Source organism: Streptomyces sp. BPTC-684 (assembly GCF_030028635.1).
Taxonomy (GTDB): Bacteria; Actinomycetota; Actinomycetes; order Streptomycetales; family Streptomycetaceae; genus Streptomyces; species Streptomyces noboritoensis.
This window is the reverse complement of the sequence record NZ_CP124863.1, coordinates 3,675,545-3,733,215: the sequence shown is the minus strand read 5'-3', so window position 1 is coordinate 3,733,215 and position 57,671 is coordinate 3,675,545. Positions and strand designations below refer to the sequence as shown.

Genomic DNA, 57,671 nt, shown 5'->3' with positions numbered 1-57,671 from the left:
AGGCGCGGCCGGTGAAGGTGGCGGGCTTGGACAGCGAAACGGGCCTGGCAGGCATGGCGGCCGCGGCGCCGCTCCCGGAGGAGGAGGCCGCCTGGGCGGTCAGGGCGCCGCCCACGAGGAGCAGGGCACCACCGGCGGCCATGGCCATGGTGCGGTGTTTCTTCGACATCCGGTGACGGGCCACTTCGATCCTCAACTGGTCGCAGGGATAAGGGGAACGCACAAGAGAAAGGCAAAAGAGAGGAGGGAGCGTGCTCGGCACGCTCCCTCCTCCCCTCGTGGTATCGCGACGTGCGTTACGCGTTACTCGAGGAACTCATGCCGGTACACGGCCTCCGGCGGCACCGGAAGGCGCGGCTCCAGCGGGCTCGTATCGAGCACGAGCCTACCCAGGCCCTCCAGCGCGTCCGCGCCCAGCCTGCCCAGGACGGCGTCGAACGCCCCGTACAGGGCGCCGCTCTCGCCGACGAGCAGGACGCAGTTGCGGCGGGAGAACACCCCCACCGGGTACACGGGTTCGCCCGCGGCCCGGCTCCAGGTGGTCACCCAGCCGGTGATCTGCGGGGTGATGATCTCCACGTCGTCCTCGGACTCGCTGTCCCGGGGGTCCGTGAAGACCAGGCGCAGCCCGCCGAACTCGTCGAGGAACGCCAGGGCCGCCTCGGGAGCCGGTCCGTAGTCGGCCACCAGCTGGGCCGCCGGGGCGGTGCCGGACGCACGGCCCGGCACCCACCCCGCGGCCCGCAGGACGCGGCGGGCCGCGTCCTGGTACCGCTCTTCGGAATCAGAATGCATCGCCAGGCCTCAGGTGCTTGAACAGGTCCACGGCATCGTGGAACGTCGCCGCGCAATTCTTGCAGAACGGCATCGGCACGCCCGTCCTCGTGTTGACGGTCAGGAACGCCAGGTTCGGCCGTGCGGAGGCGCCGTTGTCGAACGCTCCCGCGCAGGCCCCGATCTCCGCGCAGCCCTCCGCATCGGGCCAGACCTCCTTGGAGATCTTCGGCATGTGCTCGGTGATCTCCGGGTCGAGACCGTGGCGGCCGCCCATGGTGGCCGCCTCGCCCCGGACGCCGACGCCCATGACCTCACTGCCCTCACCGGCGGCCCGGTCGAAGGCGATGGAGACCGTGGTAGGCGGCTCCACACCCTGCTTGGCGGAGTCGGCGAGCACCTTCTGCCGGTGTGCCTTCAACGGGTCGGTGATCTTGTCGATGATGCCGTGGGCCTCGTCCTGCCCGATGTTGCAGTTGTGGACGAGGACCGGCGTGTCGCCCGCCTCCACGAAGTACGTGTGGAGGCCGCCGACGGTGAGGTCGTACGTGGTCGTGTTTGCGTGGTACAGGCGGATGCCCGTGACCTCGGCCGTGCCGGTCGGGGTCTGGAGGACGTCGCCCTCGTGGAGGTCCTTGGCCTCCACGAACGCGGCCTGGGTCGCGTCGTAGAACGGGTGGTGGAACGTGGTGGTGAGGTGGTCGCCCTTGGCGGTCACCTCGGCCGCCTGCGCCTGCTGCGGGGTCGCCGTCACGGCGCCCAGTACCGCCGCCGAGGCCGCGAGGCCCAGCGCCGCCCTGCGGACCGCCTTCTTGACCGTCGCGCCGCGCTTCGTCGCCTTGACCGTGACGTCCACGAAGTCGTGGTCCGTCGTGGTCACGATGACCGCGGTGACCTTGTGCGCCTCGGTGCCGGAGACACCCGGCGCCGCGTTGGCGACGGTGTCGCCGACCTTGACCTTGTCGATGGCCTTGGCTGTGCCGTTGGCCATCAGGACCTTGGTGTTGCCGGTGAAGCTGTGCGGACGGGCGACCTTGCAGCCGATGCCCGACTCGCTCCGGCCGCCCGCGGCCTCCGCCTCGGCCCGCGACGCCGCGGTCTGGGTGGCATCGCGCGCCGCCGTCTCCTCCGCCGCAGCCCCCTTGCCGAACAGACCGCCGACGGCCTTCATCGCCTTCGGGGCCGCCTTCGCCAGCAGCGAGCCGCCGATCTTGCCGAGGACGCCGCCCAGCGCGCCGGACGCCGCACCCTCGATCGCCGAGCCCGCGAAGGCTCCGACGCTGCACGCGTCGCCGCCCTTCTGGGCGCAGGCGAAGCCCTGGGTGACCAGGGAGCCGACCGCTCCGGCGACCGCCGCGCAGCCGATGGAGCCGACGCCCGCGGTGACCGCCTCACAGCCCATGAAGACCGCCGTGGAGACCACGAACGAGGTGATCGCGGCCGCGTGGTGCTTCACGAACGTGGCCGTGGTCTTCGCCGCCTTCACGGTGGCGTGGTAGGCCGTGCGGGCCGCCTTGGCGACGGTGTGCACGGCCGCCTTGGCGACCTTCTTCGCGGCGTGGACCACGCGCTTCACCGTCTTGGTGACCTTGTGGTACGCCGTGTGCACGGCGTGGACCGCCGCGTGGTAGACGCGCTTCACCTTGCGCACCGCGTAGTGGTAGACGCGGCGCACCACGCGGACCGTCTTGCGGTACACGTCACGGACCCGGTGGACGACCTTCTTCGCCACGTGCTTGGCGACCTGGACGACCTCGTGCACCACCTGGACGGCGGCGTGGTAGATCGGCGCCGCGACCTGGTGCACCACCGCGGCGGCCTTGTGGGCCACCTTCTTGGCGCCGCACACCACGTCGTACCAGGAGCAGTTGCCGGACTGGTCCGTGCCCGCGAGCGGGTTGTCGTTGACGTACGCGAACGGGTTCGCGGACACCGAGTTCGGGACCGGGTTCAGCGAGATGGAGTCCTTGTTGCGGAACTGGCCGGTCGCCGGGTTGTACCAGCGCGAGGCCGTGCCCACGTCGCCCGAGCCGGGCTCGGTCCAGCCGGACTGGAAGCCGAGGTGGCCGAGGACGGTGTTGGTGCCGACGCCCTTGCCCAGCGGGTCGTAGCTCGCCGAGCCCGACAGCGCGGTGGCGCCGGCGGTGAACGTGCCGATCACGTCGTCGTGCTGGTCGGTGAGGGCCAGTGCGCTGCCGGAGGAGCCGTTGCCGACGCCTATCAGCGAGCCCGACGGGTCGTAGGTGTAGGTGTAGTTGCCGTCGGAGGCGATGGTGTTGCTCGCGCCCGAGTACTGGAAGGTGCGGCTGCCCTGGGTCGCGGTGTCGGTGTCGGTGATGTTCCGCCCGGCCGCGTCCAGGTTGTACGCGTGGGTGCCCGCGGTGATCTGGGCGCCGAACGCGTCGGTGGTGAAGGCGACCGTGCCGTCCGACCCGGCCTGCTGGGTCATGGTGCCCCGGGCCGAGTACGTGTAGGTGTGGTTGCCGTCCGAGGTCAGCTGGTCGCGGGCGTCATAGGTGTAGACGTCCGCGCCGACCCGGGTGCGGTTGCCGGAGGCGTCGTAGCCGTAATTGGTCGTCGTGGAGCCGTTGTTCCACGAGCTGAGGCGGTTGGCGTAGTCGTAGGTGTAGGTGTGGCTCGCCGCGCCCGGCACCCCGGTCGTCGTCTTCGACGTCAGGTTGCCGTTCTTGTCGTAGCCGTACCCGGTGGAGGCGAGGCCGGTGGCGCCCTGCATCAGGGTGTCACCGGTCAGCCGGTGCCTGCTGTCGTAGGTGTAGGTGCGGGTCTGGCCGGTGGCGCCGTACTTGATCTGGGAGATCTCGTTCAGCTTGCCGTACGTGTACGTCAGCCGGTTGCCGGTGGCCGCGTCGTCCAGGGTGGACAGGCGCCCCGCGGTGTCGTAGCCGTACGTCGTCGTGCCGGCCGCGTCGGTGCGGGTCAGCGGCGCCGAGTCGGCGTTGTAGGTGAAGCTGGACGAGCCGGCGGAGCCGGACGTGGAGAGCAGGTCTCCCCGGTCGTCGTAGCCGAACGCCTCGTGGGTCGCGGACTGGTGGTCCGTGTTGCCCGCGATGCCCGCCTCGGCGGTGTCCGCCGCCAGGACCCGGCCTGCCTTGTCGTACGCGAAGGAGCGGCTGGCGGTCGCGGCGTCCGCGCCCTGGCCGTCCATGGCCACGACCCGGTTGTTCTTGTCGTACGTCAGGGACGTCGACGTGCCGCCCGGCTTGACGGCCTTGACCATCCGGCCGTCCGCGTCATAGCCGAACGTGGTGGTGGTGTCCGCCGCCGAGGTGTACTGCGCGGTGGACGGCTCGATCACCTTCTCCTGCTGGCCCCACGGCGTGTAGGTGTAGCGCCAGGAGTTGCCCCGCCCGTCGGTGAACCGGGTGCGGTGGCCCGCCTGGTCGTAGCCGAAGCTGGTGGTGATGGACGAGGTGTCGGAGACCGGCTGGATCTCCTGGGTGACCGTGCCCGCCGCGTCGTAGGTGAAGCGGGAGGTGTGGCCGTTGGCGTCGGTCGTGGTGACCGTGTTGCCCACCGCGTCGTACGTCGCCGAGGACTGCGCGAGCAGGGTGCCCGAGGCGTCGTACTGCTTGTTGTAGGTCGGCTGGCCCGCCGCGTTGTAGTCGGTCTGGGTCCAGGTGTTGTCCGGCAGGATCGTCTTCTGCTGGTTGCCCTCGAAGTCGTAGGTGAACCGGGTGGTGTTGCCCGCCGCGTCCGTGACGGACGTGGCCTCGCCCGCCCGGTTGTAGCCGTACGAGGTGGTGACCCCGCCCGGCGTCGTCGTCGACGAGGCGTGCGTGCCGTACGGGTTGCCCGCCGTCACCGCGTAGGAGTTGGTGCTGGTCAGCGTCCGGGTGGACGGGAACCGCTCCAGGGTGGTGGAGGTGAGCTGGCGGCCCAGGTAGTCGTAGGTCGCCTGGGTGGTGGCGCCGGTGCCGTCGGTCACCGAGAGCGGGTCGCCGGCGTTGTCGTACGTGGTGTGCACGGTGGCGCCGTCGGGCTTGGTGACCTGGGCGAGCCGGCCCAGCTGGTCGTAGAGGTAGCCGGTGGTGCGCCCGCCCGGGGTGGTCGACGAGGTCTGGTTGCCCTCGTTGTCGTACGTCCAGGTCGAGGCCGCGGTGACCGGGGTGGTCTCGCCGGCCGGGGTGTAGGACGGCAGGGTCTCCATGACCTTGTTGCCGTTGGCGTCGTAGGCCGTGGTGGTCACGTCGCCGTTGGGGCCCTGCTCCTCGACGGCCTCACCGAAGGTGTTGAAGCCGCTGGTGGTGACGGGGCGCACGGTGAGCGGGTTGGTGCCGTCCGCCTCCGCCTGCACGGCCGGGGCGGTGGTGACCGCCTGGTTCCCGGCCTCGTCGTAGGCGTAGGTGGTGGTGTTCTGGTTGGCGTCCGTCATGGACGTGCGCAGACCGCGCTGGTCGTACGTGTACGTGGTCTTCTGCTCGCCCGAGGAGGCGGCGGTGCCGCCGGTGCGCCCCTTGCCGTAGAGCGAGGTGACGTCGGTCGAGGTGAACGCGCGCTGGTAGACCTGCACGTTCGAGACCCCGCCGGGCAGTGCGTCGACCACGCCGCCGCCGTACTTGGCGGCGCCGATCATCAGCGGCCCGTGCGCGCTCCAGGGCGCGCTGTTGGTGGCGCTGCCGGAGAGCGTGCCGTTGACGTAGACCTGCACGGCGCCGTTGGTGGCGTTGTACACGCCGACGACGTGCGTCCAGCTGCCCGCGACGGGCTTGGCCGTGGAGTAGGCGGCCGGGAACGAGGTCCCCGCCGCGTCCGTACTGGTCTGCTCCATGGACCACAGCGGCGCGTTGGTGTGCGCGTAGTTGTACTGGAGCATGAACGCGCTGTTGGTGGTGCCCGCCTGGGCGACGACCGTCGCGTTGTGGGTCGGCAGCGACGCCATGTTCACCCACGCGGAGACCGTGTAGGAGGCGGCGGTGTCCAGCACCGGGCCGTTGGTGGCGATCTGCTGGCCCGCGTTGCCCGCGAAGGTGGCCGCGGAGTCGTTCCAGGTCACGCCGGTGGCGGCGGCGGTGTTGCCGGAGCCGGAGGCGTCGGTGACCGTCGAGCCGGAGGACTGGTCGAGCTTCCACCAGCCGGTGGGGTGCCCGGCGGCGTCCCCGTACAGCGTCTCGGCGATCTTGTTGCCCATCGCGTCGTACGCGTTGGTGACCGTGCGGTCCCAGCCCGAGGAGTCGCGGCTGTTCTCGGTGGCGATCTCGTCGTCCGGCGTGTACGACACGCTGGTCACCCGGGCGACGCCGCCCGGGTCGAGGGTGGTGGAGGTGTGGCGGGAGGCCGCGTCGACCGTGTGGGTCGTGACGGTCTCGCCGTTGTCGGTGGTGCTGGAGAGCACGTTGCCGGCCGCGTCGTAGGAGTTGGACTCCAGGACGCTGGAGCTGGTGCCGTCGGCGCTCTTCTTGGTGACCGTCGACGTCAGACCGTTGTCGGTGTAGGTGTACGAGGTCGTCGCGCCCATGGCGTCGGTGACCGACGCGAGCCGGCCCGACGGGTCGTAGGCCCGCGACGACTCGGTCAGCAGCGACGGGGACTGCGGGTTCACCGGGTCGCCCGCATACATGACGCCCTGGGTCAGCAGCTGCCCGTTGTCGTCGTACGTGTAGCGCATCTCGGTGCCGGAGGAGGAGACCTCCTTGGTCTTGTTGCCCTGGTTGTCGTAGGTGTACGTGACCGTGTTGCCGTTGGACGCGCCCGCGTTGGCGTTGGCGTCCTTCTTGGTGGCGACGTGGCCGTACGCGTCGTAGGTCTGCGTCTCGGTGCGGGTGTAGTCCCCGCCGCTGCCGTCCGCGACCGACTGCGAGGTGATGTTGCCGTCGACGTCGAAGGCGGTGGTGGAGACCGCGGCGTGCACCGCGCCGGTGACCCGGTCGGTGAGCTGCGGGTCCTTCTCCTGCACGACCTGGCCGTCCGCGTCGTACGTGTACGTCGTGGTGAGCCCGGCCGGGTAGGTGTCGGAGACGGCCTTCTTGCTCAGGACCTGGCCGACGCCGTCATAGGTGTACGAGGTGACCAGACCGCCGGCGTCCGTGGTCGAGGCCACGTCGCCGTTCTTGAAGTAGGCCACGGAGTTGACCGCGCCGCCCGGGCTGACCGTGCGCACCGGCAGGCCCTTGGGGACGTTGCCGCCGCCGGTCGCCGGGTAGGCGGCGGTGCCGTCGCTGAAGACGGTCGTGGTGGTGCGCCCGTTCGGGAAGCCCGCCACGGCCGGACCGGTGATGGTGGTCTGGTTGCCCGCGCTGTCGTAGCCGAAGGACGTCAGATACGTGTTGTCCGTCGCCGAGGCCGAGCGGCCGTCGCGCCGGGTGAGCAGGATGTCGTTGCGCGGGTCGGCGGTGGTGAGCTGCTCGGTGGTGTCGTCCGGGAAGTAGCTGAAGTACTCCGTGGAACAGGCGTTGGCCGCCTGGTTCTGGCAGGTGGTCGTGGAGACCGTGTTGCCGCGGACGTCATGGCCGGTGACCGTCGTCGCCCCGTTGGGGTCGGTGACGGTGTGCTCGAAGCCGCCGGTGTCGTAGCCGAAGCTGGTGGTGTTGCCGAGGCCGTCGGTCTCGGTCAGCATCCGGTTGTTGTGGTTGACGTCGTACTGGTAGGTGAGCGTCGCGTTGGCCGGGGAGGTGACCTTGACGGTCGACACCGGCAGCAGGCCCGTGGAGTTCTTCGCGGCCTGGAAGTGCGCCGCCGCGTCCTGCGCGGTGAGCGCGGAGCGGTAGGTGGCGGCCTCGGCGAGCGAGCCGTTGAAGTACACGGTCGCCGGGTAGGGCAGACCGGCCCAGCCGGAGCCGGTGGTGGCGGCGCCGAGGTAGTCGGTGGTGCGCCCGCCGGTGGTGAGCGCGGCCGTGCCGGTCTTGGTGGCGGCCTGGGTGCCGTCCAGGTACAGCGTCTGGCTGGTGGGCGAGGCGCTCAGCAGCACGTGGTGCCACTTGCCGTCGGTCACCGTGCCGGTGGTGCCCATCTGGACGGAGCCGGAGGTGGTGTAGAAACCGCCGTACAGCTTGTTGTCGGTGCCGATCCACAGCTGCGGGGTGGTCGAGGAGACCGTGCCCCCGATCGGCCCGCTCTGCGCGTTCATCAGGATCGCGCCGCCGCGCGTGGTGCTGAACCAGAGCTCGGCGGACGCGGAGGTGCTGCCGGTCTGGACGTCCGGCACCTGCACGAGGGAGCTGGTCCCGTTGAAGGCCGCCGCCTTCTGGTCGGCGAAGGGACCGGTGGCCCCCAGCGTCACGTTGCTGTACGTGCCGTTGCCGCCGCGCGTCTCGTCGACCGCGCTGCTCGCACCGGCCGCCTCACCGAGGCGGAAGTACGTGGCGGGGGCACCGCCCAGGACCGCGCCGCGGTAGGTCTGGCTGGAGCCGGTGACCGTGGGGGCGCCGAGCTTCCAGACGCCGCCGTTCTCGTCGGTGAGCTGGGTGAGCGCCGCCGTGCCCGGGTCGTAGGTCATCGCCGCGTACGTCTTGCCGGACGGGCGGGTGACCGAGGAGAGCAGGCTGGAGGCGTGCGTGCCGTAGTTGTAGAGCGCGCTGACGTCGGCGGCGACCAGCGGGCGGTCGTACCACGCGGCGCCCGCGATGGAGCCGTTGAAGTAGGTGGCGTAGCCGGTCTTGCTGGTGCTGCTCTGGTGCGGCTGGTCGGGCCAGTTGCCGCCCAGGAAGCCGGTGCCGAGGTAGTTGAACGGCTGGTTCTTGCCGAAGGCGGTGCCGCTCTTGATGGAGACGGTGCCCGAGAGCGAGCCGACCTTGGCGTTGTCGAGGAACAGCGTCTGCGAGTTGCCCGCGGCGGAGAGCACCACGTGGTGCCACTTGCCGTCGGTGACCGCCGCGGAGGTGGTGAGCGGGGCGATGCCGCCGCTGTACCAGAACTCGGCGTTCAGCTTGCCGTCGCTGCCGACGTAGATCGACGGGGTGTAGTAGCCCGCCGCGTTGCCCGCGTCGATGGGCTGCGAGGCGTACGAGTAGAGGACGCCGGGACCGGCCGAGGTCTTGAACCAGAGCGACAGGGCGCCCGAGTCGGTGTTGTTGCCGGTGTCGTTGGGGAGCGCCACGGCCGAGGAGGTGCCGTTGAAGCCCGCGGCGGTGCCGCCGTTCGGCGGGCCCGCCTGGCCGAGCGTGACGTTCTTGTACGTGGCGTCGAGGGTGTTCTCGTTGCCCAGGACGGCGTCGTTGGCGACGGTGCCGGAGGCCTCGGACAGCGGCCACATGGCGCGCGGGCCGAGGTCGAGCGAGGCGTTCTGGTACTGGGAGCCCGCGGTGTAGGTGTACTTGGTGCAGGCGGTGGTGGAGGACGGCGGGCAGACCGAGACGAGCTGGTCGCCGGTGTAGCCGTAGGTCCAGGTCAGCGCGGTCGACTGGTCGGTGCCGACGACCGGGTCGGTGACGACGGTCGCCACGTGTGCGGCGGCCGCGCCGGACGGCGTGGCCCAGGTGACGTTCAGGGCGCGCCCGGAGACGGCCGAGGCCATCTTGGAGACGTGGCCGCCGGACCAGGTGAAGGTCAGGGCGCGGCCGTTGGCGTCGGTCACCGAGGTGAGGCCGTAGCCGCCGGAGCCGAGCGCCTGGGTGAAGGTGTAGACCGTGTCGTCCTTGTCGGTCAGCGAGTAGCCGCCGGTGACCGACTTGAAGGTGGAGAAGCGGCCGGAGCCGGCCGAGAAGCTGCCGTCGCCGTTCTTGCCGTACCCGACCTGCGAGCCGTTCGGGTAGGAGACGACCGCGCTGGTGACGGCGCCCGCGGCGTTGTACTGCTCGGTGGCGCGGGTGTCGAAGATCGACGACCAGCCGGAGCCGAACGAGCCGGTCCAGCGCGGGTCACGGGAGTTGTACTCGCGCTCCACGTCGAGGCTGGGGCCGACGGTGGAGATCGAGGCGTCCGTGTCGCTGGTGGTGTAGTTGGCGCTGGAGGCGTCGAAGCCGTGGTTGCCGCTGTTCTGCGACAGCCCCGAGGTGATCACCGGCTGGGGCACCTGGATCTGCAGCGCGTACCAGTCGGCGGCCGGGGTGTAGAGCGAGCCGTCGTACCCCTGGACCGTCCAGTAGTACGTCTGGCCCCACTTGAGCTTGCCCGCCGGGACCGTCCAGTCGCCGTTGGCGATCAGCCCGGAGTCGGCGACCTTGGTGTTGGTGTTGTCGTAGACCTGGAAGACGTACTGCGGGGTGGTGGTGACGTCGTCGCCGGCCCAGGCGGTCAGCTCGGGCGTGGTGGTGTTCGCGACGGCGTTGTTGTTCGGGTACTGCTGGTAGATCTGCGGGGCCGCGTTGCCGGTGTAGGTGACCGACATGTACGGGCCGAGCGCCGGGTCGTTGAACGAGCCGAACTGCTTCCAGTGCAGGTTGTCGTTGGTGGCCGCGTAGACGGCGAGGCCGTTGTCGGCGGTGGTGCCGTTGAACCAGCCCTGGATGGCGCTGGTGGTCAGCGGCACGTCCACCCAGTCGCCCACGGTCCGGTCGGCGCCGGTGTTGGCGCAGGCCTTGGGCACGCTCGGGGTCGCGTTGCCGATGGAGGAGCCGTAGGACGGGCCGGGGTAGCTCGTCACCGTGTTCGGCTTCCAGGCCTGGGTGACCAGGGCGACGTCGAACCGCTCCGGGGTGCAGGTGGAGGCCCAGGTGTCGAAGAGGTGCAGGGTCGCCGAGGTGACCGTGGCGTGCGTGCCGTCCCAGGTGTTGTACCAGTGGTTGACGTACGCGGCCGCCGAGTGCGGGCCGGAGTCGTAGGAGCCGACCTTGATGGTCTGCTCGGACGAGTGGTCGCCGGCGGGGAGGCCGGACTCCGCGTAGGTGGTGGTCCAGCCGTCGGTGACGGTCGGGTCGACGGTGACCGGGAAGACGCGGGCGCTGTCGTGCAGCCAGCGCGGGTCCAGGGTGACCTTCAGCGCGGTCTTCGCGCCCTGGCGGACCAGCTCGTAGGTCACGGAGTGCGTGGTGGCCGGGTCACCGGAGCGCGGATCGACCTTCGAATCGTAGGCGTACGCGGAAGGGATGCGCTCGACGGCCTTACCGGAGGTGTCCACCAGGTCGATGGAGCCGTCCTTCGCCTGGCTCGCGGTCAGACCCTTGAGGTCGAGGGGGAAGGTCCAGGTGTTACCGGCCTTCGCGGAGTGCAGGACGATCGCTTCCTTGAGCCCGGTCGCGGTGGGCGCGAGCTCCAGGTCGGTGCCGGGGAGCACGTCGGCGTAGGTGACGCGGGAGCCGTGTGCGGTGCCGGTGACGGGGGCCGCGCCCTGGAGGCCGTAGCTGAGGGCGTGCGAGCCGTCGGTGGCGAAGGAGGCGAGCGCCGGGTCGGCGGCCTTGGCGGCGAAGTCGACGTCGAGGGAGTTGGCGGACTCGTGCCAGCGCTTGTCCGGCCCCGCTCTCACATCGACGTCGATGGGCTGCCATCTGCCCTGTTCGTCCTTGTAGTTCACCGGTGTCATGGCGACCTGCCGGGTCATCGAGCCGTCCGCGTTGTCGAAGACTGTCGCGGTACGGGATGACTTGGCCGGATTGCGGTGGCTCGTCTTGGCGTTGAAGCCCTGGGCCGAGCGGCTCCTGCCGCTCTTGGTGGCCTTCTCGTACGGGTGGTACGCGTCGAGCTCGCCGTGGCCCTTGCCCGGCTTGTGGCCCTTGCCCTTGTTCGCCTTGGTGGCGGCGGCGCCGGTGTGGTGGCCGTGCCCGGCGGCGGTGCCGCCCTGCTGCTCGGGCAGCGAGCCCCAGTGCGGGTCCTTGAACCAGGCGGTGATCGAGCTGAGGCTTGGCAGCGATATCCGGCCCAGATGGGCGTCGTCGGCCATGGCCTGCTGGGTGGTCAGCATCAGTGCGAGGCTGGTGAGCAGCAGCAGTGCCACACGTCTTTGACGGCGGCGGTACAGCGAGGGCCGCCGTATGGAACGGCGGAACGGGCGCGGGCGCACGAGGCGACTCCCTGGAATCGGGCACAGATCGGCCAAAGACAGAAACGCGCCGATCTTGTCCGTAAAGAGCACCTAAATGACAGTCAGCAGACCTGTTCTTGGCAGCCGCTTGAGCAACCCATTGCTTAAGCGGAAGGGGTTGTTCCGTCTGTCCGTTTAAGACTTTCCCGTACTTTTGCCAGAAGAAGTCCGGCGGGATGCCTCCGCCGGTCAGGGAAAGGCGATGGTCAAGCGCGTCCCGCGAGCGACGGGAGGCGCAGCAGACCGTCGACGCGGCGCCGGATCTCGGCCGCGCGGGCCGGGTCGCCGGTGCCGTACGGACTCTCGAAGTACGGCAGGACCGCACGGTACTCGTCGAGCGCGGCGGCGCCGTCGCCGAGCTGCTCCAGACAGAGCGCGGCGTCGTGGCGGAACGCGAGGGCCTGCGGGTCGGCCGGGCCCGCCTCGGCGGCCCGCTCCTCGGCGAGCCGGCGCAGCTCGGGCAGCGCCCGGCGGTACTGGCCGTCGTCCATCAGCGTCGCCGCGTACTGCTTGCGCAGGATCCGCACGACCGGGGAGCCCTCGCCGTGCCGGTCGGCGGCGGCCGGCAGGATCGCACCGAGGATGTCCACGGCCTGGGTGATCCGCCCCTCCCCGAGCAGCCGCTTGGCCTCGTCGACGGCGTCCGCGACATCGGGCTGGGCAGGCGCGGGGGCGGGGGCGATGCGCGGGTCGGGCGCCTGCTGCGGCACCGGCGGCTGGGCGTGGACCGGTGGCGGGGTGGCCGCCCGGTCCGGCCAGGGGGCGTGCGGGCGCAGGAACGGGCGCGTCGGGTCGAGCGGGTGCCCGGCCGGGGTGCCGCGCACCGGAAGCAGCGGGGCCAGCGCCTCGTACACCTCCTGCGCGGAGCCGGGCCGGTGGGCGGGGTCCTTGGCGAGCAGCCGCAGCACCAGCGCCTCCAGGGCCTGAGGCACCTCCGGCCGCACCTGGCGGACCGGCAGCGGCGGCTCGTAGAGGTGGCGGTGGAGCACGCCGAGCGCGGTGGACCCGGCGAAGGGAACGTTTCCGCTGAGCAGTTCGTGGAGCAGCACGCCGAGCGCGTACAGATCGGTGTACGGGCCGACCGCGCCGCCCATCGCCTGCTCGGGCGCCATGTACGCCGGGGAGCCGATCGGCGAGCCGGTGCGGGTCAGGCGCGTGGTGTCGTGGTCGAGGACGGAGGCGACCCCGAGGTCGAGCACGGTGACCGTGCCGTCGGGCCGCACCATCACATTGCGCGGCTTGAGGTCGCGGTGGACGATCGGCACCGCGTGCACGGCCGACAGGGCCGCGCACAGCTGGGCCGCGACCGCCACCGCCCACGGCCAGGGGTAGGGCTCGTGCTCGGCGAGGTGGTCGGCCAGGTCGGCGCCCTCGACGTGCTGCATGACGAGGTAGAGGTCGTCGCCGTCGCTGCCCGCGTCGTGCACGGTGACCAGGCCCGGGTGGTCGACCCGCGCGGTCACCCGGCACTCGCGCACGAACCGGCGCCGGGTCTCGTCGGCGGCGCTGGCGCCCGCCACCAGGTCGGGGCGGAGCAGCTTCACCGCGACCCGGCGGTCCAGGCGCTGGTCGTACGCCGTCCAGACCTGGCCCATCCCGCCCTGGCCGAGCAGCGCCGCCAGCTCGTACCGCCCGGCGACCACGCGTCCGGCGGTCACCGGCCCTCCTCCTTGCGCAGCAGGGAGCTCAGCTCGTCGAGTTCGGCGCGGACCTGGTGGATGCGCGGGGACGGCGGCGCCGGGGGGTAGGGCGGCGGCGCCGGGAGACGCCGCTGGTGGAAGTGGATGTCGACGACCAGGTAGTAGACGACCACGACGAGGGCCTGCACCAGCAGGAGCGCCATGCCGACGTTCGAGACCCAGGTATCCTTGAAGTGGGTGTGCAGCATCGACAGACAGCCGATGTTGACCGCCAACTGGCCCCAGAACAGCAGCCAGTCGCGCCGGGTGCGGCGCATGATCGCGAGCCGCAGCATCGCCGTCCACGCCAGCAGGCCGAGGGTGAGCACCACCAGCACGGAGAAGACCACCCGAACGGTGATCACCTTCACGCTCGCGGGGCTCTGCATCTCTGCTCCTGACAGGGCGGTACGTACATCGCTGGCCAGAGCGTAAAGGTGACGCCCGGTCAGGGTCCACCCAGGTCACGGGGCCAGGGGTGGAACCGGGCGGTCCGGATTCACCCGCGGTCTACTCGGGCCGTACGACACCGTCCGTGAGCCCGTCGTGCAGCCCCTGCACCAGCTGTTCGCCGAGCCGTCCCGCGAGCCGCAGCGCGTCCTCGAACGCGGCGAGCGCGCGGAACCGCTCGCCGTACCGCGCCTGCTCGGCCAGCGCCAGCCGGGGCAGCTGGAGCCTGCGCACATCGAGCCGGGACGCGGTGGTCGCATAGCTGCTGGCCTGGCGGTTGTTGGCGGTGCCGCGCAGGAACCCGGCGAGGAACCAGGGGTCGAGCGCGGCCGGTGCGGGCCGCAGCAGCTGGAGGTTGCGGCCGAGCGCGGCCCCGGCCGTGGCCGCGTCGACCACCCGCGCGACCGTGCCGCCGCCGAGCACCGGCACCACCACGTCGCCGACTTCGGTGAGCACCGGCTCCTCGGCGGGGCCGTCGGGCAGGGCGCCGGAGGGGGCGGTGCCGCTCAGCACGTCCTGCTCGGTGAGCACGGGCACGCCCGGGGCCGAGGCGCCCGCGCCGCCGGAGCGCAGCACCAAGGCGCCCGCGCGGGCGAGTTCGCCGACCGTGGTGAGCGGCAGCCGGGCGCCCGGATGCGGGGCGGGCCCGGCGGGCGGCGGGGTCAGCTCGGCGGTCCGCCGCAGCGTCGCGCCGAGCTCCTCGCGTACGGCTTCGAGCGCGTCGGCGCCGCCCGCCGCGGCCGGGGGCGGCAGATGCCGGGCGGGGGCCAGGTCCACGTCGTCGTCGAGGAGTTCGATGACCGGGACCGCGCGGCTGACCCCGGGCCGCTCCTCGGCGGTGCCGTCCCGGTCGAACGGCGTCCAGGCCTGGAGGACCGCGCTCTGCACGGCCTGCCAGGGCAGCTTGTCGCGGCCGCTCCCGTCGCCGCCGGGCAGCCCGGCCGCGTCGACGAGCAGCAGCTCGGGCGCGGGGTGGCTGCCCGCGCCGGGCTTGCGCAGCACCCACAGCTGGAGCGGGATGCCGTACGGCGGAGCGGCTCCGGCGGGCAGCGCGATCACCGCGCGCAGGGCGCCCCGGCGCAGCAGCCCGGCGCGGATGCGGCGGCCGGAGCGGCGGGAGGCTGCGGCCGGGGGCATCAGCAGCACGGCGGTGCCGCCCTCGCGCAGCCGGGCCAGCGCGTGCTGCACCCAGGCCAGTTCCGACTCGGTGCGGGCAGGCAGGCCGTACTCCCAGCGCGGGTCGTACGCGAGCTCGTCGTGGCCCCAGTTGCGCTCGTTGAACGGCGGGTGGCAGAGCACCGCGTCGACGGCGAGGCCGGGGAAGGCGTCGGCGCGCAGCGAGTCGGCAGCGGCGGTGCGCACCTCGGCCGGGCCGTGCAGGGCGAGCCGCAGCCCGGCAAGCGCCGCGAGCTCCGGGTCGGCGTCCTGCCCGTACACCGCCTCCGCGTGCGGGACCGCGCGCAGCAGCGTGCCGGTGCCGCAGGCGGGGTCGAGCACCGAGGCGGCCTGCGGGCCGAGCGCGAGCGCGGCCATCAGCTCGGCGGGTCCGGGCGGGGTGAGCGTGTACTGACGCGGGTTGGCGTCGAGGTGGCGGCCGAGCAGGAACTCGAAGGTCTGCCGGGCGCCGAGCTCGGCGGCGAGCTCCCCGACCCCGCGCAGCAGCGGCACGGACGCGGCGAAGTCGGCCGGGGCCGGGGCGGGGGTGTTCACAGGACCGCTGTGAACAGACTCGTCCAGGACCTTCGGCAGCCGCTCGGCCATCGCGGCGTCGGAGAGCGCGGTGAGCCGGCGCCATTCGTCCGGGTCGTCCCGTACGAGAAGGAGCGCGCGGCCCGCGTGGACCAGGCCCGTCACGGCCGAGGCGGGGTGGCCCGACAGCTGCTGCCAGACGCGCTCGCGCAGCGGGACTTCGGCGAGTTTCCCCTGGTCGCGCAGCCACTGTTCGACTTCGGGGAGGGCGAAGGAGGGGCTGGTCTCGGTGCCGCCGACGGGCTTGGGGAAGTCGGCGTGGCGGCGGCGCCAGTTGCTGACGGCCGCCCGGCCCACCCCGGCGAGCCGGGCGATTCCGGCAGCGGTCACCTCTGCTGCGTTGTCCGGCACGGGCCCGACTCCCCTCGTCTGTTGTGCCTCCCAGCATAGCGATCACCACCTGAGCACTCCATACACGAGCGTGAACCGATCCATTCCCGTGAACCATGTTGACTCGGTTCACAGTCTCTGTTGTGATTGACCCATCAGTTCACACGGCCCCCACGGCCCGTCGGAAAGGCACAGCCATGTCTCAGCACAAGCGCAACTGGTTCGCCCGTCACAAGGTCCTCACGGGCGTCGGCGCGGTCGTCGCGGTGATCGCCGTCGGCGGCGCGGTCGGCGCGGGCGGCGGCTCGGACGACACGTCCCCGACGAGCGCGGCCACCCAGGACGCGCCCAAGAAGGCGGAGAAGACGGGGGGTTCGCAGCAGCCCGAGGCGAAGAAGGAGAAGGGTCTCGGCGACGGCAGCTTCCAGGTCGGCTCGGACATCAAGCCCGGCACGTATGTGAGCAGCGGGAACAAGGACGGCTGCTACTGGGAGCGGGCCAAGGACGCCTCGGGCAGCACCGACGCGATCCTCGCCAACGACAATGTGACGGGCGCCAGTTACGTCACGGTCCTGGCCAGCGACAAGATCTTCAAGAGCAGCGACTGCCAGGGCTGGCACCTCGTCGACCCGAAGGCCGCGGCCAAGGGCACCCCGAAGACCACGCTCAAGGGCAACGGGGGCATGTTCAAGGTGGGCACCGACATCGCGCCCGGCACGTACAAGTCGACGGGGAACAAGGACGACCAGTGCTACTGGGAGCGTGCGAAGGACGCCTCGCACAGCACCGAGGCCATCGCCGCCAACGAGAACGTGACGGGCACGGCGATCGTGAGGATCGGTGCCGGTGACGCGTACTTCAAGAGCAGCGGCTGCCAGGACTGGGTGAAGACGGGCTGAGTGTCAGCCGTGCCACGAGGAGCGGCCGGGCCTCGCCCCGTGGCCGAAGAGGCCGCCGGGCCTCAGCCCGTGGGCAGCTTCTGCTGGGGGCACTCGGTGAGGACCTTCTTCATCGCCTCCTTCTCGGCGTCCGTCACCCACACCCCGTACTTCTTCTTGACGGCCACCTGGTCCGCCACGTACGTGCAGCGGCCCGCCGCGAACGTCGGCAGCCAGGTCGCCGCGTCGCCGTCGCTCTTGCGGCGGTTGGCGCTCGCGTCGACGGCCAGCAGGTTCAGCGGGTCGTTGGCGAAGGCCACCCGCTTCTTCTTGTCCCACTGCTGGGCGCCCTTCTGCCAGGCGTCCGAGAGGGCCACCACATGGTCGATGTCGACCTTGCTGCTGCCACGGACGAACTTGATGGTCTCGCCGGTGTAGACGTCCTTGGTCAGCGTCCCCGAAGCGACGTCGCACTTGTCCTTGAACTTCACGTCCGTGAGGTCCCGTTTGAGGATGTCCTCCCGGGTGGCGCAGCCGTTGGCGTCGGTGTCGGTCCAGCCCTTGCCGAACTGGTCCCGCGAGTAACCGGTCTTGGCCGCCCGGCCCTTCACGGTGAGGGAGTCGACGGCGGCGAGGGCACTCCCCTGCGCGGCGGGCGCGCCGGGCTTCGCCTTCTTGGCGTCGGTCTTGCTGTCGGAGCATCCGGTGAGGGCGAGCGCGGCCGCGAGCGCGGCGGCGGGAAGGGCGATTCGGTACGTACGCATCACAACGGGCCGTCCTCGGAGGAAGTTGGCGGAACCCCGCGATCCTATGGACCGATGGAGTCCTACCCGGCCACCAGGCGGCCATAGGGGCTCGAAGGCGGAAAGCCGCGGCCGGGCCGGGCGCCCGCGTACGGCGGCGCGGGGTCCGTACCCGGCCGTGCCCCACTCCACCGGCGACGGCCCGCCCGCAACGGGGCGGCGGCGCGTAGCGTCGTGACCGTCCCTGCCTCCCCCGACGAAGGAGACCGCGGATGGGGATCCTCGACCGTTTCAAGGACCAGGCGCAGAATCAGGCGGATCAGCTGGTCGACTCCGTCGGAGACAAGGTCGACGAGAAGACCGGCGGCCGGTTCGCCGGTCAGGTCGACCAGGCGCAGGACAAGGCGAAGGAAGTACTCGGCATCGACGCGTCCGCGCAGGAGCCCGCCGGGCAACAGCCCGCCGAGCAGCAGACTTCCGAGCAGCCCGAGCAGGAGCAGCCCCCGGCCTGAGCTTCCCGGCGGGCCGCAGGCCGCAGGCCGGTGGGAGGACGGGTGGGCGCGGCCCACCCGTCCTCTTCTCCCCCAGGAGTTTTCTCTCAGGACCCCAGGATCGTGGTGAGGAACTCCCCGGTCCACGCCAGCAGTTCGCGGCCCACCACCGGCTTGCCGCCGATCTTGCCCGTCGTCGGGCGCGGCACCAGGATCTGGTGCGTGGGTGCCTTGACGACCGTACGCGGGTAGAGCCGCTTCAGGCGCAGCTCCTGGGACTCGCGCAGCTCCACCGGCGCGAACCGGATGTTGGCGCCCTGGAGCACGATCTCGCCGACCCCGCAGGCCCGTGCCAGCATCCGCAGCCCGGCCACGAGCAGCAGGTTCTCGACCGGCTCGGGCAGCTTGCCGTACCGGTCGGTGAGCTCCTCGCGTACGGCCTTGATGTCGGCCTCGGAGTTGGCCGAGGCGATCGCCCGGTAGGCCTGGAGGCGCAGCCGCTCGCCCGGCGCGTAGTCGTGCGGGACGTGCGCGTCGACCGGCAGCTCGATCTTGACCTCAAGCGGCGGCTCCTCCTCCACCCCGCCCTCGACGGCGGCCCGGTAGTCGGCCACGGCCTCGCCGACCATCCGGATGTACAGGTCGAAGCCGACGCCCGCGATGTGGCCGGACTGCTCGCCGCCGAGCAGGTTGCCCGCGCCGCGGATCTCCAGGTCCTTCATCGCCACGTACATGCCCGCGCCCATCTCCGTGTGCTGGGCGATGGTCGCCAGGCGCTCGTGGGCGGTCTCGGTGAGCGGCTTCTCCGGCGGGTAGAGGAAGTACGCGTACCCGCGCTCGCGGCCGCGGCCGACGCGGCCGCGCAGCTGGTGGAGCTGGGAGAGGCCGAAGTTGTCGCCGCGCTCGACGATCAGCGTGTTGGCGTTGGAGATGTCGATGCCGGACTCGACGATCGTGGTCGAGACGAGCACGTCGAACTTCTTCTCCCAGAAGTCGACGACGACCTGCTCCAGCTGGCTCTCGCCCATCTGGCCGTGGGCCGTGGCGATCCGCGCCTCGGGGACGATCTCGCGCAGCCGGGCGGCCGCCCGGTCGATGGACTCGACCCGGTTGTGGATGTAGAAGACCTGGCCCTCGCGGAGCAGCTCGCGCCGGATCGCGGCGCCGATCTGCTTCTCCTCGTACGGCCCGACGAAGGTGAGCACCGGGTGGCGCTCCTCCGGCGGGGTGGTGATCGTCGACATCTCGCGGATGCCGGTGACCGCCATCTCCAACGTACGGGGAATGGGCGTCGCGGACATGGTCAGCACGTCGACGTTGGCGCGGAGCTTCTTCAGCTGCTCCTTGTGCTCGACGCCGAAGCGCTGCTCCTCGTCGACGATGACCAGGCCGAGGTCCTTGAACTTGGTCTCGGAGGAGAAGAGGCGGTGGGTGCCGATGACGATGTCGACGGCGCCGTCCTTGAGGCCCTCCAGGGTCGCCTTCGCCTCGGTGTCCGTCTGGAAGCGGCTCAGCGCCTTCACGTTGACCGGGAACTGCCCGTACCGCTCGGTGAACGTGCCGAAGTGCTGCTGGACCAGGAGCGTGGTGGGCACCAGGACCGCGACCTGCTTGCCGTCCTGGACCGCCTTGAAGGCCGCGCGGACCGCGATCTCCGTCTTGCCGTAGCCGACGTCGCCGCAGACGAGCCGGTCCATCGGGACCGTCTTCTCCATGTCCTCCTTGACCTCGGCGATGGTGGAGAGCTGGTCGGGCGTCTCCGCGTACGGGAACGCGTCCTCCAGTTCGCGCTGCCAGGGGGTGTCCGGGCCGAAGGCGTGGCCGGGGGCGGCCATCCGCGCCGAGTACAGCTTGATCAGGTCGGCGGCGATCTCCTTGACCGCCTTCTTGGCCTTCTGCTTGGTCTTGGTCCAGTCGGCGCCGCCGAGCCGGTGCAGGGTCGGGGCCTCGCCGCCGACGTACTTGGTGACCTGCTCCAGCTGGTCGGTGGGGATGTAGAGCCGGTCGCCGGGCTGGCCGCGCTTGGCGGGCGCGTACTCCACGAGCAGGTACTCGCGGGTGGCGCCCTGGACGGTCCGCTGGACCATCTCCAGATAGCGGCCGACGCCGTGCTGCTCGTGCACGATGTAGTCGCCGACCTGGAGGGTGAGCGGGTCGATGGTCTTGCGGCGGCGGGCCGGCATCCGGCCCATGTCCTTGCTGACCGTGCGCTGCCCGGTCAGATCGGTCTCGGTGAGCACGGCGATCCGCAGCGCCGGGTCGATGAACCCGTGGTCGAGGGCGCCGCAGGCGACATGGACCACCGAGGGGCTGATTTCGGCCAGGTCCGCGTCGAGGCGCGCGGCGATGCCCTCGCCGCCGAGGACCTCCACGGTCCGGGACGCCGGGCCGTGGGCCTCCGTGACGTAGACCGCGCGCCAGCCGTCCGCGAGCCACTGCTTGGTGTCCGCGAGGGCCCGCTGGGTGTCGCCCCGGTAGGTCTCCGGCGCGTGCATGCCGAGCTTGAGGGTGCCCGCCGCGTCAGCGGCTGATGTCACAGTGGCCAGGTCCGTGTCGTCGGCGGCGAACGGTGAGACCGACCACCACATCATGCCGAGCTCGCGGGCCCGGTCGCGGACGTCCGCGATGCCCCACAGCGAGGCCGCGCCGACGTCGATCGGGGCCTCCCCGCCCCCGGCCGTCGCCGCCCAGGAGGCCTGGAGGAACTCCTGGCTGGTCGCCACCAGGTCACTCGCCCGGGTGCGCACCCGCTCGGGGTCGCAGACGAGGGCCATCGCGCCCTCGGGCAGCACGTCGAGCAGCAGCTCCATCTCGTCGACCAGGACCGGCGCGAGCGACTCCATGCCCTCGACCGCGATGCCCTCCGCGATCTTGCCGAGCAGCTCGCCCAGCTCCGGGTGCGCCTCGGCCAGCGCGGCGGCCCGGGTCCGCACCTCGTCGGTGAGCAGCAGCTCGCGGCAGGGCGGCGCCCACAGCCCGTGCTCGGCGACTTCGAGGGAGCGCTGGTCCGCGATCTTGAAGTACCGGATCTCCTCGACGTCGTCGCCCCAGAACTCGACCCGGAGCGGGTGCTCCTCGGTCGGCGGGAAGACGTCCAGGATGCCGCCGCGGACCGCGAACTCGCCGCGCTTCTCGACCAGTTCGACCCGGGAGTACGCGGCCGCCGCCAGGCCCTCCACGACCTCGTTCAGATCCGCCGACTGCCCGGTCCGCAGGAACACCGGCTCCAGGTCCCCGAGCCCCTTGACCTGGGGCTGGAGCACCGAGCGGATCGGCGCCACCACCACGCTGACCGGGCCCGCCGCCGGGTCGTCGTCCCGGGGGTGCGCCAGGCGGCGCAGCACGGCGAGCCGGCGGCCCACGGTGTCGCTGCGGGGCGAGAGGCGCTCGTGCGGCAGCGTCTCCCAGGACGGGTACTCCGCCACCTCGTCGGGCGGCAGCAGCGAGCGCAGCGCCGCCGCCAGGTCCTCCGCCTCGCGACCGGTCGCGGTCACCGCGAGCACCGGGCGCCCGGTCTCGCGGGCCAGCGCGGCCACCGCGAAGGGCCGCGCGGCGGGCGGGCCGACCAGGTCGACGTGCATCCGGTGGCCGTCGGTGGCGGCCTTCACCGCTTCGGCGAGCGCCGGGTCTCGTACCACCGCGTCCAGCAGACCGTGCAGGCTCATGAAGGGCTTCCATCCCGGGGAGAGGGCAACGCGAACCGCCCGACACGTCTGACGGGCCGGGGGTTCCCAGCGTACGACGTGGGTGTGACACCCGCGCGAGAAGCAAGCCAAGGGGCGCGCGTGGGCGAGATCACCCCTTTGGCGGTACTCCTGAGCAAAGGGTGAGCCTTTGCAAATCCTGAGGAACCCCATAGGCTCCCCCGGGCGTGCCGCACGCCCGGCAATACGGCGGCGTCGCTGCGACCAGGCCATTGAAATCCGTGCCCGAGGGGAACCCGCTCGACATGCCCGACCAGGCGCGGACAGCGCTCCTTCAGCCCGAGCCGGTGCTCACCGGTGCCGACGCCCCGCAGCGGACCGGATCCACCGCCGAGGGGAGCCGCCCGAGCCGCATCTACGCACTCGACGGTCTGCGCCTCCTCGCGGCCCTCACGGTCGTCATGTTCCACTACCTGGCGCTCACCGGACGATGGCCGGAAACCGACTCCCGGGCGAGGTTTCCCGCCACTTATCCGGTCGCCGCCTACGGCTGGCTCGGCGTCCAGCTCTTCTTCCTCATCAGCGGCTTCGTGATCTGCATGAGCAGCTGGGGCAAACCGCTCCAGTCGTTCTTCGTCTCGCGCGTGGTGCGGCTCTACCCGGCGTACTGGTTCGCGGTCATCGCCACCACCGCGGTGGTGGCGGCCGTCCCGGGCGGGCTGAGCCCGAAGCCGGTCGCGGACGTCGTCACCAATCTCACGATGTTCCAGGAGCCGATGGGCGTCGACAGCGTCGACAGCGTCTACTGGACCCTCTTCGCCGAACTGCGGTTCTATTTGCTGTTCGCAGTCGTCGCCTGGCGCGGGCTCACCTACCGCCGCGTCCTCTTCTTCTGCTGCGCCTGGGCCGTGGCCAGCGCACTCGCCTACCAGTCGGACGACAGCACGCTCCGGATGATCATCATGCCGGACAACAGCTGGTGCTTCATCGCGGGTGTCGCGTTCTATCTGATGTACCGGTTCCGGCCGAGCCTGATGCTCACCGGCATCGTCCTGTTCTGCCTGGCCGCCTCGCTGCCCGGCGTGCACAGCACCTGGGAGCACGCCCAGGAGCGCCTCACGCACCCGGTGCCGTACTGGCCGGTCGTCGCGGTCATGGGGGCGTGCTTCGCGGTGATGGGTCTGGTCGCCACCGGGAAGCTCTCCTGGATCCAGTGGCGCTGGCTGCCGTACGCGGGCGCGCTCACCTATCCGCTCTACCTCCTCCACGAGTACATCGGCTGGGAGATCATCGGCTCGCTCTCCCCGCACGTGAAGCCGGTCCCGCTGGTCAGCGGAGTGATCGCGCTGATGCTCGCGGTCTCCTGGCTGGTGCACCGGTACGTGGAGCGGCCGCTCGGCAAGCGGCTGAAGCAGGGCCTGCAGAAGCTCTGAGGCCGGTTCCGGACCCCTCCGGGACCCGTTCCGGCCACCCGTCCGAAAATTCTTGCGGTGACCTGTCAACCGAAAGGCCGCCGCCAGGCGTACATCCCGTGAGACCTGTCCGCCGACAGGTCTGTCCATCCGACGGGAGCCGCCTTGACCGACGACGAGTTCGAGGAGTTCTACGCTCACTCGGTCAAGGACCTGGTCGGCCAGGTCTATCTGATGACCGGCGACCTCCACGAGGCCCAGGACGTCGTCCAGGAAGCGTTCGTACGGGCCTGGGGCCGCCGTGCGCGACTGCGGCGCGAGGCCGGGCCCGAGGCCTGGATCCGCACCGTCGCCTGGCGGCTCGCGGTGAGCCGGTGGCGCCGGCGCCGCCGGGCCGGCGAGGCCTGGCGGCTGCACGACGGCGGCCGCACCGAGGCCGCGCACGGCCCCGACCCGTCCTCCGTCGCCCTCGTCGACGCCCTGCGCCTGCTCTCCGAACGCCAGCGGCGCGTGGCCGTCCTGCACTACGTCTGCGATCTCACCGTCGAGCAGGTGGCCGCCGAGACCGGCCTGTCCACCGGCACGGTGAAGACGCACCTCTCCCGGGCGCGCGCGGCGCTGCGGCCCCACCTCACCTCCGAGGAGGATCAGGGTGTCTGAATTCCCCCATGGCTCCCCCGACGGCCGCGAGGGCGATCCGGCCCTGGCCCGGGCGCTGAAGCGGGCCGCCGCCGAGAGCGGGCGCCGGATCGTGCCGGAGCCGCCCGCCCGGGTCGCCGAGCGCGGGCTGCGGCGCCGCCGCCGCACCCTCGCGGCGACCGCCGCCTGTGTCGTCTGCCTGGTCGCCGGTACGGGCGCGGTCGCCGCCCTCCGGCTCCAGGGCGACTCCGCGACGACGGTCCCGGCCAACCCGCCGACCCCGTCCGGAACGCCCTCGGGTTCGCCGTCGTACGGCTCGGGGGCGCCGTCGAGGAGCCCGTCCGACATCGGGACCCCCTCGCCGGGCGGCTCCGGCTCGGGCTCTCCGCCCCTGACCGCGACGCCGAGCCTGCCGCCCGGTTCGCCCGGGGGCAGCGGACCCAGCAGCTCGCCCCCCGCCTCCTCCCCGGCCGGGGAGGGCGGCTCGCCCACGCCCACCGGCACCGCCTCCGCCACCCCGTCCCGCATCCGCTGACCCGAGGATCCACCGTGCACGGAGCTCTACTCGCGCTGCCCGAAAACCGGGTCCACTCCACCCGCATACCGAAGCAAACACCGCCAAAGAGCCACGGTGGCGTGCCCGGACGCCGGGACCCGTACCTGCTCGCCGCCGCGCTCTTCGCCGCGTACGCCACCGTCTCCGTGCTCCGCTACCGGCGGATGGAGACGCTCTCCTGGGACCTCGGGATCTTCGAGCAGGCCGTGCGGGCGTACGCGCATCTGCGCACCCCCGTCGCCGACCTCAAGGGACCGGGCACGAACATCCTCGGGGACCACTTCAGCCCCGTCACCGCGCTGCTCGCCCCCTTCTACCGGCTCTTCCCGACCCCCGTCACCCTGCTCGTCGCCCAGGCCGCGCTGTTCGCGCTCTCGGCCGTGCCGGTCACCCGGGGCGCCGCCCGGCTGCTCGGCCGGGGCGCGGGGCTCGCGGTCGGCGTGGCCTACGGGCTCTCCTGGGGGCTCCAGCGCGCCGCCGACTTCGACTTCCACGAGATCTGCTTCGCGGTGCCGCTGATCGCCTTCGCCCTGGAAGCCGTACTGGCCCGGCGCTGGCGGGCGGCCCTGTGCTGGGCGCTGCCGCTCGTCGTGGTCAAGGAGGACCTGGGGCTGACCCTCGCGGCCATAGCCGTGGTCGTCGCCCTGCGCGCCCGGCGGAGCTCGCCGCGCACCGCCGCGTACGCGCTCGGCGTCGCCGCGTTCGGGATCGCGGCCGTCGTGGTCACCCTCACGGCGGTGATACCGGCCTTCAACTCGACCGGCGCGTACGACTACTGGGGCAAGACCACCGGCGCGGGGCCCTTCACCGCCTCCGGCACCAAGCTGCGCACCCTGCTGTGGCTGCTGCTCCCGACCGGGCTGCTCGCCGTGCGCTCCCCGCTGTTCCTGGCCGCCGTGCCGACCCTGGGCTGGCGGTTCCTCTCCTCCGACGACCACTACTGGTCCACCGACTGGCACTACAGCGCCGTGCTGATGCCCGTCCTCGCGCTCGCCCTGGCCGACGCCGTGGACACCGGCCGCCGCAGCCCGCGCCCCTGGCTGCGGTCGTACGCCCGCCAGCTGCCCGCCGCCGCGGCCGCCGCCGCCCTCGCGCTGACCGCCTCGCTGCCGCTGTACTCGCTCACCGAGTCCGCCGCCTACCGCAGGAGCCCCGAAGTGGCCGAGCGGGAAAGGATGCTGGCGGCCGTCCCGGACGGGGCGACCGTCGAGGCCAACGTCGGGCCGATCTCCCGGCTCACCTCCCGCTGCCGGGTGTTCTGGGTCGGCGACACCCGCCGGGTCGTCCCCGAGTACATCGCGCTCGACAACGTCTCGGGCTGGGCCGGGAACCCGCTGGAGTACGCCCGCGAGCTCCATCCGGGCAGTCGGTACGCGGTGGTGGGGGTGGCGTACGGATACGTACTGCTTGAGCGGCAGACGTAACGAGGGCCGCCAAATATGAAGCGGCCCCGGAGAGTTCAGGAGAACTCTCCGGGGCCGCCCCGCCGACCCCCGTACGGCGGCTCATTCGCTCGCGATAGCTCCGAGCACGTTCATGCGACCCGCCCGGAAGGCCGGGACCAGGGCGGCGAACAGACCCACGAACGCCGACCCGACGAAGACCGTGATGATCGTCGGCCACGGGATGTCCAGGACGCCCAGGCCCTCCAGGGCCAGCAGCTTCTGCGCGGTCGTCCCCCAGCCCATGCCCAGGCCCAGGCCGAGCAGGGCGCCGAAGAGGGCGATCACCACCGACTCCAGACGGATCATCCGGCGCAGCTGGCGGCGCGAGAGGCCGATGGCGCGCATCAGACCGATCTCCCGGGTCCGCTCGACCACCGACAGGGCCAGGGTGTTCACCACACCGAGCACCGCGACGATGATCGCGAGGGCCAGCAGGCCGTACACGATGTTCAGGAGCTGGCCGATCTGGTCCTTCAGGTCCTTCTTGAAGTCCGTCTGGTCCTGCACCTTGTACTGCGGGTACTTCTTCAGGGCCGCCTTCAGCGAGGCGTACGCCTCCTTGGCCTTGCCGTCCTCCGCCTTGGCGAACATGATCATGTTCTTCGGCACCCGGTCGGCGGGCAGATAGCGCTCGGCGGTCGTGACGTTGGTGTACATCGCGCCCTTGTCGACATTGGTGTCGTCCGAGGTGATCGCCGCGACCTTGAGGTGGGCCGTGCGGCCGCCCTTGAAGGCGACGGTCAGAGTGGAGCCCACCTTCACGTTGTGGTCCTTGGCGAACTCGTCGCCGACCGACATCGCGTCCTTGCCGTACGCCTCCGAGAGCTTGCCGGAGACCGTCTCGCGCCGCAGGTCCTGGGCGTAGGTCGGGCTGGCGGCGGAGAGGTCCTCGCTGCTGGTCTTCCCGTCCGGGGTGGTGAGCTTCGCCTCCACCGACTTGTAGTCGGTGACGTGGGCGATGCCCGGCGTCTTGCGCAGGGCATCGGCGGCCTGCGGCACGATCGGCTGACCCTGCCCACCGGTGGACTGGACGATGAAGTCCGCGCCGACCGACTTGTCGAGCTCGGCGGTGGCCGAGGCGACCATCGAGGAGCCGACCACCGCGAGGCAGGCCACCAGGGCGAGGCCGATCATCAGGGCCGCGCCGGTCGCTCCCGTACGCCGCGGATTGCGCAGCGCGTTGCGCTCGGCCATCCGGCCCACCGGGCCGAACATCCGCAGCACCAGAACGCTGATCACCCGCACCACACCGCTCGCGAGCAGCGGGCCGACGATCACGAAGCCGATGAGCGTGAGGACCACGCCGAGGGCGAGGACGCCCGCGCCGGAGCTGGCCTTGTCGGCGTGGGCCGCGGCGTAGAGCGAGGCGGCACCCGCGCCGGTGAGCACCAGGCCGATGATCGCCCGGATCAGACCCGCCTTGCCGTCCGCCGGCGTACCGGCGTCGCGGAGCGCGGCCATCGGGGAGATCTTGCCGGCCCGCCGGGCCGGGAGGTAGGCGGCGAGGACGGTGACGACGATGCCGAGCAGCATGCCGACCGCCGGGGTCGTCCACTTGACCGTCAGGTCGTCGGTGGACAGCTCCAGACCCATCGAGCCCATGATCTTCATCAGGCCGACGGCCAGGCCGACGCCCGCGCCGACGCCGAGGACGGAGCCGAAGAAGCCGAGCAGCAGCGCCTCGACCAGGACCGAGCGGTTGACCTGCTTGCGGCTGGAGCCGATGGCCCGCATCAGACCGATCTCGCGGGTGCGCTGGGCGACCAGCATCGAGAAGGTGTTGACGATCAGGAAGATGCCGACGAGGAAGGCGACTCCGGCGAAGCCGAGCATCGCGTACTTCATCACGTCGAGGAAGGAGCCGACCGAGTCGCGGTTGGAGTCCTTGGCCTCGGCGGCCGTCTCCAGCTTGTACGTGCCGGTGCCGAGCTTGGCGGCGACGTTCTGCTTCAGCTGCTCGTCGCTGACGCCGTCGGCGGCGGTGAGCGAGACGTTGGTGAACAGGCCGGTGCGGCCGAGCAGTTCGCGCTGGGCGGTGGCGGTGTCGAAGTAGACGATCGCCGCGCCCGGGTTGGTCACCTTGAAGGAGGCGATGCCGGAGATCTTCGCCGTGAAGTCACCGGTGACGGCGATGGTGCGCAGCTCGTCGCCGATCTTCAGGTCGTGCTTGTCGGCGGTGTCGGCGTCGACCATCACCTCGGTCGGCCCGCGCGGGGCGTGGCCGGAGGTGATCTCCATGGCCTTGAGGTCGTTGGCCGTCCAGTTGCCCGCGATGGTGGGACCTCCGTTGGAGGAACCCATGTTCTCGTTCTCGGCGTTGACGACCGTGACGCTGGAGCTGGAGACGCCGCCCTCGGCGGACTTCACCCCGGCGGCGCCGCGCGCCCGCTCCAGGGCCGAGGCGGGCAGCGTCTCCGGCTTGCCCGTCTGCGGCCGGTCGTCCGGCTTCGCGTTCTTCGGGCTGACGGTGACGTCGGCCGAGGTGGCGGCGAAGAGCTTGTCGAACGTGGTGTTCATGGTGTCGGTGAAGACGAGCGTGCCGCACACGAACGCCACCGACAGCAGGACCGCGACGGCGGAGAGCGCCATCCGTCCCTTGTGCGCGAAGAAGTTGCGCATCGAGGTCTTGAGCACGGTCACGACGTCCGCCCCCGCGCGTCGAAGTCCTTCATGCGGTCGAGCACGGCGTCGGCGGTCGGGCGGAACATCTCGTCGACGATCCGGCCGTCCGCGAGGTAGAGCACCCGGTCCGCGTAGGAGGCGGCGACCGGGTCGTGGGTGACCATCACGATGGTCTGGCCCAGCTCGTCCACCGAGCGGCGCAGGAAGCCGAGGACCTCGGCGCCCGCGCGGGAGTCCAGGTTTCCGGTCGGCTCGTCACCGAAGATGATCTCGGGCCGGGCCGCGAGGGCGCGGGCCACCGCGACGCGCTGCTGCTGGCCGCCGGAGAGCTGGGTCGGGCGGTGCTTGAGCCGCCCGGCGAGGCCGACGGTCTCGACCACGCGGTCCAGCCACTCCTTGTCGGGCTTGCGGCCCGCGATGTCCATCGGGAGCGTGATGTTCTCCAGGGCGTTGAGCGTCGGCAGCAGGTTGAACGCCTGGAATATGAAGCCGATCCGGTCGCGGCGCAGCTGCGTGAGCTTCTTGTCCTTGAGGCCGGTGATCTCGGTGTCGTCCAGATAGATCTGGCCGCCCGACACCGTGTCGAGCCCGGCCAGGCAGTGCATCAGCGTGGACTTGCCGGAGCCCGACGGGCCCATGATCGCGGTGAACTGCCCGCGGGCGATGTCCACGTCCACGTGGTCGAGGGCCACGACGCGGGTCTCCCCCGACCCGTACGCCTTGACGACCTGGCGCGCCCGAGCCGCGACCGCCGCTTGCCCTCCAGTACCCCCGTGCCTGGGAATGGTCACAGCCGTTGTCACGGTTCTTCTCCTCGTTGCGAGTCAGTGCGTCTTGCGTACGTAATGAGTCTGGCGATCGAGGCCGTCCGGCACCCTGGTGCCCGGCGGTGTCTTGTTCCTGGGGCTAACCCCACCCCCCACCTGCGGCTCCCCGCAGCCGTCGATGTAGGACCACGTTAAAGAACCGCTCCCCCTCTTCTCGTCCTCCGCCAGGACGAACACCCCCTGCCCTGAAGTAGGGAGTTACCCGTAGGGGCTCTCCACCCCAGGGCGGAGTCCGATCGCGAAGTCCTCCACCCCACCGCTCTCTGTCCCCGCTCAGGGCCGGGATGAGAGGGTGGAGCCCGGCCAACTACATGCAGGATGAACCGATCTTGGGGAGTACGCCGTGGGTGCTCGGGGCGGGTCCGGCGGCGGCAGCACGGAGGCGATACCCGGCGCGGCGGCCGGTGCCGTCCCCGCCCGGGGGCGCGGCCCGGTCGTCGCGGCCCTGATGCTGGGCATGGCGCTCGCCGCGCTCGACGGCACGGTCGTCTCCACCGCCGTACCGCAGATCGTCGGCGACCTCGGCGGCTTCTCCGTCTTCTCCTGGCTCTTCTCCGGCTATCTGCTCGCCGTGACGGTCACCCTGCCGGTGTACGGGAAGCTCTCCGACACCTTCGGCCGCAAGCCCGTACTGATCGCGGGCATCGTGCTCTTCCTCGCGGGTTCGCTGCTCTGCGCGGCCGCCTGGAACATGGCCGCGCTGATCGCCTTCCGGGTCTTCCAGGGTCTGGGCGGCGGGGCCCTCCAGGGCACGGTCCAGACGGTGGCCGCCGACCTCTATCCGCTCAAGGAACGCCCCAAGATCCAGGCGAAGTTGTCGACGGTCTGGGCGGTGTCGGCGGTGGCCGGGCCGGCACTCGGCGGCGCCCTGGCCTCGTACGCCGACTGGCGCTGGATCTTCCTGATCAACCTGCCGGTGGGGGTGCTCGCGCTGTGGCTCGTCGGCCGCCATCTGGTGGAGCCGGTACGGGAGAAGCCCTCGGCCCCGCCGCGGATCGACTGGGCCGGGGCCCTGTGCGTCTTCGCGACGGGCGCGCTGCTGCTCACCGCGCTCGTCCAGGGCGGGGTGGCCTGGGGCTGGCTCTCCGCGCCCTCGCTCGGCCTGTTCGCCGCGAGCGCGCTCCTGGCTGCGCTGACCGTGCTGGTGGAGCGCCGGGCCGCCGAGCCCGTCATCCCCGGCTGGGTGTGGCGCCGGCGCAGCATCTCGGCGGTCAATCTGGCGATGGGGGCGCTCGGGCTGCTGATCGTGGCGCCGACGGTCTTCCTGCCGACGTACGCGCAGTCGGTGCTCGGGCTCGACCCGGTGGCGGCCGGATTCGTGCTGTCCGTGATGACCCTGAGCTGGCCGGTGTCGGCCGCGCTCTCCAACCGGGTCTACACCCGGATCGGGTTCCGCGACTCGGCGGTGATCGGCATCGGGCTCGCGGCCCTGATCCTGCTGGCCTTCCCGCTGCTGCCGTACCCCGGGCACGCGTGGCAGCCCGCGCTGATCATGCTGGCGCTGGGGGGTGCGCTCGGGCTGTTCCAGTTGCCGCTGATCATCGCGGTGCAGTCGTCGGTGGGTTGGGCGGAACGGGGTACGGCGACGGCCTCGATCCTGTTCTGCCGACAGGTGGGGCAGTCGGTGGGCGCCGCGCTGTTCGGGGCGGTCGCGAACGCGACGATCACGGCGCGTCTGGCCTCCGCGCCGGTGCCCGGGCTGCCGGACGACCTCGACTCGGTCTCCCGGGCCCTGTCGCATCCGGCCGGGCTGTCGGCCGAGGGCGCGGACTATTTGCGACGGGCGGTCGCGACGGCTGTGGGGCATGTGTACGTGGGCGCTGCGCTGGCGGGGGTGTTGGCGCTGGTGGTGCTGGTGCTCCTCGCCCCTCGCCGGTTCCCTGTGCTGGCCGAGCACGAGGCGGATGCGGGCTGAAGCGGGGCCGGTGTTCGTCTGCGGACCGTGCGCGGCTGCTCGCGCAGTTCCCCGCGCCCCTTTTTGGCCCGGTGCTTGTCTGCGGCCCGGTGGGGGCTGGTCGCGCAGTTCCCCGCGCCCCTAAACCCTCCTTCGTCCGCAGACCGTATGTGGCTTGTCGCGCAGTTCCCCGCGCCCCTCAAATGCCGCTGCGCAGCAATCCCCTGGGCGCCCCGCAGGGGCGTATTCAGGGGCGCGGGGAACTGCGCGAGCAACCCCCACCGGCCCGCGGACAAACACCGGGCCGAGAAGGGGCGAGGGGGACTGGGGGGCTCAGCCCTCCGCCGGAGTACGTCCCGTCAACCCCGCCAAGCCGCTCCGTACATGCGCCATGTGCGAGACGACCTCCTCCCGCGCCTCCGCGTGCTCCCGCAGCACCCGCTCCGTATCCCGCCCGATCCGCTCCACCTGGACCCCCGCCGCCGCCAAGACCTCCGCGCCCCGGGCCTCCGCGTCCTCCTGGCCGTGGCGGGCGGACTCCTGGGCGGAGGCCCAGGCCCGGCCCGCCTCGGCCAGGGCGACTTCGGCGGACGCGGTCAGCTCGGCGTGGCGGGCGGTCGACTCGGCCTCCCGCGCGGCCACTTCGCGGTCGAGGGCCTCGACGCGCTCGGCGTGCTCGCGGGCCTGGTCGGACAGCGCGGCGGCGGTCCGCTCGCGGACCTCGCGCAGCGCGTCCGCCGCCTCGGCCCGCCGTTCGTGCGCCTCGGCGCGGGCCTCGTTCAGGTGCTCGTCGGCGGTCGCCCGCGCGGCGAGCAGCAGCTGCCGTGCCCGCGCCTCGGCCTCCGCGCGGACCGTCTCCCCGTACTCGCGGGCGCCTTCGCGCGCGAGGCGCCCGGCCGCGTCCGCCGAGTCGCGCACGCCCGTCGCCTCCTCGTGGGCGGCCGCCCGTACCGCGTCGGCCTCCTCGACCGCGAGGGCGTGCAGCGCCTGGGCCCGGCGGCTGAGCGACTCGTACGACTGCGGGCCGAGCGCCGCGACCCGGTCGCGCAGGGCGGCCGCCTCCGCCTCCATCCGCTTGGCGAGGACCGTGAGCCGCGCCGCCCGCTCCCACGCGGCGTCGCGCTCCTCGCCGAGGACGGACAGCTGGCGGTCGACCTGGTCCGTGCGGTAGCCCCGGCCGCCGCGTACGACGGCGAAGCCCTGGGGTGACCGCGGTGGTTCGGGCGCTGCACTCATCGTTGACGTCCTCCGACCTCTCCGGCTTGTCCGGGCACATCCTGCTGGATCGAAGCGAAGTGGTCATAACGCGACACTCCACCCATCCGTAACGGCCAAGGATGCGTCAATTCCCCTCAGAACCGAAAAGGCGACGAGGCGCCCGCCGCGTGGGTGCGGCGAACGCCTCGTCGTATCGACGTACTCATCTGCTTACGGCCGCCTCAGAGCAGTCCGTCCCAGAACTGTTCGAGGAGCACCGACCACCAGCTCTCCGGCGACGCCAGCGCCGCCGGGTCGAGCGCGGCGAGCTGGGCCTGGAAGTCGACCGTCCAGCGGCCCGCCTGCTCGGGGTTGAGCCCGTAGCGCAGCCGCCACATACGGCCGAGCAGCGCCATGCACCGTACGAACTCGGGGAGTCCGGTGTTCACGAACTGCGGCGGTACGGACTGGCCGCCCGGGCCCGCCTCCACCGGCACCGCGACGATGTTCGCCGTGCCGTACTGGACGCAGATCGCACGGCCGAAGTCCGAGCCCATGACCAGGTACGAACCCGCGTCCGGGGCGGGCTGCACCTGGCGCTGGGCGGCGAGTTCGGCGAGCGTCGGGACCGGCTGGCCGGGGACGGCCTGGGCCCAGAAGAACGGCCCGAAGTCGGCCGGGAGCCCCGCCCACACCAGCGTGACCGCGACGGCCTCGGGCACGCCCTGGCGGGACACCGCCCGCTGGTCGAAGCGGAAGACGCCCTGCGGGCCGAAGGCACCGGCGAGCTCGTGCGCGACGCCCTCCGGGGGGAGCGGCGGCGCGGGCTGCACCTGCGGCAGCGGCGCGCGCACCGGCTGCGGCCGGGCGGGGCCGTCCGCGACCTGCGCCAGCTCGCCCTGGTGGGTGAGCAGGTGCTGGACGCCCTGGCGGCGGGAGGCGTGGTCCGTGCCGTACGGGGCGACGGAGGTGATCCGCACCTGCGGCCAGGTCTCCCGGATCATCCGGGCGCAGTAGCCGCCGGGCAGCTCGCAGGAGGCCAGCTCGGTGTGCAGCTCCAGGACGTGGTCCGGCGGCACGTTCATCCCGCGCAGCTCGTGGAAGATCTGCCACTCGGGGTGCGGGATGCCGGGCGCGGACCGCCGGATGAGCTGCTGCTCGGACCCGTCGGCGGCGCGGTACCGCAGCACGGCCTGGTACCCGGGCCCGACGGTCGGCAGACCGGTGGGCTGCTGGGGGTAGCCGTACGCGGGCGGCTGCGGGGGCTGCGGCGCGCCGGGCCCCGTCTGGGCGGGCCCGGCGAGCATGGTGGCGGCGTGGTGCACGCCACCGCCGGGGGCGCCAGGAGCTGCGGGCACCCCGGGTGCGGCGGGCACGCCGGGCTGGCCGGGAGCCCCGGGCGGACCGGGCGGCTGGGGCGCACCGGGCCGTCCGCCGGGCCCGAGCCGGCTCGGGTCGGCGAGCATGGTGGCGGCGTAGTGCGCACCACCGCCACCACTCCCGCCGGGAACGCCGGGCGGGCCGGGGGGCTGCGGCGCGCCGGGCGCACGCCCGGCACCGGGGGCGCCGGGCGGACCAGGAGGCGCGGGCGGCTGGGGCCCACCGAGCTGGCTCGGGTCGGCCAGCATCGTCGCGGCATGGTGCACCCCGCCCCCGCCCGGAGGCGGCGGCGTGGGAGGCCCGGCAGGCTGCGACCCGTCGGGCCCGAGCTGCGAAACCATCTGCGTCGGTACGTACGCGGGCGCCGGGGTCCCCCCCGGCCGGGCCCCGGGAACCCCGGGCTCCCCGGGCGGCGGCGGAGCACTTCCCCGGGCCCCACGCGGCGGAGCGGCCTTACTGGTGGCGGCATCGGCGATGTCGGCGGCCGCGCCGGAGGCGCCGGGACCGGCATGGCCGACCGGGGCGCCCGGGACGGCGGGTGCACCGGGGCCGGGGGCCGCGCCCGGGGTTCCGGGCTGGGCGGGACCGCCGAGTGCGCCGGGGCCGCCGGGCTGGCCAGGCAGGCCGGGCTGGGCAGGACCACCGGAGCCCGCCGGGGCGCCAGGCGCACCGGGGCCACCGGGACCGGCCAGGCCGGGACCACCAGCAGCACCGGGACCCCCCGGGCCGACCGGAGCACCCGGGCCGCCAGGTACACCAGGACCGGGGGGCACACCCGGGCCGCCGGAGCCCGCCAGGGCGCCAGGGCCACCGGGGCCGCCGGGCAGGCCAAGGCCGCCGTGACCCGCCGGGGTGCCGGGCAGGCCCGGACCACCACCAGAAGGACCGGGACCCCCCTGGCCCACCGGCGCACCCGGACCGCCATGCGCACCAGGACCGGGGGGCACGCCAGGTCCGCCCGGCGCCGGCGCCTGCGGGTCGATCGCCGGGGCGATGGCCGTCGGGGGAAGCTGGCTGCCGCCCTGGAGCAGGGCCGTCTTCGCCTCGGGCAGGGCCCTCGGCGGCGGGGTGTCGTCGGCGTCCGAGCCGGACAGCGGCGGGGCGAACACCGTCGCGGGCAGCGGTACGGAACCTTCGTCCGACCCGGCGTTCGTGTCCGTACCGGCCCACGGGGTCGCCCCCGACGGCACGTCGGCGGTCGGCGTCGGCCACGCGACACCGCCGGACGGCGCGGGCGGGGGCGTCGCACCGGGCCAGGCAGGGCCGGACGCGGGCGTCGGCTCCGCGGCAGCGGCCCTGTCGGCCACCGGACTCGGCACGGGCGCTGCGCCGGGCCAGGCGGGACCGGACGCGGGCGCGGCAGCGGACCCGTCGGCCACCGGATCCGGACCGGGCGTTGCGCCGGGCCACGCGGGACCGGATGCGGGCGTCGGTTCGGCAGCGGCCGCCGGGTTCGGCGCGGGCGTCGCGCCCGGCCACGCGGGGCCGGACTGCGCGGGCGCCGGCTCCGCCGCAGCGGCGGCCACCGGGCCCGGCACGGAACCGGCACCCGGCGCCGAAGGCGTCCCCGCCCCCGTCTCCCCCGACCTCCGGTCCGGGATCCCCATCCGGTCCGCCGCCTCCTGGAGCCACTCCGGCGGCGTCAGCAGGAACGACGTCTGGTTGAGGTCGATGCGTTCGGGCGGGGGCGCGGGGACCGCGTCCTCGGGCTCGTCCGGCACGCCGTACTCCTCCTCGTACCGGCGGATCACCTCACCCACCGGCAGACCGGGCCACAGCGTGGCCTCTCCGCTGTCCCGGGCGATGACGAGCCGCTGGCGGCCGCCGTCCGAGGACGGGCCCTCGGCGCGGTCCTCGGCCCACACCACGAAGCCCAGCTCGAACTCCCGCACTCGCACCTCGCGGTGCTGGTACGCGGGCACGTCCCCGTTGATCCACTCTTCCGCGCGCTCCTGCGCCTGGGCGAAGGTCACCATCACACTCACTCCCCCACCGGCACGGCGCGCGCGAAGCCGCCGTCCACCATCAGGTTCGCCACGGTCTCCAGCTCCGGCGGGTTGCCCGCGAGGCGCTGGAGGAAGTCGTCGAAGTCGGCGCCGCAGGGCAGCAGCAGCCGCTCCACGCGCTCCTGCACGCTCCAGCCGTCCCGGTCGCGCGCGTCGTCGTACGCGCAGAACCAGACCGAGCCGACGGCCTGGCCCTTCACCTTCACCGCGAGGATGCCGCCCTGGACGAAGGCGACGCCCAGGTAGTCCTTGGTGAGATGGTCGCGCAGGCACTTGTTGATGTAGACGAGGTCGTTGACCGCCGCCTGGTCGCGCACCGTGAAGAACGGCTGGTCCACCAGGAGCCCCAGCTCCGCGTCGAGCGCCGCGCCCACCGGCGCGCAGCCGCCCGCCGCCTTCAGGAACGCCCGGTAGGCGCCCGGCAGCCGGTACCCCAAGTCCTCCTCCACGCCCAGGAGTTGGGCCTCGGAGACCGAGACCAGGCCCTTGGGCACGCCGAAGTGCGCCGGGCGCGTCTCCTGGAGCGGGCGGGTGCCGCGCTTGTCCTGGTCGACGTCGATCGTCGCCAGACCGCCGTGGTGGCGCAGCAGCGCCTTCACCTCGACGGGGACCAGCTCCAGGCGGCGGGTGCCGGGCACGTGGTGCCAGGTCCAGCCGTGCGGGGTGGCGACGGCGGGGACGGTGTCCCACAGCTCGTGGCCGTCGGCGGCGAGCGCCGCGTTGGCCGACACGTAGTCGGTCAGCCGCAGCTCGTCCACGCCGAAGCCCTCCGGCGGCTCCGCGATCTCGGCGGCCGCGCGCGCGTACGCGGAGAAGTCCGGGTGCCCGTTCCCGTCCACCCGCACCCCTCTGGGGTGGCGGGAGGCGCGGACCGGGTCCGGGAAGTTCACGACCTGTCCGGCATAGGCCGCGTTCGGTGGCGCGGCGTGCCCGAGCCGACCTGTCGTCATGGCGGATGCCCCCTGCGTGCGAGCTGCTGCGTCTGGCTGGTGAGGACCAGACTATGCGGTGGGGCAATACCGGGTCCCTGCCCCGCACCCGGCCCCGTACCACCGTGACCAGGTGTCACAACCGGGTCACCGTGCGGCGATGGTGACGACACGGACGTAGTGACATCAGAGCCCCAGCTTCCGCACCACTGGGCACATTTGGCAGTCTGTTCCCCGCAACGGGGCGTTAACGGGGGCGTTGACACCGGCTTGCGGACAGTGCCGGCAACGGGAGGGACAGCGAGCACCATGCACGGAACGACCGACATATCGGGTACGGCGGCGGGCGCCTCCCGGACGGGGGACCCCAGGGCCGGGGCCGCGAGGACAGGGGACCCGCGCACCGGGGACCCGCGCCTGACGTGGAGCACCACGGTCGCCTCCGCGCCCGTCCTGCTGCACCGCCGCGACGGCATCCTGCCGGCCGTGGCCGCCGCGCTCTCGGTCCGGGGCGAGACCCTGACCTGCACCGCGGGCAAGGGCGAGCAGCCGCCGGTGCTCCACCCGCTCGTACAGGACTTCCACGACACCCTCACCAGCGGGCAGCGCGAGCGGTTCACCGGGCGCTGCCCGGAGGCGATCCTGCTGTCGCGCCAGCTCGCCTCCCTGGAGTCGGCCCGCGCGGGCAAGTCGCGCCGGTCCGGACGCAAGCCGCTGACCCACGGCGAGGCCCGCCGCGCGCTCAAGCACGCCAAGGTGACGGCCCGCCGCATCCGCGAGGACGGCGACCCGCTGCACGGCAGCTACGCACCGCCCTGCCGTTCCTGTACCGCGCTGCTCGCCCACTTCGGCGTGCGCGCGGTCGACCCCGCCGAGAAGGGCTGAACCGAACGCGATGCCGGACGTGTCCACCACCCGCTTCCCCGTCCCCGTCGACGCCGCGCTGCGCGCCGCCGGGTGGCACCCCGGCCGCTGGGACATCAGGCAGGCCGAGGCCTGGGCCGACGTGCTGCGCTCGCACACCTCGCCCGCCGGGCACCGGCACACCGTGTTCCCGGCGGCCGTGGAGGCGTGGGCCGAGTTCGGCGGCCTGCGGCTGACCGCGCCGGGGCCCGGCCGCCACAACGCGCCCGCGACGGTCCGCTTCGACCCGGTGGCGGGTCTGCACCTGGCCCGTACGTTCGCGGACCTCGGGCGCGCGCTGGAGACCGAGCTGGCGCCGCTGGGCGAGGAGGGCGATCAGCAGGCCGTCCTCGCGATCGACACCGAGGGCCGTGTCTACAGCATCGACCACACGGGCGACTGGTACCTGGGCGCGGACCTGGACCTGGCCCTGAACACCCTGGTCACAGGCGTCCAGCCGATCCGCCTGACGTCGCCTCGCTGAGTGCGCTCTTGTAGGGCGTCGGCTGCGGGCCGGTGGGGGCCGATCCGTCTGAAGCGCTTCGTCTGCGGGCCGTCGTGGGCTGGTCGCGCAGTTCCCCGCGGAGCCCTCCGGGGGGTGCGGGATTCGTCTGCGGGCCGTCGTTGGCTGATCGCGCAGTTCCCCGCGCCCCTGGGGGTTGGGCCTCGGCGGGGCCGATCCGCGTGGCATCCCCGCGCTGAGGCCACGCCTGAAGTGCTTCGTCTGCGGGCCGGTGGGGGCTTGTCGCGCAGTTCCCCGCGCCCCTTAGGGGGGCGTGGTTGCTCGGCGAGGCGAAGTCAGGCGCACCGGCCCCGCAGAAGTCGCCCCGCTGAGCCGCAACCCCCTAGGGGCGCGGGGCTGTGACATTGTGCGGCTCCGCCGCGTGGGCGCGATCAGCCCACGACGGCCCGCACTCTCAGGGGCGCGGGGAACTGCGCGAGCAGCCGCGCACGGTCCGCAGACGAAGCACCTCACTCCCCCCGGTCCGGCAGCACCGCGGACACCCGCCAACCCCCCGCATCCGTGACCCCGGACACGAACACGCCCCCCAGCGCGAGGACGCGCTCGCGCATCCCGACCAGGCCGTTGCCCCCGCTGGGAAGGCCCGCGTCAGGGCTCGCCCCGTCCGCCGGCCCGTTCTCCACCTGCATCGCGACCTCGTCGTCCCGATGGGCGAGGCGGACCATCACCTTCGCCCCCGCCGCGTGCTTGTGCACATTCGTGAGCGCCTCCTGTACCACCCGGTACGCGGTCTGCTCCACCAGCGCGTCGTACGCGCGCACCGCCCCGTGGACCGTCATCTCGACCACCATCCCGGCCTCCCGGGACTGGCCGACCAGCGCCTCGATGTCGGCCAGGCACGGCCCCTCCTCGGCCGCGGCCGCGGCAGCCGCGGCGGCCGCGCCCACGGCGGCCAGCGGGACCGGCGCCAAAGCGGCGGCGGCGTCGGCCCGCACCGCCTCCCCGCTCCGCAGCACACCCAGCATCTCGCGCAGCTCGGTCAGCGCCTGGCGGCCCATGTCGCCGACGAGCACCGCGTTCTTGACGGCCTTCTCGGGGTCCTTGCGGGCCACCGCCTGGAGCGCGGCGGCGTGCACCACCATCAGGGACACCCGGTGCGCGACCACGTCGTGCATCTCGCGGGCGATCCGGGTGCGCTCCTCCGTACGGGCCCACTCGGCGCGCTCCTCCGCGCGGTCCGCGAGCAGCGAGAGCTCGCGCTCCAGCGAGTCGGCGCGCTCGCGCAGGGACTCCATCAGGCGCCGCCGGGCCCCTATATAGAGCCCCAGGAGCAGCGGCGGGGCGGTCAGGCCCAGCGACATCACGACGGAGAAGAGCAGGACCAGCGACCGGCCGCCGCTGAACGCGCCGTCGTCGACGCTCTGGTTCATCCGTACGAAAGTGACGATGAACGTGCCCGCCAGGCACATGCCGGCCAGCGCGGCGGTGATGCGGCGCGGCACCTCGGAGGCGGCCAGCGTGTAGAGCCCGACGATGCCGAGCAGGAAGCCCATGTTGGCGGGGGTCACGGCGATCGAGACCAGCACGACCGCGACCGGCCAGCGCCGCCGCGCGGCCAGGGTCGCCCCGGCCAGCAGGCCGAACAGCACCCCGGCCGGTACGGGGACCCCCGCGTCCCCGGCGAACTTCACACCCTCCAGTGCGCACTCGAACGCGGAGGCCAGCCCCAGTCCGATGTCCAGGACGGCACTGCGCCGCCGTTCCCACCACCACCAGCCGCGGGGGGTCGTCCCCGCGGAGTCGTGGTCTGCCCCCGTTGCGGTCATGCCATCCAGCCTACGGGCGCCCGCCAGCGATTTTCCGGCGACTTCGGCCGACCCCGCGGCGATCACGGTGATCGGCACCGTCGCACGGAAGGGGTTCGGTACGGCATAGTGTGGGGTGCCGATCCGGTGACCTGACGCAATGTCGGTTCGAACCGGTTTCCATCCCCCGTGGTGTAATTGGCAGCACTGAGGCTTTTGGTGCCTTATGTCCGGGTTCGAGTCCTGGCGGGGGAGCCAGCGCAGTTCGGGTCCTGACCACAAAGGTCGGGACCCGGTTGTTTTTCCCCGCCGCTCCCCCCTTTTGTTCTCCACGCGCCGACCCTCCTGGCATTTCCGCCCCCAGACCCCCCGGTATCCTGCGGATGTCCACCACACAAAGCCGAAGGGCATTCCCGTGAGCGCCAATCTTCCCCAAGTTCTCGGCTCCGCTCGAACAGGGGAGACCCCACTGGCAGCCGTCGTCGTCCTCGCCGCGGGTGAGGGCACCCGCATGAAGTCGGCCACCCCCAAGGTCCTGCACGAGATCTGCGGGCGCTCGCTCGTCGGCCACGTCGTGGCGGCCGCCCGCGAGCTCGACCCCGAGCACCTCGTCGTGGTCGTCGGCCACGCCCGTGAGCAGGTCGCCGCGCACCTCGGCGCGATCGACGCCTCGGTGCGCACCGCCGTCCAGTACGAGCAGAACGGCACCGGCCACGCCGTGCGGATGGCCCTGGAGGAGCTCGGCCAGTCCATCGAGGGCACCGTCGTGGTGGTCTGCGGCGACACCCCGCTGCTCACCGGCGCCACGCTGGCGGAGCTGACCCGTACGCACGAGGCGGACGGCAACGCCGTCACCGTGCTCACCGCCGAAGTCCCCGACTCGACCGGCTACGGCCGGATCGTGCGCGACGGCGAGTCCGGCGCGGTCACCGCGATCGTCGAGCACAAGGACGCCACCGAGGCCCAGCGCGCTATCAAGGAGATCAACTCCGGCGTCTTCGCCTTCGACGGGGCCCTGCTCGCGGACGCGCTCGGCAAGGTCCGCACGGACAACAGCCAGGGCGAGGAGTACCTCACCGACGTCCTCGGCATCCTGCGCGAGGCCGGGCACCGCGTCGGCGCCTCGGTCGGCGGCGACCACCGCGAGATCCTCGGCATCAACAACCGGGTGCAGCTCGCCGAGGCCCGCCGGCTGCTCAACGACCGCCTGCTTGAGCGCGCGATGCTCGCGGGCGTGACCGTCGTCGACCCGGCCACCACCTTCGTCGACGTCACCGTCACCTTCGAGCAGGACGCGCTCGTCCACCCCGGCACCCAGCTGCTCGGCAGCACGCACCTGGGCCGCGGCGCCGAGGTCGGCCCCAACTCCCGCCTCACCGACACCCAGGTGGGCCCGGACGCGCGCGTGGACAACACCGTGGCGTACGACTCCGAGGTCGGCGAGGGCGCGTCGGTGGGCCCGTACGCCTATCTGCGCCCGGGCACCCGCCTCGGCGTGAAGGCCAAGATCGGCACGTACGTCGAGACCAAGAACGCGACGATCGGCGAGGGCACCAAGGTCCCGCACCTGTCGTACGTGGGCGACGCCACCATCGGCGAGTACTCGAACATCGGCGCCGCGAGCGTCTTCGTGAACTACGACGGCGAGGCCAAGCACCACACCACGATCGGCTCGCACTGCAAGACGGGCTCGGACAACATGTTTGTTGCTCCTGTCACAGTGGGGGACGGCGCCTACACCGCGGCCGGGTCCGTCATCACCAAGGACGTGCCCGCCGGCTCGCTGGCCGTCGCCCGTGGCCAGCAGCGGAATATCGAGGGCTGGGTGGCCCGCAAGCGGCCGGGCAGCGCGGCCGCGCAGGCGGCTGCGGCCGCCTCCGAAGAGGCCGTTGGCGAAAACTGACCGGAAACATCCACGCCTGTCACGGCGTACCGTGATAGACGCACACGATTCGGCTGGCTCGTCGCCAAGGGACCGCGCGGGCTCAGCAGCAGAAGACACCTCTGAGGAGACAGTGCTGTGACCGGGATCAAGACGACCGGCGAGAAGAAGCTGATGCTCTTCTCCGGCCGCGCCCACCCCGAGCTGGCCGAGGAGGTCGCGCACCAGCTGGGTGTCGGCCTCGTGCCGACGAAGGCCTTCGACTTCGCCAACGGTGAGATCTACGTCCGCTTCCAGGAGTCGGCGCGCGGCGCCGACTGCTTCCTGATCCAGAGCCACACGGCTCCGATCAACAAGTGGATCATGGAGCAGCTGATCATGATCGACGCGCTGAAGCGCGCGTCGGCCCGCTCCATCACCGTGATCGTGCCGTCCTACGGGTACGCCCGCCAGGACAAGAAGCACAAGGGCCGCGAGCCGATCTCGGCCCGCCTGGTCGCCGACCTCCTCAAGACCGCGGGCGCCGACCGGATCCTCACGGTCGACCTGCACACCGACCAGATCCAGGGCTTCTTCGACGGCCCGGTCGACCACCTCACCGCCCTGCCGGTCCTCGCGGACTACGTGGGCGCCAAGGTCGACCGCTCCAAGCTGACGATCGTCTCCCCGGACGCCGGCCGCGTGCGCGTCGCCGACCGCTGGTGCGACCGCCTGGACGCTCCCCTTGCGATCGTCCACAAGCGCCGCGACAAGGACGTCGCCAACCAGGTGACCGTCCACGAGGTCGTCGGTGACGTCAAGGGCCGCGTCTGCGTCCTGGTCGACGACATGATCGACACCGGTGGCACCATCTGCGCCGCCGCCGACGCCCTGTTCGCGCACGGCGCCGAGGACGTCATCGTGACGGCCACGCACGGCATCCTGTCCGGCCCCGCCGCCGACCGGCTGAAGAACTCCAAGGTCAGCGAGTTCGTCTTCACGAACACCCTGCCCGACCCGGCCGACCTGGAGCTGGACAAGGTCACCGTCCTCTCCATCGCCCCGTCGATCGCCCGCGCGGTCCGCGAGGTCTTCGAGGACGGCTCGGTCACCAGCCTCTTCGAGGAGCAGTAGGCAGCACCGCTCCGGAAGATCCTTTTGGGTACGGCCTCCCCGCCGGGTAGACTCATCGAGTTGCTCGGCGAGGGAGGCCGTACCCATAGGTACGGCGGTCCGTTATCGACGCGCTCTTCGTAGCAGGCCAGTCGTGGCCGGGTAACCCGCCACAACTATCCATCTGGTTATACGAGGAGTGCGCATGTCCGAGATCAAGCTCGCCGCCGAGGTCCGCAACAGCTTCGGCAAGGGCGCCGCCCGCAGCATCCGCCGTGAGAACAAGGTTCCGGCCGTCGTCTACGGTCACGGCACCGAGCCGGTCCACGTCACCCTGCCGGGCCACCAGCTGCAGCTCGCCCTGCGCACCCCGAACGTCCTGCTCTCCCTGGACATCGACGGCAAGAACGAGCTGGCGATCCCGAAGGCCGTCCAGCGCGACGCCATCAAGGGCTACCTGGTCCACGTCGACCTGCTGCTCGTGCGCCGCGGCGAGAAGGTCACGGTCGAGGTCGCCGTCGAGACCGAGGGCGACCTGGCCCCGGGCAGCTTCCTGGTCGAGAACGTGCTGAACACGCTCTCCGTCGAGGCCGAGGCCACCCACATCCCGACCTCCGTGACCGTCTCCATCGAGGGCCTGGAGGCCGGCGCCTCCATCCACGCCAAGGACGTCGCGCTGCCCAAGGGCACCACGCTGGCCACCGACCCCGAGGCCGTCGTCATCCAGATCCTGGCCGCCCAGGCCGAGGAGCCGGCCGCCGAGGCCGCCGAGGGCGACGCGTCCGCCGAGGCCTGAGCCTGAGCGGGGGCGCTCCGGCGCCCCCGCACCCCCTCCCCACCTACTCCCCGCGGAGACAGACGCACATGGACGCCCCCTGGCTCGTCGTGGGCCTCGGCAACCCCGGCCCCGAGTACGCCGCCAACCGGCACAACATCGGGTTCATGGTCGCGGACCTGCTCGCGGAGCGCATGGGCGCCAAGTTCAAGGCGCACAAGGCGCGGGCCCAGGTCGTCGAGGGCCGCATCGGCCCGGCCGGGCCGCTGAACCGCCGCGTGATCCTGGCCAAGCCCCTGTCGTACATGAACCTCTCGGGCGGCCCGGTCACCCAGCTGCGCGACTTCTACAAGGTGCCCACCGAGAACGTCGTGGCCGTCCACGACGAGCTGGACATCGACTACGGAGTGCTCCGCCTGAAGCTCGGCGGCGGCGACAACGGCCACAACGGCCTCAAGTCGATGACCAAGTCGCTCGGCCCGGACTACCACCGCGTCCGCTTCGGCATCGGCCGCCCGCCGGGCCGGATGCAGGTCGCGGACTTCGTCCTGAAGGACTTCTCGTCGACCGAGCGCAAGGAGCTCGACTACTTCGTGGACCGCGCGGCCGACGCCGTCGAAGCGCTGGTCATCGAGGGTCTTGAGCGCGCCCAGTCGACGTACAACTCCTAGCGCGTCACGTACGTACGAGAAAGCCCCGGCAGCCGATCGGCCACCGGGGCTCCGCCGTGTCCCGCGCGGGGGTCAGCCGGTGTTGCGCAGGCCCGCCGCGACACCGTTGACGGTCAGCAGCAGCGCCCGGGCGAGCAGCGGGTCGGGGCTCTCGCCGCGCTCCGCCTCGGCCCGCTGACGGGCGAGCAGGGACACCTGGAGGTAGGAGATCGGGTCCAGGTAGGCGTCCCGGATCGCGAAGGTCTGCTGGAGCACCGGGTGCGAGCCGAGCAGCTCCTCGCCGCCGGTGATGCGCAGCACCTCGCTCACGGTGAGCGCGTGCTCCGCCTCGATGTCGGCGAAGACGTGCTTGAGCTCGTCCGGCACCAGCGTGTCGACGTAGTGGCGGGCGATCCGCAGGTCCGTCTTGGCCAGCGTCATCTCCACGTTCGAGATGAAGTTCCGGAAGAAGTGCCACTGCTCGTGCATCTCGTCCAGGACCGTGTCCAGACCGGCCTCGCGCAGCGCCTTCAGGCCCGAGCCGACGCCGTACCAGCCGGGCACGATCTGCCGCGACTGCGTCCAGCCGAACACCCACGGGATGGCCCGCAGGCCGTCCAGGCCCGCGCCGGAGTCCGGGCGGCGCGAGGGGCGCGAGCCCAGGTGCAGCTCGGCGAGCTGGTCGACGGGCGTGGAGGCGAAGAAGTACGCGGGCAGGTCCGGGTCCTCGACCAGCTTGCGGTAGGCCGCGTGGGCCGCGTCGGAGACCGTGTCCATCGCCGCGTCCCAGCGCGCCAGCGCCTCGTCGGACTGGCGCGGGGCGGTGTGCAGGGCGGACGCCTGGAGGGTGGCCGCCACCGTCAGCTCCAGGTTCTCCCTGGCCAGCGACGGGATGAGGTACTTGTCGGAGATGACCTCGCCCTGCTCGGTCACCTTGATCTCGCCCTCCAGGGTGCCCCAGGGCTGCGCCAGGATCGCGTCGTGCGAGGGGCCGCCGCCGCGGCCGACGGTGCCGCCGCGGCCGTGGAAGAGCCGCAGCCGCACGCCGTAGCGGTGGGCGACGTCGCGCAGCCTGCGCTGGGCGCGGTGGATCTCCCACTGGCTGGTGGTGATGCCGCCGAACTTGGAGGAGTCGGAGTAGCCGAGCATGACCTCCTGGACGTCGCCGCGCAGCGACACCAGGCGCCGGTAGGACGGGTCGGCCAGCATCTCGTCCAGGATGACGTCGGCGGCGCGCAGCTCGTCCGTGGTCTCCAGGAGCGGCACGATGCCGATCTTCGCCCAGCCCGCGTGCAGGTCGACGAGCCCGGCCTCGCGGGCGAGCACGGCCGCCGCGAAGACGTCGTCGGCGCCCTGGCACATCGAGATGATGTACGACTCGATGACCTCGGGGCCGAACCGCTCGAAGGCCTCCTTGATCGTGCCGAAGACGCCCAGGGTCTTCTGCCCTGCCTCGTCCAGCGGCGCGGGCGTGGGGGCCAGCGGGCGGCGCGAGCGGAGCTCCTTGGCGAGCAGCTTCTGCCGGTACTCGCGCGGCATGTCCGCGTACCGCCAGGACTCCTCGCCGAGCCGGTCGAAGAGCTGGCCGAGCGCGTGGTGGTGGGCGTCGGCGTGCTCGCGCACGTCCATGGTGGCGAGCTGGAGGCCGAACGCGGCGAGCGTGCGGATCGTCCGGTCCATCCGGCCGTCGGCGAAGAGCGCGCCGCGGTGGGCGCGCAGCGACGTCTGGATCAGCGTGAGGTCGGCGAGGAGCTCGGAGGTGCCCAGGTAGTCGCGGCCGCTCTGGTGCGGGGTGCCCTTGGCGAGCCGCTCCTTGGTGTTGACGAGCTTCTGCCGGACGCAGGTCGCCTTGAGCCGGTAGGGCTCCTCGGCGTTGAGCCGCTTGTAGCGGGGGCTGATCTCGGGCAGCGCCTCCAGGTCGGCCTGGAGGGAGGCGAGGAGCTCCTCGGTGGCGCCCGCGTACCGGATCGAGTTGGAGAGCAAGCCGCGCAGGAAGTCGATCACTTCGAGCGCGTCGTTGATGCCGTGCTCGTGCTGGAGGATCAGCACGTCCCAGGTGACCTGCGGGGTCACGTTGGGGTTGCCGTCCCGGTCGCCGCCGATCCAGGTGCCGAAGGTGAGCGGCCGGGTGCCGGCGGGCAGCTCGACGCCGACCCGCTCCAGCTCGGCCGCCAGGTCCTCCAGGACGTCGCCGACCGCGTTGGCGTGCAGCTCGTCCAGGTAGTAGATGGCGTTGCGCGCCTCGTCGGCGGGCTCGGGGCGGACCACGCGCAGCTCGTCGGTCTGCCAGATGAGGTCGATGTTCTCGGCGAGCCGCAGGTCGTGGCGGCGCCGGTCGGCCTCGGTGACCGGGGTCTCCAGGAGCGCCGCGATCCGGCGCAGCTTGTTGAGGACGGAGCGGCGGGCCGCCTCGGTGGGGTGCGCGGTGAAGACCGGGCGCACGTTCAGGTTCTTGACCGTCTCGCGCAGGTGCTCGGGGTCGGCGTCCTTGAGCATGTCGGCGGTGCGGGCGAGCAGCCCGCCCTCGGCGGCCCGGTGGGCGCGCAGCTCACGGCCGCGGTGCACCTGCTCGGTGACGTTGGCGAGGTGGAAGTAGGTGGAGAAGGCCCGTACGAGCTTGGCCGCGGTCTCCACCTCGGTGCCGCCGAGCAGCTCGGCGGCGGCCTCGCCGTCCGTACGGGTGAGGGCGCGCACGCGCTCGACGAGCTCCAGGAGCTCGGGCCCTTCCTGGCGGACGAGCGCCTCGCCCAGGAGGTCACCCAGTCGGCGGATGTCGGCGCGCAGCTCGGGGCTGGCGGCAGGGGTCTGGTCGGCACTGCTCACAGGTGCGGCTCCTTGCAGTGTTTGAGCACGTCTGGAGGGGTACTGGAGGCTTGCGGACCGCGCTGTCCGACGAGACCCAGGATAGGTGTCCGGGTGCGCGGCGCGATGCACTGCCCTCTTGTAAGGGATCGCGGCACTGCCATACTTACGTCGCCGTAGGTTACGGATGCGTAGCCTGGCCTCTCGTCTTCCTCTCTCACCCCGCAGGGGGATTCCCCATGACCACAAGCCCCGACCTCATCGACCCGGCCACCGAGCCGCCGGGTTCCTCCGCGACCCGCGGGGGCGAGAGCAAACGGTCCGTCGAACAGATCGCGCTGCTGCTCTTCATCGTCGTGCCGTTCGTGGCGCTGCTCGCCGCGGTGCCGCTGGCCTGGGGCTGGGGCGTGAGCTGGCTGGACCTCGGCCTGATGGTGTTCATGTACTACCTGGGCTGCCACGGCGTCACCATCGGCTTCCACCGCTACTTCACGCACGGCTCCTTCAAGGCCAAGCGCCCGCTGCGGATCGCGCTCGCGGTGGCCGGGTCGATGGCCGTGGAGGGCCCGCTGGTGCGCTGGGTGGCGGACCACCGCAAGCACCACAAGTTCTCCGACGCGGACGGCGACCCGCACTCCCCGTGGCGGTTCGGCGAGACGCTGCCCGCGCTGATGAAGGGCCTGTGGTGGGCCCACATCGCCTGGATGTTCAACGAGGAGCAGACCTCGCAGGAGAAGTACGCGCCCGACCTGATCAAGGACCCGGCGATCCGCCGGATCTCGCGCGACTTCGTCTTCTGGACGATCCTGTCCCTCGCCATCCCGCCGATCGTGGGCGGTCTGGTGACGATGTCGTGGTGGGGCGCGTTCACCGCGTTCTTCTGGGGCTCGCTGGTCCGGGTCGCGCTGCTGCACCACGTGACCTGGTCGATCAACTCGATCTGCCACGCGGTCGGCAAGCGCCCCTTCAAGTCCCGCGACCGCTCCGGCAACGTGTGGTGGCTGGCGGTCCTGTCGTGCGGCGAGTCCTGGCACAACCTGCACCACGCCGACCCGACCTCGGCCCGGCACGGGGTGATGCGCGGCCAGATCGACTCCAGTGCCCGGATCATCCGCTGGTGCGAGCAGCTGGGCTGGGCGTACGACGTGCGCTGGCCCACCGAGGCCCGCCTCGACGCCAAGCGCAGCGAGCCCGGCGCCCCCTCCCGGCGTGCTCAGAAGGCCGCCGAGGAGAGCGCCCGTAAGGAGAAGGCCGCAGAGGCGGCATGATGGAGGACGTGGCGACCGACTCCAGCACCACCCGCACGACCAGCAACAACGGCTCGTCGGCGGGCACCGAACGACCCCGGCGGACCCGCCGTACCCGGATGACGGGCGCGGAGCGCCGGGAGCAGTTGCTGGACATCGGCCGCACGCTCTTCGCCGAGAAGGGTTTCGAGGGCACTTCCGTGGAGGAGATCGCGGCGAAGGCCGGCGTCTCCAAGCCCGTGGTCTACGAGCACTTCGGCGGCAAGGAGGGGCTGTACGCGGTGGTGGTCGACCGCGAGATGCGCTCGCTCCTGGACGGCGTGACGGGCGCCCTGACGGCGGGGCACCCGCGCGAGCTCCTGGAGCAGGCCGCGTTCGCGCTGCTCGACTACATCGAGAAGTACACGGACGGTTTCCGGATCCTGGTGCGGGACTCGCCCGTCGCCCAGTCGACGGGCACCTTCGCCTCGCTGATCTCCGACATCGCGACCCAGGTCGAGGACATCCTCGGCCTGGAGTTCAAGGCCCGCGGCTTCGACCCCAAGCTCGCCCCGCTGTACGCGCAGGCGCTGGTGGGAATGGTCGCGCTGACCGGCCAGTGGTGGCTGGACGTGCGCAAGCCCAAGAAGGCGGAGGTGGCCGCGCACCTGGTGAACCTGGCGTGGCACGGCCTCGACGGCTTGGAGCAGAAACCGCGGCTGATAGGGCACCGCAAGAACTGAGCGGTGGCGGGTCCCGAAATGACGCGGGTCCCGAATGATCTCGAATGGGTCGCGAGTTCCACTCGTGGCCCATTTTCCACTTCAACCACACTCGCATCAGCTGTAGGCTTCACGCACATTCCCGGGGGGAATCCGGCATTACCTCGTGTGTGGCCACGCGCGCCCTGAGCGCTGCGCGTGAGCCCCGTGGGAAACGTGCCCGCGCGCGTCCGCTCAGGCGTGATCCGCGAGGAATTCTCCCCGGTTCCACCCGCATATTCCCTGGGGGGAATTTTGTCTTCTGTGCGCACTCTGCGCCCCGGCCGCCTCGCGGCCTGCACCGCCCTCGCGCTCTCGGCCGGCATGCTGCTGTCCGGCACGGCTTCGGCCGAGGATGCCCCGGCGGCGCCGCACGCCGCCGTGAAGCCCGCCAAGCCGGGCCTCACCGAGCGGCCGACGCTGACGCTGCCCAAGCAGTCCAAGAGGTCCTCGGCTGCCGCCGCCACGCCGCTCAAGCCCCGGCTGGACCTCGACAAGAACGGCAACAGCGACCTGCTGTACCGGGCTATCGACGACAAGGTCTACACGGGCAAGGGCGAGCTGCAGCAGGCCTTCGGCCAGTTCAAGGACCTGATCGCCCCCGGCGACCTGAACGGCGACGGCTCGCCGGAGGTACTGGTCGTGTCCCCGACCGGCACCCTGTCGCTGTTCTCCGGCGTGACCAAGGACGGCGGCGCGTACTACAGCCCTTGGAGCGGCCCGGGCTGGAACGCCTACAACAAGCTGTTCGCCCCTGGTGACGTCAACGCCGACGGCAAGTACGACCTCTTCGCCCGCACACCCTCCGGCGACCTCTACCTGTACCTGGGCAACGGCAGCGCCTCCGGCGACCCGTTCGCCGCCAAGGTCAAGGTCGGCGGCGGCTGGCAGGCGTACGACCAGCTGGTCGGCGCCAACGACGTCAACGGCGACGGCATCGGCGACGTCCTGGCCCGCACCCCCGGCGGCGACCTCTACTTCTACGCGGGCACCGGCAACGCCTCCGCCCCGCTGAAGCAGCGCGTCAGGATCGGCGGCGGCTGGAACACGTACAACCAGATCGTCCCGCTGGACGACGCCAACGGCGACGGCCTCGCCGACATCGCCGGGCGCACCGTCGGCGGCACGTTCTACGTCTACCTGGCCGACGGCACCGGCAACTTCAAGGACCGCTCCGAGGGCGGCAGCAACTGGAACTCCGCCCACTTCTTCGCCTCGCAGGGCGGCAACACCACGTACGGCAAGAGCGACCTGATGGGCCGGGACGGCCAGGGCACGCTGTACTGGTACTACTCGAAGAACAACGGCAACCTCAGCGACCGACAGCGCGCCAGCGACGTCGGCGGCTGGGCGGGCGCGAACATGACGTTCACGTCGTCGCTCAACAGCGGCGACCGCTACGGCTCCATCGCCGAGGTGCTGCAGGACGGCTCGCTGCACGTCAACGGTTCGTACGTCAGCGGCGGCTGGGGCAACTACAACCTGCTCGTCGGCCCCGGCGACCTCAACAACGACGGCAAGGGCGACCTGCTCACCCGCGACGGCTCCGGCACCCTGTGGCTGCAGCGGGGCAACGGCGAGGGCACCGGGTTCGCCTCCCGTCTGAAGGTCGGCGGCGGCTGGAACGGCTACGACAGGATCGTCGGCGCGGGTGACCTCACCGGGGACGGGCTCACGGACATCGTCGCGCGCACCGGCGACGGCAAGCTCTACCTGTACGCGGGCACGGGCGTGTCGACCTCGCCGTTCAAGTCGCGGGTCTACGTCGGCCCGGGCTGGCAGCAGTTCAAGAACATCGCGTCCCCCGGCGACCTCAACGGCGACGGCCGTGTCGACCTGATCGCCACCAACTCCCGTGGCGAGGCGTTCCGTTACGACTCGAACGGCTACGGCGGCTTCAAGTCCCGCGTGAAGCTGGGCGACGGCTGGAACACGTACCGCGACCTGTACTAGGCCGTGACGTGACAGTGCCCCGCGCCCCGGAAGGGGTGCGGGGCACTGTCGTCAGCGGTCCTTCCTGCGCGCCACCGCGAAGATCCGGCGGAACGGGAAGACCGTGCCGTACGGGCCCGGCGGGTACGCGCGGCGCAGCAGGTCGCGGTATTCGGCGAGGAAGGCCTCCGTCGCCTCCTCGTCGTCGGCGAGCGCGGTCAGGGCCGGGCGCAGGGCGGTGCCCTTGACCCAGTCCAGGACCGGGTCCTCGCCGGGCAGCAGCTGGGAGTAGGTCGTCTCCCAGACCTCGGCCTCGCAGCCGAGGTCCGTCAGACGCAGCAGGTAGTCGGAGGGTTCGAGGATGTGGACGTAGCGGCGCCCGTGGTCGCCCAGGCGGGCGCGCCAGCGCGGCGACTCGCAGAGCTCGCCGAGCAGGGCGTGGCTGGGCGAGGTGAAGTTGCCGGGGACCTGGAAGGCGAGGGTGCCGCCGGGGGTGAGGCCGTCGATCCAGCAGGCGAAGGACTCCGGGTGGTTGGGGACCCACTGGAGGGCCGCGTTGGAGACGATCAGGTCGTACGGCTCCTCGGGCGTCCAGTGGGCGAGGTCGGCGGGGCGGAAGTCCAGCCAGCCGCCGCCCGGGGTGGTGCCCGCGTGGTCCTTGTCGGCCTGGGCGAGCATCTCGGGCGAGAGGTCGAAGCCGGTGACGCGGGCGTCGGGCCAGCGGTCGGCGAGCAGGGTGGTGACGTTCCCCGGGCCGCACCCGAGGTCCGCGATCCGGGCGGGCGGACGGGTCCCGGCCCCGCTGAGGACGTCCGGGGCGTGCGGGGCGCCCACGCCCCGGACGCCGGGCACTCCCCCGGCGGCGGCCGTGTCGGCGGCGGCCGCGCCGGAGACGCCCGGCAGGGCCGGGATCCTCGCCAGCAGATCTAGGAACGGCCGGGTGCGATGGCCGGAATGGTGCAGGTACTGCTGCGGATCCCAGACGGGAGCGGGCAGCGGGACGGGCGTCCGGACGGACGTGTCGGTGGACTCCCGGGGCGCCGTCTCGACGGACTCCGGGACGAAATCGGAATGCATGTTCGAGCCCCCTTGCAGGTACGGGCGGGCGAAGCGGAACAGGGTCCCGGCCCCTCCATGCCCAATGGTGGGGGTTTATATATCTTGACATCAAGAGACTTCACATCGACAGACCCTCTACACTGATCGTCATGGAGGACGAGGTCGACCGACTGGTCTCAGCATGGCGACGCGAGCGCCCGGACCTCGACGTGGAGCCGCTGGAGGTGCTCAGCCGCGTCAGCAGGCTGGCGCGCCACCTCGACCGGGCCCGCAGACTCGCCTTCTCCGAGCACCAGCTGGAGCCCTGGGAGTTCGACGTCCTGACGTCGCTGCGGCGCGCGGGCGCCCCCTACCAGCTCTCTCCCGGGCAGCTGCTCACCCAGACGCTGGTCACCTCCGGCACCATGACCAACAGGATCGACCGGCTCACCAAGAAGGGCCTGGTCGAGCGGCTCCCCGACCCCAGCGACCGGCGCGGGGTACTGGTCCGCCTCACCCCCGAGGGGCGCGACCGGGCGGACCAGGCGCTGGCCGGGCTCCTGGAGCAGGAGCGGGCCATCCTGGCCCAGCTGTCGCGCACCCAGCGGGGTGAACTGGCCGGGCTGCTACGCCAGTTGACCGCCCCGTTCGACAACGTCCCCGGCTAGGTCGACCGGGCCCACCCCGGCCCGGCGCGCCAGGGCGACGGCGGCCAGCGTGGAGTGCACGCCGAGCTTGCCCAGCACGTTCTGCATATGGGTGCGGACCGTGTGCGGGGAGAGGAAGAGGCGCTCGGCGACCGCCTTGCGGCCGAGCCCGGCGACCATGCACCGCAGCACCTCGCGCTCGCGCGGGGTCAGCGACTCCACCAGGCGCTCGCTCTCGGTGCGGTGCTTGCGGGCGGCCGTGAGCTCGCGCAGGACGCCGGTGAGCAGCGCGGGCGGCAGATGCGTCTCGTCCCGCAGCACTCCTCTGATCACCGCGAGCAGCCGCTGGAGCGAGCAGTCCTTGGCGACCCAGCCGGACGCCCCCGCCTGGAGGGCGAGCGCGGCGCGGCGCGGGTCGTCCTTCTCGGCGAGCACCACCGTACGCACGGCGGGCTGGCCCGAACGGACCCCGGCGACCAGCGAGATGCCGTCCACCAAGCCGTCGGCACCACCGCCGTCCGGCACGGCACGGGCCACCGGCGCCCCGGCGAGCGCGCCGAGGTCGGCGTCGACGAGCATCACGTCGAAGCGGCGCCCCTCGGAGGCCCCCCGCTCCAGACAGCGCAGCGCGGCGGGGCCGCTGCCGGCCGCCGCGACGTCGACGTCGGGCTCGGCCGCCAGGGCGGCGGCCAGCGACTCAGCGAAGATTCGGTGGTCATCCACCACGAGAACCCGGATACGAACCACAGACACCCCCATGCGTCGGGGAACGGACCGGTCAGGGCACGGCGCCCGGAAAGGGGAGCAACGCAGTCGCGCGGCCGCCGCCGTGGACTGACTGGTACCCCACCCCGGGCGTCGTACCCGACTGTCTCGCCCCCTGATCAACACCGGCCCCCACCGGTGCTGTGCTTCAGAGTAGGGCCGTGGGCCGGAAGCGGAAGGTAATTTGCAGAACTGATTGGCCGGGGTGTTTAGGGTGTGGCCCATGTTTCGTTTTGAGACGGAAGTGGACAAGGCACGACGGATTCTGCTGGGTCAGCGGCTCAAGGACACCAATACGGAACGTTCTTCGGCGCTGCGTGCCCTGCGCGGCACCCCGGGCGAGAAGGAACAGCCGCTGCACGTCTGGGCGCTGGACGCGAAGGGCGACCTGGCGGGCGGTCTGACCGGCCGCGTCTGGGCGACCTGGCTCCATGTGGACCTGCTGTGGGTGGACGCGGCCCACCGGGGCGCGGGCCTGGGCGCCGAACTCCTCGCCCGCGCCGAGGAGTCGGCCCGCACCGAGCACGCCTGCGCCTGGTCGCGCCTGGAGACCTGGGACTTCCAGGCGCCCGGCTTCTACCGCAAACAGGGGTACGAGGTGGTGGGCGAGGTGCCCGAGTACCCGCCGGGCGTAACGGAGTTCATCCTGACCAAACGGCTGTGAGCCGGGGCGCACACCGATCCACCGCTCAGCTCCTGCGGCGCGCCCCCGCCGACGGGAGCGCCGGGAAGGTCCTGGGCGCGGTGTACCCGGCCGCCGCGAACGCCTCCTCGACCGACTTGGTGACCGTGTCCGCCGTCGCCGCCTCGACCAGGACGATCGCCGACCCGCCGAAGCCGCCGCCCGTCATCCGCGCGCCGAGCGCCCCGGCCGCCACCGACGCGGCCACCACCAGGTCCAACTCGGCGCAGGAGACCCGCAGATCGTCGCGGAGCGAGGCGTGGCCCTCGGTCAGGACCGGGCCTACCGCGCGCGGATCGCCCGCCGCGAGGTGCGCCGCGACCCGCTCCACCCGCTCGTTGTCGCTCACCACATGGCGTACGCACCGGCGAACGGTTTCGGAGTCGAGCCTGGCCAGCACGGACTGAAGGCGCGCGTACGGAACCTCGCGCAGGGTCCGCACACCGAGCGCCCGCGCACCCGCCTCGCAGGCGGCGCGCCGCTCGGCGTACGCGCCGTCTCCCAGCGCGTGCTTCACCCGGGTGTCCACGACGAGGAGCGCGAGTCCGTGCGCGGCGAGGTCGAAGGGGACCTGGCGCAGCGAGAGGTCCCCGGTGTCCAGGTGGAGCACATGGCCCTCGGCGCAGCAGGCGGACGCGGTCTGGTCCATGATGCCGCAGGGGACGCCCACGAAGGCGTTCTCGGCGCGCTGCGCGAGCCGCGCCAACTCGGGCCGGGTGAGCCCCAGTTCGTACAGGTCGTTCAGGGCGAGCGCGGTCACGACCTCCAGGGCCGCCGAGGAGGAGAGCCCGGCGCCGGTCGGCACCGAGGACGACAGATGGATGTCCGCGCCCGTCACCGGGTGCCCGGCCGCCCGCAGCGCCCAGACCACGCCCGCCGGGTACGCCGCCCAGCCGCCGCCCGACAGGGGCTCCAGGGCGTCCGTGTCGAGCCGGACCACCCCGCCGTCCATGTCCGCCGAGTGCAGCCTCAGCACCCCGTCGGCGCGCCGCGCGACCGCCGCGACCGCCGTGTGCGGCAGCGCGAGCGGCATCACGAAGCCGTCGTTGAAGTCGGTGTACTCCCCGATGAGGTTGACCCGCCCGGGCGCCTCCCAGACCCCCTCGGGGGCCCTGCCGTACAGCTCCTGGAACGCGTCGGTGATGTCGGTGATATCAGCCATCCGCGCGCTCCCGCCGGGCGAACTCCCAGGCGTCCGCGACGATCCCTGCGAGGTCCGCGCGCGACGGTGTCCAGCCGAGCCGCTGGTGCGCGCGGGCGGCGGAGGCCACCAGGACCGCCGGGTCGCCCGGCCGCCGCCCGGCCGTGACCTCGGGGACCGGATGCCCGGTGACCTTCCGTACGGTCTCGATGACCTCGCGGACGGAGAAGCCGTTGCCGTTGCCGAGGTTGCAGATCAGGTGCTCGCCCGCGGTGGCCGCGTCCAGTGCGAGCAGATGCGCCTCGGCGAGGTCGGCGACGTGGATGTAGTCGCGGACGCAGGTGCCGTCCGGGGTCGGGTAGTCGTCCCCGTACACCGAGATCGACTCCCGCTCGCCGAGGGCGACCTGGAGGACCAGCGGGATCAGGTGCGACTCGGGGTCGTGGCGCTCGCCGCAACTGCCGTACGCCCCGGCCACGTTGAAGTACCGCAGCGAGACGGCCGCGAGGCCGTGGGCGGCGGCCTCGCCGGTGATCATGTGGTCGACGGCGAGCTTGGAGGCGCCGTAGGGGCTGGTGGGGGCGGTGGGGGCGGCCTCGGTGAGCAGCGCGGAGGCCGGTTCTCCGTAGGTCGCGGCGGTGGAGGAGAACACCAGCTTGCGCACGCCCGCCGCGCGCATCGCGTCAAGCAGCGCCATGGTGCCGCCGACGTTGTTCGACCAGTACTTCTCGGGGTGCGCCACCGACTCGCCGACCTGCGAGAACGCGGCGAAGTGCAGCACGGCGCCGTACGAGGCGTCCAGCCACCGCGCGGCGTCCTGGACACGGCCCTCGATGAAGTGCGCGCCCGCCGGGACGGCCTCGCCGAAGCCCGTGGAGAGGTCGTCGAGAACGGTCACCGTGTGGCCCGCCTCCAGGAGGTGGCGCGCGACCACGCTGCCGACGTAGCCGGCGCCGCCGGTGACCAGGTACTTCCCGCTCATTTGCTCGCTACCTCTCGCAGTCGCCGGGCCGCGGCCTCCGGCGGCACGTCGTTGATGAACACACTCATGCCGGATTCGGAACCCGCGAGGAACTTCAGCTTGCCGGAAGTGCGGCGAATGGTGAAAAGCTCAAGGTGGAGCGCGAATTCGTCCCGGTCCGCACCCCCGGAGAACGGCGCCTGGTGCCAGGCCGAGATGTACGGCGTGGGCGGTTCGGCGTCCCCGAAGATCCGGTCGAAGCGCCTCAAGAGTTCCAGATAGACCTGTGGGAACTCCGTGCGCGCCCCGTCGTCCAGGGCCCGCAGGTCCGGGACGCGCCGGCGGGGGTGGAGGTGCACCTCGTACGGCCAGTGCGCGGCGTACGGCACGAAGGCGACCCAGTGCTCGCCCTCCAGGACGACCCGGACGCGCTCGGCGAGCTCGCGCGCGACCACGTCGTCGAAGAGGTTGCGGCCGCCGGTGCGCTCGCGGTGCTCGGCCAGCGAGCGGAGCATCAGGGCGGTGCGGGGGGTGGTGAAGGGGTAGCCGTAGATCTGGCCGTGCGGGTGGCCGAGGGTGACGCCGATCTCCGCGCCCCGGTTCTCGAAGCAGAACACCTGCTCCACCTGCGGGAGTTCGGCCAGTTCCGCGGTCCGGTCGGTCCAGGCCTCCAGGACGAGGGCGGTCTGCTCCTCGGTGAGGTCGGCGAAGGAGGCGTCGTGGTCGGGGGTGAAGCAGACGACCTCGCAGCGGCCGGAGTCCCCGGCGAGGGAGGGGAAGCGGTTCTCGAAGACGGCCACGTCGTAGTCGGCGGCCGGGATCTCGCTCTGCCGTCCGTCGCGCGAGGGGCACAGGGGGCAGGCGTCGGCGGGCGGGTGGTAGGTGCGGCCCTGGCGGTGGGAGGCGATGGCCACGGAGTCGCCGAGCAGGGGGTCGCGGCGGATCTCCGAGGCGGTGGAGACGGGGTCGAGCGGCCGGGTGTCCGCCTCGTCCCGTACGACGTCGTCCCGCGAGTCGTAGTAGAGCAGCTCACGGCCGTCGGCGAGCCGGGTCGACGTCTTCTTCACCTGCACCTCCATCAAACAGAACCAAACATAAAGAACCACGAGCCAACACCATCAGTCAATGGGCGCGACGAAGGCGGCCGGACACGCGTGTGGGCGCGACCGCCACGCGGTCGCGCCCACAGCAACAACAGAAGAGAGGTCCGGCTCAGCCCGTCGGGGGGACCGCCCGGTCCAGGAGGCCCGTGCGGGCCGCCAGCGCCGCCGCCTCCAGACGGGAGCCGACGCCCAGCTTCATCAGGACGCGCTGGACGTGGGTGCGCGCGGTGGAGGGGGCGATGCCCATGCCCGCGGCGATCAGCCGGGTGTCCTCGCCGTCCGCGACCCGGACCAGCACCTCGACCTCGCGCGGGGTCAGCATCTGCAGCAGCCGCTGCCCCTCGTCGTCCGGCTGCGCGGCCGGGTTGAGCAGCTCCGCGAAGGCGCCCTGGAGCAGCTGCGGCGCCACCGCCGCCTCCCCGGCCCGCGCCTTGACCATGGCGCGCTCCACGCCCTCGATGCGCTCGTCGTGCCGTACGTACCCCG

The 57,671-nt window shown here is 72.2% G+C and carries 39 protein-coding genes and 1 tRNA gene (2 of these 40 running past the window's edge); 19 read left to right on the top strand and 21 right to left on the bottom strand.

The window, feature by feature from the left end:
* The 6 genes from QIY60_RS16580 to QIY60_RS16555 form a co-directional block, all read right to left on the bottom strand.
* A protein-coding gene (locus QIY60_RS16580; protein ID WP_283143150.1) for a glycoside hydrolase domain-containing protein crosses the window boundary here: on the bottom strand, positions 1 to 169 show its 5' end (the start). The gene continues 683 nt to the left of window position 1, outside the view; 169 of the gene's 852 nt are visible here — the first part of the coding sequence; it begins with the start codon at positions 167 to 169; its stop codon lies beyond the left edge, outside the window.
* A gap of 134 nt (positions 170 to 303) precedes the next feature.
* Complete coding sequence (locus tag QIY60_RS16575; protein ID WP_283143149.1) at positions 304 to 795, bottom strand: SUKH-3 domain-containing protein; 492 nt, start codon at positions 793 to 795, stop codon at positions 304 to 306.
* Entirely contained in the window at positions 785 to 11,599 is a 10,815-nt protein-coding gene (locus QIY60_RS16570) for a LamG-like jellyroll fold domain-containing protein (protein ID WP_283143148.1), read from the bottom strand. Before QIY60_RS16570 ends, QIY60_RS16575 begins: the two co-directional genes overlap by 11 nt.
* A 293-nt stretch (positions 11,600 to 11,892) precedes the next feature.
* Positions 11,893 to 13,344: a serine/threonine-protein kinase gene (locus QIY60_RS16565; RefSeq protein WP_283143147.1), complete on the bottom strand. Its 1,452-nt coding sequence runs from the start codon at positions 13,342 to 13,344 to the stop codon at positions 11,893 to 11,895.
* Positions 13,341 to 13,754 (bottom strand): hypothetical protein, encoded by a 414-nt coding sequence (locus QIY60_RS16560; RefSeq protein ID WP_283143146.1) that lies wholly within the window; start codon positions 13,752 to 13,754, stop codon positions 13,341 to 13,343. Before QIY60_RS16560 ends, QIY60_RS16565 begins: the two co-directional genes overlap by 4 nt.
* Positions 13,755 to 13,875: 121 nt before the next feature.
* Entirely contained in the window at positions 13,876 to 15,915 is a 2,040-nt protein-coding gene (locus QIY60_RS16555) for an N-6 DNA methylase (RefSeq protein WP_283143145.1), read from the bottom strand.
* A gap of 176 nt (positions 15,916 to 16,091) precedes the next feature.
* Between QIY60_RS16555 and QIY60_RS16550 the strand changes: the two genes are divergently transcribed.
* On the top strand, positions 16,092 to 16,793 hold the full coding sequence (locus tag QIY60_RS16550) for a hypothetical protein (RefSeq protein WP_283143144.1): 702 nt from the start codon (positions 16,092 to 16,094) through the stop codon (positions 16,791 to 16,793).
* Between the two features lie 62 nt (positions 16,794 to 16,855).
* Here QIY60_RS16550 and QIY60_RS16545 read toward each other — a convergent pair whose 3' ends face one another.
* A complete protein-coding gene (locus tag QIY60_RS16545) occupies positions 16,856 to 17,536 on the bottom strand; it encodes an HNH endonuclease family protein (protein ID WP_283143143.1) in 681 nt (226 codons plus the stop codon).
* Positions 17,537 to 17,787: 251 nt separating this feature from the next.
* Here QIY60_RS16545 and QIY60_RS16540 point away from each other — a divergent pair, with 251 nt between their 5' ends.
* The gene (locus QIY60_RS16540; protein ID WP_283143142.1) at positions 17,788 to 18,027 is read left to right on the top strand and encodes an antitoxin; all 240 of its coding nucleotides are present in this window, start codon (positions 17,788 to 17,790) and stop codon (positions 18,025 to 18,027) included.
* A gap of 86 nt (positions 18,028 to 18,113) precedes the next feature.
* On the opposite strand, the gene mfd is transcribed toward QIY60_RS16540, so the two are convergent.
* Positions 18,114 to 21,671 (bottom strand): transcription-repair coupling factor, encoded by a 3,558-nt coding sequence (gene mfd, locus QIY60_RS16535; protein WP_283143141.1) that lies wholly within the window; start codon positions 21,669 to 21,671, stop codon positions 18,114 to 18,116.
* 260 nt (positions 21,672 to 21,931) lie between these two features.
* Between mfd and QIY60_RS16530 the strand changes: the two genes are divergently transcribed.
* The 4 genes from QIY60_RS16530 (at position 21,932) to QIY60_RS16515 (ending at position 25,681) form a co-directional block, all read left to right on the top strand.
* Complete coding sequence (locus tag QIY60_RS16530) at positions 21,932 to 23,083, top strand: acyltransferase (protein WP_283143140.1); 1,152 nt, start codon at positions 21,932 to 21,934, stop codon at positions 23,081 to 23,083.
* 144 nt (positions 23,084 to 23,227) lie between these two features.
* On the top strand, positions 23,228 to 23,722 hold the full coding sequence (locus tag QIY60_RS16525) for a SigE family RNA polymerase sigma factor (protein ID WP_283143139.1): 495 nt from the start codon (positions 23,228 to 23,230) through the stop codon (positions 23,720 to 23,722).
* Positions 23,715 to 24,236, top strand: coding sequence for a hypothetical protein (locus tag QIY60_RS16520; protein ID WP_283143138.1), 522 nt, complete (start codon positions 23,715 to 23,717; stop codon positions 24,234 to 24,236). The genes QIY60_RS16525 and QIY60_RS16520 overlap by 8 nt, the downstream gene beginning before the upstream one ends.
* A 101-nt stretch (positions 24,237 to 24,337) precedes the next feature.
* Positions 24,338 to 25,681: a DUF2079 domain-containing protein gene (locus QIY60_RS16515; RefSeq protein WP_283143137.1), complete on the top strand. Its 1,344-nt coding sequence runs from the start codon at positions 24,338 to 24,340 to the stop codon at positions 25,679 to 25,681.
* A gap of 81 nt (positions 25,682 to 25,762) precedes the next feature.
* Here the strand turns inward: QIY60_RS16515 and QIY60_RS16510 are convergent, their stop codons facing one another.
* Together QIY60_RS16510 and QIY60_RS16505 are read right to left on the bottom strand one after the other, a co-directional pair.
* Positions 25,763 to 28,342, bottom strand: coding sequence for an FtsX-like permease family protein (locus tag QIY60_RS16510; RefSeq protein WP_283143136.1), 2,580 nt, complete (start codon positions 28,340 to 28,342; stop codon positions 25,763 to 25,765).
* Positions 28,339 to 29,127, bottom strand: coding sequence for an ABC transporter ATP-binding protein (locus tag QIY60_RS16505; protein WP_283143135.1), 789 nt, complete (start codon positions 29,125 to 29,127; stop codon positions 28,339 to 28,341). Before QIY60_RS16505 ends, QIY60_RS16510 begins: the two co-directional genes overlap by 4 nt.
* Positions 29,128 to 29,536: 409 nt before the next feature.
* On the opposite strand from QIY60_RS16505, the gene QIY60_RS16500 reads away from it, so the two are divergent.
* A complete protein-coding gene (locus QIY60_RS16500) occupies positions 29,537 to 31,066 on the top strand; it encodes an MFS transporter (protein WP_283145966.1) in 1,530 nt (509 codons plus the stop codon).
* A 312-nt stretch (positions 31,067 to 31,378) separates the two neighbouring features.
* On the opposite strand, the gene QIY60_RS16495 is transcribed toward QIY60_RS16500, so the two are convergent.
* The 3 genes from QIY60_RS16495 to QIY60_RS16485 form a co-directional block, all read right to left on the bottom strand.
* On the bottom strand, positions 31,379 to 32,281 hold the full coding sequence (locus QIY60_RS16495) for a cellulose-binding protein (RefSeq protein ID WP_283143134.1): 903 nt from the start codon (positions 32,279 to 32,281) through the stop codon (positions 31,379 to 31,381).
* A gap of 203 nt (positions 32,282 to 32,484) precedes the next feature.
* Positions 32,485 to 35,598 carry an SUKH-4 family immunity protein gene (locus QIY60_RS16490; RefSeq protein ID WP_283143133.1) on the bottom strand — a complete coding sequence of 1,038 codons (3,114 nt, stop codon included), beginning with the start codon at positions 35,596 to 35,598 and terminating at the stop codon, positions 32,485 to 32,487.
* A gap of 5 nt (positions 35,599 to 35,603) precedes the next feature.
* Entirely contained in the window at positions 35,604 to 36,578 is a 975-nt protein-coding gene (locus QIY60_RS16485) for an SMI1/KNR4 family protein (RefSeq protein WP_283143132.1), read from the bottom strand.
* A gap of 288 nt (positions 36,579 to 36,866) precedes the next feature.
* Here QIY60_RS16485 and QIY60_RS16480 point away from each other — a divergent pair, with 288 nt between their 5' ends.
* Together QIY60_RS16480 and QIY60_RS16475 are read left to right on the top strand one after the other, a co-directional pair.
* A complete protein-coding gene (locus QIY60_RS16480; protein ID WP_283143131.1) occupies positions 36,867 to 37,442 on the top strand; it encodes a YwqJ-related putative deaminase in 576 nt (191 codons plus the stop codon).
* Positions 37,443 to 37,452: 10 nt separating this feature from the next.
* Positions 37,453 to 37,944 (top strand): SUKH-3 domain-containing protein, encoded by a 492-nt coding sequence (locus tag QIY60_RS16475; protein ID WP_283143130.1) that lies wholly within the window; start codon positions 37,453 to 37,455, stop codon positions 37,942 to 37,944.
* Between the two features lie 488 nt (positions 37,945 to 38,432).
* On the opposite strand, the gene QIY60_RS16470 is transcribed toward QIY60_RS16475, so the two are convergent.
* Positions 38,433 to 39,749, bottom strand: coding sequence for a histidine kinase (locus QIY60_RS16470; protein WP_283143129.1), 1,317 nt, complete (start codon positions 39,747 to 39,749; stop codon positions 38,433 to 38,435).
* Positions 39,750 to 39,911: 162 nt separating this feature from the next.
* Between QIY60_RS16470 and QIY60_RS16465 the strand changes: the two genes are divergently transcribed.
* From QIY60_RS16465 to pth, 5 genes are all read left to right on the top strand, one after another.
* Positions 39,912 to 39,986, top strand: a tRNA-Gln gene (locus tag QIY60_RS16465).
* Between the two features lie 157 nt (positions 39,987 to 40,143).
* Positions 40,144 to 41,631: a bifunctional UDP-N-acetylglucosamine diphosphorylase/glucosamine-1-phosphate N-acetyltransferase GlmU gene (gene glmU / locus QIY60_RS16460; RefSeq protein WP_349253925.1), complete on the top strand. Its 1,488-nt coding sequence runs from the start codon at positions 40,144 to 40,146 to the stop codon at positions 41,629 to 41,631.
* 117 nt (positions 41,632 to 41,748) lie between these two features.
* On the top strand, positions 41,749 to 42,723 hold the full coding sequence (locus QIY60_RS16455; protein ID WP_101388680.1) for a ribose-phosphate diphosphokinase: 975 nt from the start codon (positions 41,749 to 41,751) through the stop codon (positions 42,721 to 42,723).
* A gap of 184 nt (positions 42,724 to 42,907) precedes the next feature.
* A complete protein-coding gene (locus QIY60_RS16450; protein WP_283143128.1) occupies positions 42,908 to 43,498 on the top strand; it encodes a 50S ribosomal protein L25/general stress protein Ctc in 591 nt (196 codons plus the stop codon).
* 68 nt (positions 43,499 to 43,566) lie between these two features.
* A complete protein-coding gene (gene pth / locus QIY60_RS16445) occupies positions 43,567 to 44,148 on the top strand; it encodes an aminoacyl-tRNA hydrolase (protein WP_283143127.1) in 582 nt (193 codons plus the stop codon).
* Positions 44,149 to 44,220: 72 nt separating this feature from the next.
* On the opposite strand, the gene ppc is transcribed toward pth, so the two are convergent.
* Entirely contained in the window at positions 44,221 to 46,950 is a 2,730-nt protein-coding gene (gene ppc, locus QIY60_RS16440; RefSeq protein ID WP_283143126.1) for a phosphoenolpyruvate carboxylase, read from the bottom strand.
* Between the two features lie 218 nt (positions 46,951 to 47,168).
* Here ppc and QIY60_RS16435 point away from each other — a divergent pair, with 218 nt between their 5' ends.
* From QIY60_RS16435 to QIY60_RS16425, 3 genes are all read left to right on the top strand, one after another.
* Positions 47,169 to 48,197, top strand: a complete 1,029-nt coding sequence (locus tag QIY60_RS16435) for a fatty acid desaturase (protein WP_283143125.1) — start codon at positions 47,169 to 47,171, stop codon at positions 48,195 to 48,197.
* Complete coding sequence (locus tag QIY60_RS16430) at positions 48,194 to 48,898, top strand: TetR/AcrR family transcriptional regulator (RefSeq protein WP_283143124.1); 705 nt, start codon at positions 48,194 to 48,196, stop codon at positions 48,896 to 48,898. Before QIY60_RS16435 ends, QIY60_RS16430 begins: the two co-directional genes overlap by 4 nt.
* Before the next feature lie 282 nt (positions 48,899 to 49,180).
* Complete coding sequence (locus QIY60_RS16425) at positions 49,181 to 50,869, top strand: VCBS repeat-containing protein (RefSeq protein ID WP_349253924.1); 1,689 nt, start codon at positions 49,181 to 49,183, stop codon at positions 50,867 to 50,869.
* Positions 50,870 to 50,920: 51 nt separating this feature from the next.
* Here QIY60_RS16425 and QIY60_RS16420 read toward each other — a convergent pair whose 3' ends face one another.
* Positions 50,921 to 51,925, bottom strand: a complete 1,005-nt coding sequence (locus QIY60_RS16420; RefSeq protein WP_283143123.1) for a methyltransferase domain-containing protein — start codon at positions 51,923 to 51,925, stop codon at positions 50,921 to 50,923.
* 131 nt (positions 51,926 to 52,056) lie between these two features.
* Between QIY60_RS16420 and QIY60_RS16415 the strand changes: the two genes are divergently transcribed.
* A complete protein-coding gene (locus QIY60_RS16415; RefSeq protein WP_283143122.1) occupies positions 52,057 to 52,554 on the top strand; it encodes a MarR family transcriptional regulator in 498 nt (165 codons plus the stop codon).
* Here the strand turns inward: QIY60_RS16415 and QIY60_RS16410 are convergent.
* Positions 52,513 to 53,280 carry a response regulator transcription factor gene (locus QIY60_RS16410; RefSeq protein ID WP_067159989.1) on the bottom strand — a complete coding sequence of 256 codons (768 nt, stop codon included), beginning with the start codon at positions 53,278 to 53,280 and terminating at the stop codon, positions 52,513 to 52,515. The genes QIY60_RS16415 and QIY60_RS16410 overlap by 42 nt on opposite strands.
* A 241-nt stretch (positions 53,281 to 53,521) precedes the next feature.
* On the opposite strand from QIY60_RS16410, the gene QIY60_RS16405 reads away from it, so the two are divergent.
* Positions 53,522 to 53,962: a GNAT family N-acetyltransferase gene (locus QIY60_RS16405; RefSeq protein ID WP_283143121.1), complete on the top strand. Its 441-nt coding sequence runs from the start codon at positions 53,522 to 53,524 to the stop codon at positions 53,960 to 53,962.
* 25 nt (positions 53,963 to 53,987) lie between these two features.
* Here QIY60_RS16405 and galK read toward each other — a convergent pair whose 3' ends face one another.
* The 4 genes from galK to QIY60_RS16385 form a co-directional block, all read right to left on the bottom strand.
* Complete coding sequence (galK, locus tag QIY60_RS16400; RefSeq protein WP_283143120.1) at positions 53,988 to 55,142, bottom strand: galactokinase; 1,155 nt, start codon at positions 55,140 to 55,142, stop codon at positions 53,988 to 53,990.
* Positions 55,135 to 56,103, bottom strand: coding sequence for a UDP-glucose 4-epimerase GalE (gene galE, locus QIY60_RS16395; RefSeq protein ID WP_283143119.1), 969 nt, complete (start codon positions 56,101 to 56,103; stop codon positions 55,135 to 55,137). Before galE ends, galK begins: the two co-directional genes overlap by 8 nt.
* Entirely contained in the window at positions 56,100 to 57,149 is a 1,050-nt protein-coding gene (galT, locus tag QIY60_RS16390) for a galactose-1-phosphate uridylyltransferase (protein ID WP_283143118.1), read from the bottom strand. Before galT ends, galE begins: the two co-directional genes overlap by 4 nt.
* Before the next feature lie 145 nt (positions 57,150 to 57,294).
* Positions 57,295 to 57,671, bottom strand: the 3' portion of a protein-coding gene (locus QIY60_RS16385) for a LuxR C-terminal-related transcriptional regulator (protein ID WP_283143117.1). The gene runs 298 nt beyond the window's last position; the window shows 377 of its 675 coding nt (coding positions 299-675); its start codon lies off the right edge, out of view; the stop codon is at positions 57,295 to 57,297.

Excerpts from the sequence above, each read along its gene's own strand:
- QIY60_RS16575 (WP_283143149.1), bottom strand. The coding sequence starts at position 795 with ATGCATTCTGATTCCGAAGAGCGGTACCAGGACGCGGCCCGCCGCGTC.
- QIY60_RS16560 (WP_283143146.1), bottom strand. The coding sequence starts at position 13,754 with ATGCAGAGCCCCGCGAGCGTGAAGGTGATCACCGTTCGGGTGGTCTTC.
- QIY60_RS16550 (WP_283143144.1), top strand. The coding sequence starts at position 16,092 with ATGTCTCAGCACAAGCGCAACTGGTTCGCCCGTCACAAGGTCCTCACG.
- QIY60_RS16545 (WP_283143143.1), bottom strand. The coding sequence starts at position 17,536 with ATGCGTACGTACCGAATCGCCCTTCCCGCCGCCGCGCTCGCGGCCGCG.
- QIY60_RS16540 (WP_283143142.1), top strand. The coding sequence starts at position 17,788 with ATGGGGATCCTCGACCGTTTCAAGGACCAGGCGCAGAATCAGGCGGAT.
- mfd (WP_283143141.1), bottom strand. The coding sequence starts at position 21,671 with ATGAGCCTGCACGGTCTGCTGGACGCGGTGGTACGAGACCCGGCGCTC.
- QIY60_RS16495 (WP_283143134.1), bottom strand. The coding sequence starts at position 32,281 with ATGAGTGCAGCGCCCGAACCACCGCGGTCACCCCAGGGCTTCGCCGTC.
- QIY60_RS16490 (WP_283143133.1), bottom strand. The coding sequence starts at position 35,598 with ATGGTGACCTTCGCCCAGGCGCAGGAGCGCGCGGAAGAGTGGATCAAC.
- QIY60_RS16485 (WP_283143132.1), bottom strand. The coding sequence starts at position 36,578 with ATGACGACAGGTCGGCTCGGGCACGCCGCGCCACCGAACGCGGCCTAT.
- QIY60_RS16480 (WP_283143131.1), top strand. The coding sequence starts at position 36,867 with ATGCACGGAACGACCGACATATCGGGTACGGCGGCGGGCGCCTCCCGG.
- QIY60_RS16475 (WP_283143130.1), top strand. The coding sequence starts at position 37,453 with ATGCCGGACGTGTCCACCACCCGCTTCCCCGTCCCCGTCGACGCCGCG.
- QIY60_RS16470 (WP_283143129.1), bottom strand. The coding sequence starts at position 39,749 with ATGACCGCAACGGGGGCAGACCACGACTCCGCGGGGACGACCCCCCGC.
- QIY60_RS16450 (WP_283143128.1), top strand. The coding sequence starts at position 42,908 with ATGTCCGAGATCAAGCTCGCCGCCGAGGTCCGCAACAGCTTCGGCAAG.
- pth (WP_283143127.1), top strand. The coding sequence starts at position 43,567 with ATGGACGCCCCCTGGCTCGTCGTGGGCCTCGGCAACCCCGGCCCCGAG.
- QIY60_RS16435 (WP_283143125.1), top strand. The coding sequence starts at position 47,169 with ATGACCACAAGCCCCGACCTCATCGACCCGGCCACCGAGCCGCCGGGT.
- QIY60_RS16430 (WP_283143124.1), top strand. The coding sequence starts at position 48,194 with ATGATGGAGGACGTGGCGACCGACTCCAGCACCACCCGCACGACCAGC.
- QIY60_RS16420 (WP_283143123.1), bottom strand. The coding sequence starts at position 51,925 with ATGCATTCCGATTTCGTCCCGGAGTCCGTCGAGACGGCGCCCCGGGAG.
- QIY60_RS16415 (WP_283143122.1), top strand. The coding sequence starts at position 52,057 with ATGGAGGACGAGGTCGACCGACTGGTCTCAGCATGGCGACGCGAGCGC.
- QIY60_RS16405 (WP_283143121.1), top strand. The coding sequence starts at position 53,522 with ATGTTTCGTTTTGAGACGGAAGTGGACAAGGCACGACGGATTCTGCTG.
- galK (WP_283143120.1), bottom strand. The coding sequence starts at position 55,142 with ATGGCTGATATCACCGACATCACCGACGCGTTCCAGGAGCTGTACGGC.
- galE (WP_283143119.1), bottom strand. The coding sequence starts at position 56,103 with ATGAGCGGGAAGTACCTGGTCACCGGCGGCGCCGGCTACGTCGGCAGC.